This is a genomic window from Pseudoalteromonas arctica, assembly GCF_012927645.1.
GTDB classification, from domain to species: Bacteria; Pseudomonadota; Gammaproteobacteria; order Enterobacterales; family Alteromonadaceae; genus Pseudoalteromonas; species Pseudoalteromonas arctica_A.
The window spans coordinates 1-57,671 of the sequence record NZ_JABBMT010000011.1; the positions used below are offsets into that span (position 1 = coordinate 1).

Sequence of the window (57,671 nt, forward strand, 5' to 3'; positions counted from 1 at the left end):
GGTTAAAGGAAATCAAAAGAAGCTGTATAGCGCTATTAATGATTTATTTATGCAGCACTATGAGTCTGAAGACTCGGAAATTATAAGCCATGTAACACAAGATAAAGGGCATGGGCGTCAAGAAGTAGTGCGACGAGAGTCGCGTAGGTCGCTAACCTAGCAGGCTACACCGTAAGCAAGTACTTAAGTACTTGCTCACCCACCTGCAAAAACTAGTAGTCGAAATCCGTTGGTCGGATCGCACAATCCGATCAACGGTATTCTCGAAAGAGAATGTTCGCCTGATCATGATTGTCGATCAGCATAAAGAAAATGGGCGCAAAGTGTTAATGTCTGCGCTGCCCTCAACACGTAGGTATCTAGAAGCATAGTCTTTGTGCAAAGGGAAAAAGAACGGCGGCGTAAGCCTGCCGACAATTTTAACCTTCTAGGATACTCCCGTCTGCTTGTCATCTTTGACACGACTTATTGGTATTTTAACTGCTGGAGTGATCTCCGGCGTAAGCTGTTGTAGTTATTGTCTCACCGCTTTGCTTCGGCATCTCGGTAGTGAGACCTGTTATACGGCTAACAGTAGTCTAGGGATAGTGCGATGCCGGTGACGGCATGGTGCGAAGCTTCCTGACAATGTACCCCTGTTAATTCAGTGCCTGAATCTGTGAAGATGGGCATAGCTAGCTAACAATAAGCAAGCTGGGGGCTAGACTGGGTAATATGGTTAACGTAAGTGAACTGTTGATAAATACCGTCAACCGCAAAGAGCGAAATATTGTTGGTGCGCTCTGACCAAAAGGTACGTGGTCGGTTAATCCTTTTACATCTGGGATTACGCCGTCTTATGACCACCGGTAGATAGACAGAACCTAAGTTACTCGTGTAACTATAACGGAACTCGGTAAGCCCAATTATCTGCCTGACTAATATTAGTTACTGGGCAGGCAGCTCGTAAGAGATGCTGTTGGATAAGTGGGTAAAGGATGTCTGACCAAGCGAATGCCGGATTGTAATGATTCGGATAAGGGTTCTAACTTTGCCTTAACCCGAAAGGGTGCAAAATTCAGACTGGTCTTTAATCGTGTGAAGGCATGTAAAGCCATCTAATAAACTAACCCAAACGGGGATTAATTATCCCCGCGTGGGGTAGTTATTCCTCCATTTTGTGGTTACGGAGGAAAGCAAGATGAGTACGGAATGTATGTTCCATGTACCTGCGTTCTCCCACCAAACACATAGTTGGCATACCATTAATTGGTATGATAACGAGCGCAAGGTGAGAGGGCTACAAGTACGGATCGCGAAGGCGACTAAGCAACAACAATGGCGCAAGGCTAAGGCTCTGCAACGTATGTTGGTGCGCTCGTTTGCTGCCAAAACCTTGGCAGTCAAACGTGTAACTGAAAATCGAGGCAAACGGACTGCTGGTGTCGATGGGGAGTTATGGAGTACACCTGAAAGTAAATGGCAAGCGCTGTTTCGATTAACGCGTAAAGGCTATAGGCCTAAACCGTTAAGGCGAGTTTATATTCCCAAAGCAAATGGCAAGCGCCGACCGCTGGGAATACCGACTATGGTTGATAGGGCAATGCAGGCGCTATACCTGCTAGCTTTAGAACCTGTATCGGAAACAATCGCAGATAGAAATAGTTACGGCTTTCGCCCTATGCGCTCAACGGCAGATGCGATTGAACAATGTTTTGTTAATCTCAGTCGCAAGAACTCTGCACATTGGGTACTAGAGGGAGATATTAAAGGGTGTTTCGATAACATTAGTCATGATTGGTTACTTGCCAATGTTACATTGGATAAACAAGTACTCAAAAAATGGCTTAAAGCTGGGTATATGGAATCCGGTAAATTGAATCCAACAGATGCTGGGACACCGCAAGGAGGAATTATCTCTCCTGTATTAGCTAATTTGGCACTTGATGGTTTAGAAGCGGTGCTTCACTCCCACTTTGGGAAGAAAAACACTAAAGCTAGCTACAAGACTAAAGTTAACTATGTGCGGTATGCGGACGACTTTATCATTACAGGTATCTCGAAAGAGTTACTTGAAAATGAAGTTAAACCCTTGGTAGAAGCCTTTATGGCTGAACGAGGGTTAACGCTATCACCTGAAAAAACGGTGATTACCCATATTGTTGAAGGGTTCGACTTTTTGGGGCAGAATTTACGTAAATATGAAGGTAAGCTTTTAATTAAGCCAAGCCAAAAGAACTTGCGTAACCTTCTACAGAAAGTAAAAAGCATAGTGACAGGTAATAAAACGGTAACTGCCAGCACGTTGATATCTTTACTTAACCCTGTTTTACGAGGGTGGGCAAATTATCACAGGCATGTGGTTGCTAAAGAAACCTTTAATTATGTGGATTATCGGGTTTGGAAAATGTTGTGGCAATGGTGTCGAAGACGCCATGCTAACAGACGAAAGCGCTGGATTAAGTCTAAATACTTTAAATCAGTAGGAAAACGTAATTGGACATTTTCTGGAATATCAATTGATGGCTTCAACTATAAATTGATATACACCAATGACACAGTAATAAAGCGACATACTAAATTAAAAGCGGAAGCTAACCCGTATGACTTAGCATTCGAGGAATATTTCGAGCAGCGCTTAGAGCGAGCTTGGCGTGAATCAATGCAAGGCAAACGAAAGTTACTATCGCTTTGGCTCAGACAGCAGCAATGCTGTGTCATGTGCCGCCATAAAATTACCAAAGAAACGGGATGGAATATTCATCATATCGTGGAAAAGGTCAAAGGCGGAACTGATGAAATGAGTAATTTAGTGTTGTTGCACCCTAATTGTCATAGGCAATTGCATACAATCAATAAATAGGACTTTTTGTACTATAATTGTTCAATCTAACTTGAAATACTGTATGGGTAACCATATATAATACTTGAGCAATACTGCTCTGTTAATTTCAAAGGTATTTCTGTATGGGGAAAAATCAGTGGATTACAAAACAAGGTGACCAATGGGCTGTCAAAGGTGAAGGTAACACAAAAGCTACTACCTTACATGACACTCAAAAGGAAGCTATTGCAGCGGGACGTGAAACAGCTATTAATCAAAAAAGTGAGTTAATTATCCAAGGTGCTGACGGAAAAATCCGTGAGAAAAACTCTTATGGTAATGACGATAGCCCACCCAAAGGTTAAAGCTCGGTAATAGCGGAAGCTGTGTTGTAGCCGCTGTTAATTGACCCATTTTCATAATTAAAAAAGAAAGGCATTTTTATGGAATATAAAGAAATAACCGCCGAACAAGCTAGAAAGAATAGTGAACATTCGACCTATGGTACAAAAGAAGCTCTTAAATCTATTTTTGATAGCATCAATGCTAACTCAAATGCTGGGGCAAAATCGATTACTACAATGCTGAGCAAGCAGTCTATCAATGATAATGAATTGACTGGAGTTATCTCAGAATTAGAACTCAAAGGATTTGAGGTTGATTTAAAGGACAAAGCCACAGTGTATACTTTAACTATCAAATGGTAACTAAAGTATAAGTTAAGTCGCTGGTCTGTACTTAGGTTCAGATTTATAAAGGCTTGAGCCGTATGCGGGGAAACTCGCACGTACGGTTCTTAGGGGAGGGGTAGCTAGTAATAGCTGCTCCTTACCCGACAGTACAGTGGATTGCCTTGATGCTTCATTGTTACCTGTTGAAATAAAAGAGAATTGGCCGTCAATTAAAACAATCGTTGCGGTACAAAGAGAAAGGAAAAAAGGAGTTAGAACGAGTATAGACACTCATTTTTACCTGACATCAGTCACAGATAACACGTTAATTAGTAAAGCGATTAGACACCATTGGTTGATAGAAAACCAACAACACTGGATATTGGATGTCGTGTTTAAAGAAGATGCATCTCAAATTCACGATCCGTTAAGCGCACAACATATGGCATTATTTCGTCGAGTGGTTAGAAACATGGTAAAACAACATACGAAAAGCAATAGTTCAATAAGAAGCAAGTGTGTAAGAGCGTGTTATGACGATGCTTTTAGAGAGGAATTGTTGTTCGGTTAACATCGTTAACAAAGTGTGCTCGCGCCCTGAGGTGTGAAGATGTTGAAAAATCGAAAATTATAAAAGCAAAACCTAAGAAAGTTAAAAAAATTGAATCTACAGTGAATAGCTCTAATTTCTTTCTTAATTATATTAATTTGATATTTAATTTAAAGAAATCAACAAAGACTAAGATAGAAAGGAATCAAAATATCAGCTTAAAATAAGGTTTTTTTATAATTGAGTATACTCAATACAATGAGTAGTATTAATCAATGCAAATATTAATACTACTCCAACTAATACTATATAGATGAACTGAAATTTACACTTTTTATATATTTTTCCATATAATTCCAATCAGGCTTATCATTTACCACTGGAAGTTTAATTATTGATGATGGCATCCTTAAAGGTCTCCATTTACGCCCATAACCCCAACGGTACTTCTCCATTTTAATCAAAGAGATAATAAACATAGCAATATACTTATTTAGAACAGTTGAAGGATCTTTTAAATATAGTGGATTTACATCATGAGAACACGTAAATTGAGTTTCTTGATAAAAAGCTTCACCTACCGAACCGTTATTTGTAACTGTAATACAGTTACCCTCAAATATTCTCCCCTCAAAAGACAATGAAGTTTTTTTACCAGTCTTATCAAAAGTACCTATGTCTACTTTTTTTATATAAGAGGTAATTCCATTGTTTTTTTCAGTAGCCCCTATAAAAGGCAATGTGTCATTAGCTTTTCCAGAAACAGGTGGCTTTTTGTTGTAATATCCTTTTTTTATATTAAAAATTTCATCGTATCTAAACTCTTTCCAGTTAATAGTATCTAAGTTCAGGTTAGAATTAGTAATTAAAGGATTACTTGAATCATTAAAAGACACCTTTTCCTTTCTTTTATTAACCCAGTCAGGAATTTCGTTTACAGAAGGAATTAGTATTTGCTTTATTGTTCTATTTGCTTGCCTACCCCAGCTATATTTATATCTATTAGTTGAAATACATAAGCTATAATAAAGCAGTTCCAAACGTGTTAGTTTTACTTTAGGCTTTAATCTTGCGATATGGTAGCCCGTATAGAACTCTCTTTCTTGAATGAAAGTTGATAGCACCCCATTACCACTTAAAGCACAAGTTAACTCTCCAGCTGGCGCAGGTGTAACTTTCGATAATTCTTTAACGTAGGCAGCAACGCCATTATCTCCTGACTTTCGAGAAATAAAAGCAACACCTTCATTACTTTCACACTCTTCAAGCCTATTTAATTCTAAAGAATGGCCGTATTGAACATCAAATATGTCTTTAAGCTCAACCATTTAACTAACCTCATTCAGCATTTTAAATACCGCATAATTTCTTACAACAGTTTCAAAATCATCTTTGGTTATTTTAGAATAATCTGTATCTAAATAGGCCTCAGCAACCCATTCATTATCTGCGTTTACATAATTTAAAACTGACTCGCCTGCGTGAACCTCATTATTCTTATATGCTTCAATCCATCGCTCTTTAATTTCATTCCATTTACCATTTAAATCTATCCGACCTAAATGTTTAGTTTTCATAAATCCATCATCTCGCCAATAACCAAACCACGTTTTTTTATTACTTTCCTGATGTGGTTTATGCGCTTCAAAAACAACAATGCAAGTTGGTGCACCTACAGGATAAAATAGCTCAATTGGCATGGACATAACAGCTTTTAAGGTATGATGTTTTAATAACTCATGCTTAGCTTGGTGAGGTGAAATAACACAATTCATTGGGATAATTGCTACACCAGTGCCACCAACATCTAAAAGATCTAACATATGTTTTACAAAGTACAATTCATGAAGCTCAGCGTCACTTTTAGATTGAGCGTAAGGAGGATTTAATAGACCAACTGTTGGTTTAGCTTTTTTAATTGCATCCGTAATAGCATCATCAAAGCAACTCCCTTGATGTAAATTTGCTTTACCATCACCACGTAAAATCATATTACTCGCCGCTAAAGCAAACATCTTTGGTGAATTTTCAATTCCAATTAGCTTATTCTTCTTAATATCTAAAATTTCTTGTTCGGTATAGGCCGTTCTTAACATTTTTTGCATCGCTGATATAAGAAAACCACCAGTACCTGCACATATATCTAATACAACATCATGCTTTGAAACATCTGCAATTAGAGAAAATAGCTCTGCTATATGTTTAGGAGTCAAAACTATCCCTAACGCTTTTTTATCACCGCCCGTATATTTAAGAAACTCCCCATAAAACTGACCCACAACATCAAAATCATGATAAATATTAATAAATGGCCAAACATTATCATTTATAGAGTCAATCACTTCTTTAAAAACACCCTCAGGATACTCTTTTGCTGTTTTTGAGTCTGGTCGCCCTAAGTTAGGGTGTACAGCGATAGTTGTATATGGCTGGATCATTGTATCTTTTTTACCCTGAGGTATTTCAGCCTTATCAAGCTCCTTTTTAATAGCAGATAGCCAAGCATCTTGAATATCATCAGAATCAAGAGCTTTATAAGTTTTCTGAAATGCGTTGTTCATTAGCGCAATTAAAGTACCACTCACTAACAAAGGTTTATCTTCTTCAGAAACCTTAGCTTTCGTCCAAATTAATTCATGTAACTCTCTAGAAAATGAAATTAAGTCTTCATGTCTTTTTTTCGCAACAACAGGATCAAATGATGCTAATCTATAATAATCATCAAATGATAATAATTGCTCAACTGGTTGAGAGTGCTCATTTTTTAATTCTGTGTATGAACCATCATTACTTGCAAAAATATAATTTGATATTTTTAAATTACTCACAGTCGAACCACTAACTGCAACGGCTAAGACTATATAATCTTTAGATAAAAACTTGGCATAATGCAAAACGCCATCAACAGCATAATCAACAGGTTTATCTAAATTATTACTTTGATGTTTTTTAAGATCTGGCTTACATTCAAATACAATTAAAAAATTATGGTCTAATTTATTTGAAATAATAAATTCAGGGTAGCCTTTATTACCTTTATTATTTTTACTGGCTTTAGAAAGTAATTTTTTTATTTTAACAATTTCAGATTTTTGCTCTTCAATTGATATTCCATTCTCAGCAGTGTAATAACCTAGTTCACGAAATGAATCTCGAACTAAATTTTCAGTGATACGTTCAGACAAAGTAATCTCCATATTTGATATTATTTGAGTTGCAATTATTTGACTATAACATGATTTATTTAAGAGTATTATGTGCAATTAAGAATAGAGTGTGGGGGGATAGATACTTATAATAGATATAAAATTTACCTAAAATGGTAGCAGTAGCGAGACTCGAACTCGCACACATTTCTGCGGGGGATTTTGACAAACTATCAATAATTTTCATTATTGCATGGACTATATCATCAACCAATAAATTGGTGCTGGACGCTGTTTCACTAAGTTATTAACACTTAGCTAATTCCTGTCATTAAGCCATATCGCTACAGCTCAGGTAGTCTCTGAACCTTCCCACTCAGTGGGCTTGGCTGCTGATTAGCATTATCAATTTGATAATAAGCCTTCCAGCAATTCATCCAGTTTTTCTCACTTGAAATTACTCTCAAGGGGGACACAATTTTTTAAAGACACAATAATATTCATCCCCTGTGTCTACCAATTCCACCATACTGCCACAATTTAGTTAGATCAGCTGGTAACTGATTTAACCTGAAAGTTAAAGTTAACCTTCATACCAGTTCATACCAAAAAACATTTAGTATAAGCACGAATAAAAATCAATATAATCAAGGAACTTACTTAAAACCAAGCCTAAACAGCTGTGTTTTGAATCCCCCATGTATACCAATTTCATCACGCTGGCATCATTTTTCTTTAACCTTCTAACATGAGAAGATAAAGAAAAACCACTTCAGAGCTAGGACTTATCAAGCTGTCTTTGTCTCTATGCCATGCATTATACAAACAATAAGAGGAGCAGCAAGCGTTTTTTACAAAACCACGATCAACCGCTTAACAATTGAGCAAGCATTAACATTTTCTCATAAAAGCCACTAACTGTGCGGCTAGTATTTGTCTCGCTATTTGCTAAACTAGCGCGCATATTAACTTTGTGAGTTTGTTTATGTCTGCTGAATTTCCGCGTGCGAGCTTTTGGCGTCGCTTTGCTTCTTTAATTTACGACTCTTTAGTTGTGATTTCGCTATCTATGCTGACTGCTATTTTGTATTTTGCTGTGATCCAAATTTTAATTACATTGGGTGTTATTGTACAAACTGAAGGCCTAGACCCTGCAGGTTTTATAGATGAAACCCCATTACTATCTGGTATTCGCAGTGCCTTATTTGTTGGTGTAAATATTGTATTTTTTGTTTATTTTTGGACTAAAAGTGGGCAAACTATTGGTATGCGGGCATGGCGTTTAAAAGTACAAACATGTGATGGCGAGCTGATCAGTTGGTCACAAGCCGTTATTCGCAGCGTAACCGCATTATTTGGCTTAGGTAATTTAGTGGTATTAGTTGATTTTAAAAACAAACGAGCGCTGCAAGATTACCTATCTAAAACCGAGGTTGTTACGCTAACAAAAGAAGAAAACAAACGAATTTACCGTTCTTTAGATTAGCTATAAGGAGCTAGGCTGCTAGCTCCTAATTATCAATTTCGCTTATGAAGTAAGTAAGTCGCAAAACCTATAAATATTATGCTTGGTAAAGTCGCCCCGATTATTGCAGGGATTTGATACACCATCACCACAGGACCAAATATTTCATTGGTTAGGTGAAATGCAATGCCAGTTACAACACCCATTACAATTCGCGCCCCCATCGTCACGGTACGCAGTGGGCCAAATATAAACGACAACGCCACCAGCAACATCACAGCGATTGATATCGGCTGCATTATTTTACGCCACAGTGCCAGCTCGTAAGTACTGGTGTCTTGCTCATTTTGCTTTAAATAACCTAAGTATGACCACAAGCCAGTAAATGAGAGTGACTCAGGTTTAACCGATACCACACCGAGTTTTTCAGCGGTAAGTTGTGATTCATAAAACTCTTCATCTTGTTGCTGTGTATTAATTTGTTCTTCACCCAATTGCACTGTATTTACATCACGTAATAGCCAACCGCCTTTACGGCCTACCGCTTCACTGGCTTTGGTTATTTGCGTGAGTTGCAGTGACTTATCAAAGTGATACATATCTACGCCGTGCAACACACCTTTTTGGTCAACATCTTCTATATTAATGAAATTATTACCATCTTTAGCCCATACACCTTGTTGCGCGTTAAAGACATCACCACCGTGAATCGCTTGATTACGCATTTCTTTGGCTTTAAGTTGCGCAGCAGGTGCACCCCACTCGCCTAATGCCATCATACACAGTGCCATGAATATTGCGGTTTTCATCACTGAGACAATAATTTGCAAGCGCGACATACCCGCAGCTTGCATCACCACCAGTTCACTATTTGATGCAAGTGCCCCAAGCCCCGTTAAGCCACCAATTAAAGCGGCCATTGGGAAGAACACCACAAGATCGTCAGGCATGCTATATAAGGTATATAGCAAAGCAGTTCCAATATCGTAGCTACCGCGACCGACTGATTTAAGCTGCTCAATAAATTTAATCAGGGTACTTATCCCTACCAAGACCATCAAAGCAAAACCAGTGGTTTGTAAAACACTACGGCCTAAATACCAATCAAGCGTTTTCATCATGCGCCTAACTCCCGCTTAGTTACTACTGCTTTTAGCCATGCACCGAGCGGTCGCCCTTTGATAATCAAAAAGCCGCCTATAAATAAAGCGCTTAAATGGATCCACCACAGGCCAATTGAGGGCGGGATCTTGCCATCTTCAACAGCAAATTTTGCAGCATTAAGTAAAATGAAATAGCCTAAATATAAGCTGATTGCAGGCACTAATTTGGCAAATTTACCTTGGCGCGGGTTAACTACACTCAATGGTACTGCTAATAAAGTAAGTAGCGGAATAGAAAGCGGTATAGCAAGACGCCACTGCCACTGAGCAATCGCGTCTGTGGTTTTCATCGCAAACAGTTCTATGGTCGGTACAGCTTCGAGCTTGCGGCGTTGATGCTCAATTTCTTGCTCGCGTATTTGTACGCTGTAACCGTCAAACTCGGTTAAATTGAGTTCAGGGGTTTTGCCATCGGTTTCGTAACGCTTACCGTCACTAAGCACCAATTGCTGCTCACCATTTTCCTGCTCTACCACCACACCGCGCTCGGCATACACTAACCGAGCTAAATTATCTTTTTCACTGTCTGGTAGCTGAGCAACAAATACTTTATGCAACTCTTTGCCACCATTTTCAATGTTATGAATAAACACCACCGCTTTTTCATTACCTGTTTGTTGAAAGCGCCCAGCACGCAGCGCTGATAACCCGGTATCCGCTTTGGCTTGTTCTTTCAATTGATATTCTTGTTCACTCGCCCAAGGCGCTATATATAAAGTCAGTATTCCCGCCAATAGCGCTAATACCACACTAGAAACTAAGGTTATACGCACTACGTACCATTCACTAACACCACAGGCTTTGAGAACAGTCATTTCACTGTCGGCATAAATGCGACTATAGGCGAGAATAATCCCTAAAAAGATACTTAGCGGTAATATTAATGATGCCAATTGCGGTAACTTTAGTGCAATCATCGACAGTACTAACTTAGCAGGAATGCCGCCTTCAGAGGCGTCACTTAGAATAACAACAAACTTTTGCGACAAAAAAATCGTCATCAAAGTTAAAAATACGGCGACCTGAGACTTTAAAACTTCAGTGGTCAAATAACGGAAAATTAGCAATGATCGCCCCTGTTAAACATGATGTTTTACTTCAAGAGTAAGAAAATTTGAATAAACTTAGGGTTTTATTATATGTCATCAACATTAAATATCATACCTAGCAACTCGATATATTGTCGCATTAGTGGTATTGATGGCTACAAAAGTATAAAGTTCAAATACACATAATGAGTCAGCGTTTATAAGCTAATATTAAGCTAGTATCTGGATTTTTATTTTATTACCCTTATTTAAGGGTTAAATGACTCAAAATTAGGAGTGACAATGGAATTTAGCGTAAAAAGTGGTAGTCCTGAAAAGCAACGTAGCGCATGTATTGTAGTTGGCGTTTATGAGCCACGTCGTTTATCCCCCATTGGTGAACAACTCGATAAAATCAGTGATGGTTATATCTCTAATTTACTACGTCGTGGTGACCTTGAAGGTAAGCCTGGGCAAGTGCTGTTATTACATCATGTACCAAACGTACTAAGTGAGCGTATTTTACTAGTCGGTTGTGGTAAAGAGCGTGAACTTGATGATAAACAGTATAAACAAATTATTTCAAAAACCATTAATACCCTAAATGAAACTGGGTCGATGGAAGCGGTATGCTTTTTAACTGAGCAACATGTTAAAAGTCGCGACACCTACTGGAAAGTCCGCCAAGCGGTCGAAACCACCCAAGACTGTTTGTATACCTTTAACCAATTAAAAAGCAAAAAAAGCGACCCGCGTCGCCCGCTGCGTAAAATTGTATTTAACGTACCAACTCGCCGCGAACTAACCATTGGTGAAAACGCCATTGAACATGGCTTAGCGATCGCTGCAGGGAGTAAGTTATGTAAAGACGTAGCGAACATGCCGCCAAACATCTGTAACCCTGCATATTTAGGTGAACAAGCGCAAGAACTTGCAGCTAACTTTGACAACGTTACGGTTGATATTATCGGCGAAAATAAAATGGCAGAGTTAGGTATGAATTCATACTTAGCCGTTGGTCGTGGTAGTGATAACGAATCTATTATGTCGGTAATTAACTACCAAGGCGGTGCGAAAGATCAAGCCCCAATCGTGCTAGTTGGTAAAGGTTTAACCTTTGACTCAGGTGGTATTTCACTCAAACCAGGCGAAGCCATGGATGAAATGAAATACGACATGGGCGGTGCAGCCGGTGTTATTGGCGCAATGCGTGCTTTGGTGCAAATGCAATTACCGATTAACGTAATTGGTGTACTCGCAGGTTGTGAAAACATGCCAAGCTCGAATGCTTATCGTCCGGGTGATATTTTGACGACTATGTCAGGGCAAACAGTTGAAGTACTAAATACCGACGCTGAAGGCCGCTTAGTATTATGTGATGCACTCACTTATGTTGAGCGCTTTGAACCTGAAACCGTGATTGATGTCGCTACTTTAACTGGCGCGTGTATTGTTGCCCTTGGCGCTCATGCAACGGGGTTATTATCTAACCACAACCCACTGGCACATGACTTGTTAAAAGCATCTGAGCAAAGTGGCGACCGTGCGTGGCAGTTGCCACTGTGGGATGATTATCAAGATCAACTAGAAAGCCCATTTGCTGATTTTACTAACTTAGGCGGCCGCTCTGCGGGAACGATAACAGCAGCATGCTTCTTATCTAAGTTTACTAAAAAGTATAACTGGGCTCATTTAGATATCGCAGGCACTGCTTGGCGCAGTGGTAAAAACAAAGGCGCAACAGGCCGACCGGTGCCGATGCTTACGCAATATTTACTAAACCGTGCCGGTATAAGCGAAACCAGCCAAGATTAACCCCCGCATTTAACAATAACATTATAAATTTAAATAAGGCGCTTTTTAGCGCCTTATTTACTCCCCACTTATTAACGTATAAATTAGCGTATTAATTGAAGCAAAACGCGTTATATGGCAAAATCCCTGCTTTGATTTAAGTATTATTTTCAATACTATGGGAAGTCCCGGTACAATGAGCATGAACGCCCAGTTTTTCGTTCTAAAGCAACAAGATGAGTCATTAGCCAAAGCTGATGATCACTTTAGCTTAGCGGCTGATATTGCGGCTGATCAGTATCGCCTTGGTCATCGTATCTTTATTTACGTTGATGATCTTGAAATTGCCCATGCCATTGATGAAACTATTTGGTCATTCGACCCCGACAGTTTTGTACCTCACAACCTGCAAGGTGAAGGTCCAAAAGGCGGTGCGCCCGTTGAAATAGGCTCTACCCCGCCTGTCGGTAATCGTAAAGTTTTAATTAACTTGGCTGCACAATTGCCGGACTTTATTCGTCGGTTTAACCAAGTTTTTGATTTTGTGCCCGTTGAAGCCACTGCTAAACAAGCTGCCCGTGAGCGCTTTAAAAAGCTGCGCCAACTCGGTGCTAATATCACCACGCAAGATATTAATAGCTAACATACCCTTTTGTATAAATAGCTAACTAACTCATTTAAGTACTTATTTAAGGTTCTGTGTAATGGATAAAACCTACAATCCGCAAGATATTGAACAGTCGCTATACCAAGACTGGGAACAAAAAGGCTACTTCAAACCATCCGGTAAAGGCGATGCATATTCAATTATGATCCCGCCACCCAATGTCACTGGTAGCTTACACATGGGCCACGCTTTCCAAGACACTATTATGGATACCTTAACGCGTTTGAAACGTATGCAAGGTAATAATACATTATGGCAAGTAGGTACTGACCACGCAGGTATCGCCACGCAAATGCTGGTTGAACGAAAACTATCTGCTGAAGAAGGTAAAACACGCCACGACTTAGGCCGTGAAGCTTTCATCGACAAAATTTGGCAGTGGAAAAATCAATCTGGCGGAACTATCACTAAACAACTTCGTCGTCTTGGTGCATCGGTTGATTGGGATCGTGAACGTTTCACAATGGATGACGGCTTATCAGAAGCCGTTAAAGAAGTGTTTGTACGCTTACACAAAGAAGATTTAATCTATCGTGGTAAGCGCCTAGTAAACTGGGATCCAAAACTACACACGGCTATTTCTGATCTTGAAGTTGAAAACAAAGACAAACAAGGCCATATGTGGCACCTACGTTACCCATTGGCTAATGGTGTTACAACCCAAGACGGTAAAGACTACATTGTAGTGGCAACTACACGCCCAGAGACCATGCTGGGTGATTCAGGCGTTGCAGTAAACCCAGATGACGAACGCTATCAAGACTTGATCGGTAAAGAGATTTTACTGCCGATTGTTAATCGTCGAATTAAAATTGTTGCCGACGAACATGCCGATAAAGACAAAGGCACAGGTTGTGTAAAAATCACCCCAGCCCATGACTTTAACGATAACGAAGTTGGTAAGCGTCATCAAATGCCGTTGATCAATATTTTCGATAAAGACGCCGCCATTCTAAGCCAAGGCGAAACCTACACCTTTGATGGTAAAGAGCTTGAGTTTGATGCACCCATTCCTGAGCGTTTGCATGGTCTTGACCGTTTTGACGCACGTAAAGCAATAGTGGCTGAATTTGAACAGTTAGGCTTACTTGAAAAAATTGAAGAGCACGCTCTAACCGTACCTTACGGCGACCGTTCTGGTGTGGTTATTGAACCGCTACTTACCGACCAATGGTATGTACGTGTTGCACCACTTGCTGAGCCTGCAAAAGACGCAGTTAAAAATGGCGACATAAAATTTGTACCACAACAATATGAGAACATGTACTTCTCGTGGATGAACGATGTCCAAGATTGGTGTATTTCTCGCCAGCTTTGGTGGGGCCACCGTATTCCAGCTTGGTACGACAGTGAAGGTAATGTATTTGTTGGCCGTGATGAAGCAGAAGTACGCCGTGAAAATAACATCGCCGACGATGTTGCGCTAAGCCAAGACGACGATGTACTTGATACTTGGTTCTCATCTGCACTGTGGACCTTTTCAACCCAAGGTTGGCCTGCGAACACTGATGATTTGAAAACTTTCCACCCGTCTGACGTATTGGTAACTGGTTTTGATATTATCTTCTTCTGGGTGGCGCGTATGATCATGATGACCATGCACTTCATCAAAGATGACAACGGCAAGCCACAAGTGCCCTTTAAAACTGTTTACGTTACGGGTCTTATTCGCGATGAAAATGGCGATAAAATGTCAAAATCAAAAGGTAACGTACTTGATCCAATCGACATGATTGACGGTATCGACCTTGAAAGCTTAGTGACCAAACGCACCAGTAATTTGATGCAAGAAAAAGTCGCTAAAAAAATCGAAAAAGATACCCGTAAAACCTTCGATAACGGTATTGAAGCACACGGTACTGATGCACTACGCTTTACGTTAGCAGCTATGGCGTCTACTGGTCGTGATATCAACTGGGATATGAACCGCCTTGAAGGTTACCGTAACTTCTGTAATAAGTTATGGAACGCTAGCCGTTACGTACTTATGAATACCGAACAGCAAGATTGTGGTTTTACAAGCGATACCGCAAAAGAGTACTCACTGGCTGATCGTTGGATCTTAGGTCAATTTGAGTCAACAGTTAAAACCTACACTGAGCACTTAGATAACTACCGTTTTGACCTTGCCGCTAACACGCTTTATGAATTTACTTGGAACCAGTTCTGCGATTGGTACTTAGAACTCACAAAGCCTGTGTTATTTAAAGGTAATGACGCACAGCAACGTGGTACACGACATACGCTAATTACAGTGCTTGAAAGCCTACTGCGCTTAATGCACCCGATGATGCCATATATCACGGAAACAATTTGGCAGCGCGTTGCGCCACTTGCAGGCCTTAAAACAGAAAACACCAGCATCATGGTGCAAGCCTTCCCTGTTTATAATGCAGCCAGTGTTGATACCAAAGCGATGGAAGACTTAGAGTGGGTTAAGCAATTCATTGTCGCTATTCGTAATATTCGTGGTGAAATGGATATCAGCCCAAGTAAGCCGTTGTCAGTATTACTAGCAAATGCATCTGCGGATGATGTACGTCGTATTGAAGGAAACAAATCTTTCTTAGCGTCACTGGCTAAAATTGAGGAGTTTACGCTACTTGATAATAAAGACACAGCCCCTGCGTGTGCAACATCGTATGTTAGCAACCTTGAGATCATGATCCCAATGGCAGGTCTAATCGATGTTGACGCCGAACTTGCTCGTATTGCTAAGCAGCTTGAAAAAGCAGAAAAAGGCCTAGCGCAAGTGCAAAATAAACTAGCAAACGAAAAGTTTGTTAACAATGCACCTGAAGCGGTGCTTGCTAAAGAAAATGAGAAGCTTGCCGAGTTCTCAGATGCGAAAGCAAAACTACTTGAGCAAAAAGCCAAGATCGAAAGCTTGTAACTAGTGCAGGGAAACCCGTACAGCTAGACACAAAAAAGCCGCGTTAATAAATAACGTGGCTTTTTATTTGCGCGGGATAAACCCACGCCTACAAATTAAAACGTGTAGTTATACTGTGCGCCAAGAAGTACTGCATGACCTTTTGATTCAAAGCTCCAATCAGCTCCTGAATCATCCGTTTCAGTGAAGTTTTGGGTTTTTCCACGAAGGATACTTACACCTAAATCAACATTGGAATTTTTATCGATTGCATAGTTACCACCAAACGAGAACCAAAAGCGATCTGTATCGGGGATCGAAATTGATAAATGTTGTTGTGACACCGGGGATTCATCAAATGCAACACCTGCACGCAACAATAAGTTTTCACTATACTGGTAATCTGTACCTACTGAATAACGCATTGCATCGGAAAAATCTTCTTCTTTTGAAAAACCAACAAAATCGCCTGTTGGTCCATTAACATTCGCCTCTAACGATTCAAAACTACTCCAGCCAGTCCATAGTACGCTATAGTGAAGACCTAATTTTCCATTTAACTGATGTGAACCAGAGAACTCTGCGATAGCAGGAAGTGTGATCTCAACAGAGCCTGGCAGCTCAGGTATTGATTTAGCGGTGCTTGAAAAAGTACCATCAAATGTAATATCTGTTTCTGTGCGGTAATTAAAACCCAAACGACTATTTTCATCCAATTGGTACATTAGGCCTACATTCAAACCATAACCAGTATCATCCCCTTCAAGATTAACAGCATCAGTAGAAGCTGGAACATTAGGGTTTATACCAACTTTACGAATAACTGTCGCGTCTGCATATACAGCATTAATGCCGATACCAAAACTAAACTGCTCTGTAACCTTATAGGCAACACTGGCATTCATATTAACAGTTACAATTTCTGTTTCGCCCGCGATTTGGCCAGCGGCATAGTTTTCATCAAACTCTGTTGATAAGCCAAAATTTGAAAACACCCCAAAACCAACTGAAACCTTATCATTCACAGGCATAGTAAAGTAACCAGCAGGCACAAATGCACTTGGCGCAATACTGTCATCATCAAGTACGCTTTCGTCTAACCCATATGCTGCGCTTTTGCCTGTTAAGCTCACATCCGGAATAATAGCCACACCGGCTACAGAGATTTGCTTATTTTTGAATAAAGTCATAAGCGCGGGGTTACGTGCAACCACTGAGGCATCATCAGCTACAGCAGCCTCACCAGCAAATGCACGGCCAAGACCTGAAGCACTATGCTCAGCAAGTTGAAAAGCGGCAGCAAACGTGTCTGCTGACATAACAGCAAGTGATACTGCAATTAAAGTTTTTGTAAATTTCATTGTGTTTCCTTTACCAAACAAAATGTTTGGATTCCCATGTGTTGTCTCTAATTATTAGGAGTAAGTTACTTCAAAACCTTAATACAGTACCTTACTTTTAAATAAAAAACTGTAACAAAACGTTAAAAAACACCATAAAAACCATTTTTTAACAGCAAAGTAACAGTTTTTTAAAGCTCATCGGATAAGTTACAGAAAAACTTACCTGCAATTAATTATCATTTAGATTGACTTGCTTGATAAGCACTATTAGACTGCCAAACAAGACTAGCAGAGGAGATGAAGCAGTGGAAATAGGATTAATTATTACTGCACTTATTGCTGCATTGGCTTTTTGTGGAGTAAGTGTATATTGCTTTTGCAAAGCTAATTTTTGTGCCTGCACTAGAGCTGGTGAATGCGATAACCCTGTTAACCATTATTGGTTAGGTGCTATTGTTTGTGCTTTAGTCGCACTATTATGCTGCTGTAGTGCGTTACATTCAGAAAATGGTACTTTATTGTGGATGATCTTAATGACCAGTTGCTTTAGCGGTGCATTACTTTCAGCAAAACATTCAGCTAAAAAGCGCTGTACTAAATCAATAACCAAACAACAAGCTAAACCAGCAGATGCTCTTTTAACAAACGAGCCAAATTAAGTTGGTAATCTAAAGGTTTAATACTCGCTAAAATCTTTAAGTCATGATCTGGTGAAGTTAAATCAACATCTTTTGCCGTAATATGATGACTATGTTTAGCATTATAGAAAATTTTAACTTTAGGTTGAATTGGGTTCTGATGATTACCTTCTATTACTAATGCCAACCGTTCATTGGTTAATTTAACAATAGTGCCGACTGGATGTACACCTAAACACTTAATAAACCGCTGTACTAGCTCGCCATCAAACATATGTTTATTAGCAAGTAAATAGCGCAGTGCGTTGACCGGTTCATCACCAATTTGATGAGGTCTATCTGCAGTCATTGCATCATAAACGTCAACTATCGCCATAATTCGTGCTGCTCGACTAAGTTTTTCACCCTGTAAACCTCGTGGATAACCACTGCCGTCTAAGCGCTCATGGTGATTAACTATCATATCAAGCATTAATGGCGTAATGCCTTTTTCGCCTTTTACCAAGCCTAAACTTTGCGCTACATGCTTTTTAATTGCTTGCATCTCAAGCTTATTTACTTTTTCAGATTTAGAAAGAACCCCTTGCGGTAATTTAGCTTGTCCTAAATCGTGCAGCAAGGCACCCATAGCGAGCTCTTGCACAACACTTTCTTTGTAACCTAAGTACTTGGCAAATACAGTGACAAAAATAGCGCAGTTAGTCATATGTCGCCAATTGTACATATGCTTATCTTTAATACGGGTTAAAATAGTCATTGCATTATGATTACGAAATACCGATGCCACGATATCTTTGGCAATACCATCAAGCAGAGCGATATTCATCTTTAAACCTGAAGTAACATCACCATATAAACTTTGTAAATTACGATTATGTTGCTCATAGCTCACACTTGCTTTGGCAAACTCTTGTTCAACTGAAATAACCTTTTTTATTTTTAATGTATTAGGCTTATTGACCGTTGCAGTAGCGACTTCAGGTTTAAGCTGATATTTGGCAGGAACACTCACATCACTTTGCGTAAAATCTATCAGCAGCTCTTGCACTCCTTCAGATATCAAGCGCTTGATGATCGATTTATCGCGAACTAGGCCGCGAGTTTTGATCTTTATACTATCACCCCCCTCAAACTGCTTGCTAACACTGTCAACAAACATTCCTGGTACGAGTTCAGAAATTGGAAGGGTAATAAGCATATAAAGTGATTAATTCATTTCAAACAATAATAATTACTGATTATCAACGATCCACTACAAATGTCTATAACAAAAGTAACGAATACGAAATAAGCACTAGAAGATGGCAGATAACGAATTAATAATAGTTATTAGCACATTACTCTTGGAAGTAAGTGCCCCAGCCGTCGTATTCTACATCGGTGTCGATCGCAAGTTGTGCTAGTTTATCAACATCTTCCATTATAACGTCAACATCTAACTCAGCTTCAACTAGGATATCAAAACTCCAAATTTTACTACCGTCTTCAAGCTCAAGTTCAGCGGGCTCTTCAACGTCATAGCCTAGTTTAAACGCAGCTAGTGCAGCTTGCTCAAGCTTGACAAAGTCTTCGCAAACAAAGTGGTGTTCTACTTCATATAAGATCTCAGGATCAGAACCATCTTCTAATAACGAGGTTACAATGTCTTCACTAATTTCACGCCAATTTTCCATTACTTTTCTCTCACTTGAGCATCTAATTCAGTTATTCTAGCAGCCATTTTGTTATGAATACGCTTTGCGTGTTCACGTGCTCCAATCGTTTTATCAAGAGGCTCTGGCGCTAACATGTCTATATAGATTATACCATTGTCCCAGCGATTTAGCTTAATGGTTTTATATGTTGTACTCATACATACAGGCACTATGGGTACATCGGCATTTAAAGCAGTGTGAAATGCACCGGTTTTAAATGGTAACAAGCCACGCCCGTAACTGCGGGTTCCCTCTGGGAACATCCACACTGACAAGCCTTTTTGTTTGATTTTATCGGCCGATTTAATGATCGTGCCAGCGGCTTTAGAACGGTTACTGCGGTCAATTAAAATATTGCCCGAAAGCCAATATAGCTGCCCAAAAAATGGGATCCACTTAAGACTTTTTTTACCTAAGCTGACACAATTTTTTGGTACCGCAGCGGGTAAAGTGAAAATATCGTAATTACTTTGATGGTTCGCAACATACACGGCAGGTCCACAACTTTGCGCATCAGGATGGCGTGTAATAACCACGTTTACACCAAGTATTTTGGCCACTGTGCCAAACCAACTTGAAATAATATGTACATTATTTATATGAAAAGGTTTTATTAAACAAAGGAGTAAACCAAATACACAGCTAAAAAAAATAAATAAAGCCATAATAACAATACGAATAATAGCTAACAAAGAAAACACTCCAAAAATAACAACGCCGATATTATAGCGTTCTTTTTACCGCTAAACGAGTGTTTAGCGAACGCATGTAAGCTTAAAATAATTTACTGCTTTAAAAACAAACGACCTGCAATAGCAGGTCGTTTTATTCATAGGTATTTAAAATACTTACTCGGTTTCTGTCGGCTCAATGTCAATCGCCGTCAGTTCAACAACCGCTTCATCAACTCGTTGTAAGCCACGTGGTAGTTTATTGCCACGACGGCCTCGCTCGCCATGATAGTGCTCTAAATCACTCGGTTTTAAAGTGAGTTTTCGTTTACCTGCATGCAAAGTAACGCTGCTACCTTGTGGCACGACCGCTAGCACTTTCACAAACTCTTCACGCGTTTGTACTTTGGCACTTGGAATAGAGATTATCTTATTACCTTTGCCTTTACCTAGTTTTGGTAAATCACGTAATGGGAATAACAACATCCGGCCTTCATTCGATATCGCCATACAGAAATCGTTAGCTACATCAGTAACCCGAATTGGTGCTAATAATTGCCCACCTTTAGGCACACTAACCAATGCTTTACCGTTTTTGTTTTTGCTGACTAAATCAATAAAATCAGTAATAAAGCCATAACCCGCATCCGATGCCATCAGTAGCACTTGCTTGTCTTCACCCATTACTACATGCTCAAAATTAGCACCTGCAGTGAGGTTAAACCGCCCTGTCATTGGCTCTCCTTGACTACGTGCCGACGGTAAGCCATGCGCATCGGTGGCAAATGCCCGCCCAGCAGAATCTAAGAACACCGCAGGTTGATTACTCTTACCACGCGCAGAGGCTTTATATACATCACCAGCTCGATAACTGAGTCCTTCAACATCTAAATCGTGGCCTTTACCAACACGTGCCCAGCCTTTTTCAGACAACACAACGGTCACTGATTCTGATGGGATCAAATCTTTTTCGCTCAATGCTTTTGCTTCAAGACGCTCTACAATCGGAGAACGGCGATCATCACCATATAGCTCAGCAGCTTCTTGAATCTCTTTTTTTAGTAACGTAGACATACGACGCTCAGAGCCTAAAATCAGCTGTAATTTATCACGTTCTTTGGCAAGCTCGTCTTGCTCACCACGAATTTTAAACTCTTCAAGCTTCGCTAAATGACGTAGTTTTAATTCAAGGATTGCTTCAGCTTGTATATCGCTGATCCCAAACCGTTCCATTAACACAGGCTTTGGCTTGTCTTCACTACGAATAATTTCGATCACTTCATCAATATTTAAAAAGGCTGCCAATAAACCTTCTAAAATATGTAAACGAGCCAATACTTTATCTAAACGATATTGCAGGCGACGACGCACTGTTTCGCGGCGAAACACCAGCCACTCAGTTAAAATGGTTCGTAAATCTTTTACCTGCGGACGGCCATCAAGGCCAAGCATATTTATATTAACGCGGTAATTTTTTTCCAAGTCAGTAGTAGCAAATAAATGGGCCATTAACGGCTCTACTTTAATGCGATTAGAGCGTGGAATAATCACTATACGAGTTGGATTTTCGTGATCAGACTCATCACGTAAATCAGCCACCATAGGCAGCTTTTTGGCATTCATTTGCGCTGCGATCTGCTCTAGTACCTTCCCCCCAGAACACTGATGAGGCAGTGCAGTGATGACAATATCGCCGTGCTCCTCTGTATAAATAGCGCGCATTTTTATCGAACCACGGCCGGTTTGATAAATTTTACGAATATCCGCTTTTGCAGTAATTATTTCCGCTTCAGTTGGGTAATCGGGAGCTTGTACATACTCAAGCAGTTGATCTAATTCGGCTTTGGGGTTATCCAATAACAAACAACAGGCACTGGCTACTTCACGTACGTTATGTGGCGGAATGTCCGTTGCCATGCCCACAGCAATACCCGTAATACCATTGAGTAAAATATGTGGTAAGCGTGATGGTAATACTTGTGGTTCGTCCATTGTGCCATCAAAGTTTGATGTCCAATCGACAGTCCCTTGACCAAGTTCTTTTAGCAGTACTTCAGAGAACTTAGATAAACGCGCTTCGGTATAACGCATTGCCGCAAATGACTTGGGATCATCGGCTGCCCCCCAGTTCCCTTGCCCATCAACTAATGGGTAACGATAAGAAAACGGTTGTGCCATTAACACCATCGCTTCATAACAGGCGCTATCACCATGTGGGTGATACTTACCGAGTACATCACCAACAGTACGAGCTGACTTTTTATATTTAGCCGTTGCCGACAAACCCAGTTCACTCATGGCGTAAATAATACGCCGTTGTACTGGTTTTAGGCCATCACCGATATGTGGTAATGCCCTATCCATGATCACATACATGGAATAATTCAAATAGGCGTCTTCAGTAAAACGCCCCATTGTTTGTTGTTCAATTCCTTGCAATAGCAAGGTATCTGTATCACTCATCAAAGCCTACTTAATTTTTTTATAGCTTACACGGTAGATCACATTGGCATAATCATCGGAGATCAATAAGCTGCCATCGGCAAGTTCTGCAAAAGCAACCGGACGACCCAATGTTTCTTCGTTTTTCATAAAGCCCGTAATAAACGGCGTGTATTTTATCACACGTCCTTGCTCAACGGTGGCAACAGCCACTTTATACCCGGATTTTTTACTGCGGTTCCACGAGCCATGCTCTGCAACAAATAATTGCTGCTTGTAGCTAGCAGGAAATTGTTTACCTTGATAAAAATGAATCCCTAATGGAGCTACATGCGCACCCAGGGCTAAAGCTGGGGCACTGTAATCGGCAATATTTTTACCTTTACCAAATTCAGGATCTAAGATGGCGCCTGCATGCACATACGGAAAACCAAAATGTTCACCTTCGGTTGTTAGTCGGTTTAGTTCATCAGGCGGTATGTCATCACCCATCATGTCGCGGCCATTATCACTAAACCACATGGCTTGGGTACTGGGATGAAAATCAAAACCAACAGAATTACGAACACCTTGCGCTAATGTTGTCATTTGCTTGGTGTTGATATCTAAAGAAAATATACGCCCATAACGTTCATCTTCGCCGCAAATATTACAAGGTACACCCACAGGAATGATCAGCTCGCCGGTTGGTGAAAAGCGTAAAAACTTCCAGCCGTGATGACGCTCTGTCGGTAATGCGTCGTAAACCACTTCATATTTAGGTGCTTTCAATTGTGTATCAATATTTTTGAAGCGAATAATACGTTGTACTTCAGCAACATATAAGTCGCCATCTTTGAGCGCTAAACCCGAAGGCATAGTTAAACCACTGGCCACCAAAATTTGTTTATCAGCAACGCCATCGCTATTATGATCAATCAGTGCATACACATTTCCCGCTCTACGCGAACCAACATACACAATACCTTTTTTAGATACTGCTAATTGCCGTGCATTTTCCACATCACTGGCAAATATGTTTACGGTAAAACCATCTGGAACACTGAGCTCTTTAAGAATTTCTTTTGCTGCTAAGGGAGTACTTAGCAAGCCTAAAGTTAGTAGAGAAACTAGTAATTTATTCATCGATTTCACCCAATTTGAGCATGCTGCTTCGCTGCATATAACACTTTATCCGCTTTATCAAAAAACTTTTAAAAATCACACTTGAGCACGGTTACCATGATCTTCTAGCCATTGACGACGATCTGATGAGCGCTTTTTAGCCAGCAACATATCCATCATTTCCATGGTTTCAACTTCATCCTCTAAGGTTAGCTGAACTAAGCGACGAGTATTAGGATCCATGGTCGTTTCACGTAGTTGCAATGGGTTCATTTCACCCAAGCCTTTGAAACGCTGTACGTTGACTTTACCGCGTTTTTTCTCTGCTTCAATACGCGCTAGAATGCCGGACTTTTCATCTTCATCAAGGGCATAATAAACATCTTTACCAATGTCGATTCTAAACAACGGCGGCATAGCAACGTAAACATGCCCTTCTTTGACTAAGGTTGGAAAATGACGAACAAACAGCGCACACAATAAAGTCGCAATATGCAGTCCATCCGAATCAGCATCCGCTAAAATACAAACTTTATTATAGCGCAACAAAGAGATATCAGTTGAGTCAGGGTCGATCCCCAGCGCCACAGAAATATCATGCACCTCTTGTGACGCTAAAATTTGCCCTGATTCAACTTCCCAAGTATTCAAAATTTTACCGCGAAGCGGCATTATTGCCTGAAACTCACGATCACGTGCTTGTTTAGCTGAGCCGCCAGCTGAGTCACCTTCTACTAAAAACAGCTCAGTACGGTCGTTATCTGCAGCGCTACAATCAGTTAGTTTGCCCGGTAATGCGGGACCTGCGGTAACACGCTTTCGCACCACTTTTTTGGCTGCGCGAAGACGTTTTTGTGCATTAGAAATACATAATTCTGACAGTAACTCAGCAGTATCGGTGTGCTCATTTAACCATAAACTGAATGCATCTTTTACTACCCCAGATACAAATGCCGAGCACGAACGAGAAGATAATTTCTCTTTGGTTTGGCCGGCAAATTGTGGATCTTGCATTTTCACTGATAAAACGTAGCTACACCGTTCCCAAATATCATCTGGGGTGAGCTTAACGCCACGCGGCAGTAAGTTTCTAAATTCACAAAACTCACGCATAGCCTCAAGTAAACCTTGTCGCAAACCATTTACGTGAGTACCGCCTTGCGCAGTTGGTATTAAGTTAACGTAACTTTCAGCTATCGATTCACCGCCTTCAGGTAACCAAACAACAGCCCAATCAGCACCTTCCGTTGAACTTGAAAACTCACCGGTAAATGGGTCTTTTGGCAGTACTTCATAACCTTTAACAGCTTCGTTTAAGTAGTCTTTTAGGCCTGTTTCGTAATACCACTCTTGGCTTTCTTTGGTTTGTTTATTAACAAACTTAATACGTAAGCCTGGGCAAAGTACGGCTTTCGCTTTTAATAAATGATGTAATTTAGTCAACGAGAAATTAGCTGAATCAAAGTAGCTTACATCAGGCCAAAAACGTACAGTTGTACCTGTATTGCGCTTACCTACGGAGCCTATGACATGAAGATCCTCAACTTTATCACCGCTTTCAAACGCCATCATATATTGCTGTGCATCACGGCGCACAACCACTTCAACGCGCGTTGATAATGCATTGACCACGGAGATCCCTACCCCGTGCAAACCACCTGAAAATTGGTAGTTTTTATTAGAGAACTTACCACCAGCATGCAGCTTGGTAAAAATCAATTCGACCCCCGGAATACCTTCTTCTGGGTGAATATCAATAGGCATACCACGGCCATCATCGCTGACTTCTAGCGAGTTATCTTCATGCAAAATGACATCAATTCTAGTGGCATGTCCGGCCATGGCTTCATCGACACTGTTATCAATAACCTCTTGCCCTAAGTGATTAGGACGGGTGGTGTCAGTGTACATACCAGGGCGGCGTTTAACAGGTTCTAACCCATTTAATACTTCAATGGCTTCGGCGTTATAATTTTGCTGACTCATAGTTTTTATCTTTTATGCGCTTAGCTATGTTTTACGTGATTTTAAGAAAATCTACAATACTAGCAATGGAGTCTTCAAAGCCAACAAAGCTATGATCACCACCAAATTCTATCTGTTGCTTGCATTGTGAATAATATTTTACGGCCTGTTGATAATCCAGTACTTCGTCACCCGTTTGCTGTAATAAATACAGTAATGATGGGCGCTCTAAGCTGGGTATCGACAGTGATTTTAACGCGTTAATATGACTATTGTTGAGCTCGTAATGGCTATCCTGATAAGGATTATAGTTTGCCCCTAGCAAAGAACCCAATAATAAATAAGGCTTAACTGCAGGGTTTATGACCACTGCTGGTAACTGATATTTTTGCGATAAATAAGTGGCGTAAAAACCACCTAAAGAACTACCAAGTAATACAGTATTTGGCGTTAATAATTGCTCAATTTGAACTATCGCATAAAACGGTTCATGGCTGAGCCGTGGCACACAATAATCAACACCGTAGTGTGCCATATACTCACCAAAGCGGACAGCTTTAAATGAGTGTTCGCTGCTATTAAAACCATGAATATAAATTACTCGCCGAGCCATATTAGCTCCGAATTAATTAATAACTTATCAGTAGTTATTGGCTTTGTTATTGTCAACAACCGATAACCAGGGCCTGCGTTGTGTTGCTGCCAGTCATCGGTGTATTTCGTAAACTGCACTGAGCTTGCTGGCGTAGCAAAAACCTCAATACTCCTAAATTTCAATTGGTAGTCATTGTGAACATGACCATGGAATAACTGCCTTACTAACGCGCTATTATGCAATACATTAAGTAATTGCGGGCCATTTTCGAGCATATGCTTGTCTAGGTAACCATTAATAGGTAATGGATTATGGTGGCAAAAAGCCACGCTCGGCAACTGTGACGTTGCTAATAAATCAGCGAGTTCATTTAAATCGGCTTCGCTTACCCAACCCGCTGGTGTTGGCCCTTTAGAGCTAATTAGCAACACTTCAAAACCATCAGCAATTAACCGCTTTGCGCTATTGATTTGACCACCAGAAATACGCTGCATCGCACTGATATCATCATGATTACCTGGCAGCCAAAAAACAGGGCAAGTAAGCGCAGAATCGGCAATCAACTGGGCAAACAACAAATATGATGCAAAACTGTGATCTTGGGTTAAATCGCCACCAAAGATCACGGCGTCTAATGACTGGTTTGCCATATCTGCAAGTGCGCGAGAAAAGTGCTCAGCGGTGTTAACCGCAAAATACTCCCCTTGTGGGTCTGCAAATAAATGACAATCGGTTATATGCGCTAAGCGCAGCTGCGTATTATTGAACTGCGCAGATTCATCAAACCAGGCCATCATTTATATCCCAGTTAAGTACCGCACGGCCACTTTCAACACACGCCACTAACCAATCATACAAAAACGCATTAAGTTGATACTTTTCATCCTTTTGATGCATTTGCGGATTAGGATAACCATATGAAGGTTTGATCCTTTGATAGTAATCATGGTGAATTATTTCAGCAACTTTTGCATCATGATATAAGCGCACAGTCAAAAACAGCGGAGTAAACCCTTTTAACATACCGGTTAATTGCGTTATTGAAATATCCATTGTGTATCTAGCACAGCCATCAACCTTAATTACAAACTGGTTACTAGCCAATTGTACTTGACGTGTATTGCCTTCTTTGCGCTCACTGGGCAATAATTTTAAAGCACGTAAGTAGTTATGCTCACATAGCATCAAGTATTTAGGAAGACTCTGAATATATCGTTGTTTCACTGCAAGTGCTGTCACGTTACCGCCATAAAGTTAGAGGTTAAGGGTAGTCTATTACTATTTTAGTTGCGTTGCAGAATGATACGTTCGCGATTAAGCGCTAACCACTGCAATGAGATTACTGAAGCAGCATTATCTATCTCACCTGTTGCTAAACGCGCCATTGCATCATCAAAACTGAGAATATGCGTTTTAATATCTTCACCTTCAGTTGCAAGTCCATACACGTCACTTTGCAGCTGGCTTAAATCAGTTTTTGCAAGATAAAGGTGTAACCGCTCAGTGGTTCCTCCTGGGCTTGACAGATACGATAGCATAAATTCCAATTCGCTCAGTACCAAACCCGCTTCTTCAAATGCTTCGCGCCGAGCGACATCTTCATAATCAGTACTGCCATCGGTCATGCCTGCTATACATTCTAATAACCAAGGTGACTGTTTACTTTTTATCGCGCCAATACGTATTTGTTCTATCAGCAAAATACTGTCTGTTATGGGATCATACGGTAAAACTGCAACTGCGTCACCGCGTTCGAGTATCTCACGGCGGATCGTCGCTGATTGACCGCCCGCAAATAATGCATGCTCAAACTGATATAAGTTAATCTTAAAAAAGCCGCTATAAAGTGCTTTTATAGGAGCAATTTTAACGTGTTGTTTGGTAAATTTTGTGAGTTTTTTAGCAGCCATGAAGTTTCCTATTACACATGTTATTACTTGAATTTCAACCTAGATACTTACTTATATTCTGTTACACTTATTTTCGCTGTTTTACGCAAATTTTTTTTTGTTCTTAAGTAAAACAGGTTACCATGCTTTTAGAACGTAAATTGTCTAAGGACTGAACGAATAATGAAAAAAAACATTCTTGCTGCGCTGATTGGTATATCTTGCGCATTAACTGCCACAGCGTCAAATGCAGAAGACTTATTACAAGTTTATGAAATTGCCACAGCTAACGATCCTACTGTTTTAAAAGCAAAAGCCCAAGCAAATGCACAGGCTTATAACAGTGATCGTGCGATGAGCGCATTGTTGCCACAAATCGGGTTTTCTATGGGGTATGAAAAAACCGATAGCACATCATTTAATGGTACTGATGCAGCAGGTTATACCAAGGTCGACACCGATTCAGATTCATTCAGCCGTGGTCTTAAACTAAGCCAAACACTGTTTGATTTAGGTGCATGGAATTCACTCGGTATTGCAGACAAACAAGCGCTGCAAGCTACTGCTCAATATGATTTTGCCAAGCAAGACTTAATTGTTCGTGTTGCTGATGGCTATTTCAACGTATTAAGTTCGATTGATAACTTAGAATTTGTACAATCTGAAAAACGCGCTATTGAACGTCAACTTGAGCAAACCAAACAACGTTATGCTGTAGGCTTGACGGCAATTACCGATGTGCATGAAGCGCAAGCACAATTCGATAATTCGGTTGCCCGCGAAATAGTTGCCAAAAACGGTGTTGAAACTGCCCGTGAGCAGCTTCGCGAAATTACCGGGAAATACCACGCCAAACTGGATATGTTAAACACTGAGACTTTCTCTACAGTTCCACCAACAAAAAAATCACCCGATTACATTAAGCTAGCAGAACAAAATAATTTAACTCTGCAAGTCTCTAAAGTAACGGTTGATATCGCTAAAGATCAAATTGATTTAGCACAAGCGGGCCATTACCCTAAGCTAACTTTAGATGCCAGCTACGGTGATACACTAACTGATAGCAATAGCAACACTGCACGCCCACGTGGTGATAGTACAAATATTGGCATTAACTTTAGTGTGCCAATATATTCAGGGGGTGCGACTACGGCAGCGACTGAGCAAGCACGTGCTTTTTATGTTGCTGCAAGTGAAGACCTAGAAGCGAGTCTACGTGGCGTAACCCGCTCGGTGATCACCTCTTATAACCAAGTTGTATCAGATATTGCTACCTTTAAAGCACTTGAACAAGCCGTAGTTTCTGCACAAAGCGCATTAAAAGCCACTGAAGCTGGTTTTGAAGTGGGTACTCGTACTATTGTTGACGTACTGGTCAGTACACAAAACTTATTTAACGCCAAACGTAACCTCGCAGATGTACGTTATCGCTACGTTGTATCAACGCTGCGCTTAAAACAGGCTGCGGGCACGTTAACAAGTAATGATTTACAAGCCATCAACCAAGGTTTAAAAGAAACCCAATAGAGACAGGCTTTACGTACTTCATTTAAAAGCCAGCAACTTGCTGGCTTTTTTGTATTTTTTTATTCATCCAGTTAAACTAGCTTCTTTTGCATATGAGATACTTCTGTGGTCAACAACTCCCCATTTAAATGGTCTTTCTTGGGCCCTCGTTATTGGTTTACTTGGTTTGGCGTATTTATTTTGTATATAATTTCTTGGCTACCGCAGAAATTACAACTTGCCTTAGGCCGACTGCTAGGTCGCTTAGTTCATCGCTTTATGAAAAGTCGCCGCCATATCGCTGAAGTCAATATTAAGCGCTGCTTTCCAGATATGCCCGCAGCCGAACAACAAGCATTAGTACTTTCGAACTTAGAAAATACCGGCATAGGTATGATTGAAACAGCCATGTCATGGTGGTGGCCTGATTGGCGTGTAAAAAAAGTTTATGGCTCGGTTAAAGGGCTTGAATACTTTGAGCAAATACAACAATCTGGTAAAGGGATTCTAATGATAGTCCCACATATACTGCATCTTGAAATGGCAAGCCGTATCATGGGGTTGCATTATCAAGGTATCGGTTTTTACCGCCCCCATAATAATCCGCTAATGGAGTACTTTATTACCAATGGACGTTTACGCTCAAATGAATTTGTGGTTGGTAAACGCGATGTTAAAGGCCTACTCAAAGCCTTAAAAAATAAAAAGTTATGTTATTACTTACCCGATCAAGATTATGGCCGCCAACGTTGTGAATTTGCACCTTTTTTTGCAGTTAAAGATACCGCAACAACCACTGGGACTTTGCTATTTTCAGCCAGTAAGCACTGTGAAACCGTCAGTCTTATAAGTCGACGTGACGAACAGGGGAAATATCATTTAGAAGTACGCCCCATGCTTGAAAACTTTCCATCTGGCGATAACCTCGCCGATGTGACTCGTGTAAATCAGCGCATTGAAGAAGCGATTAATGCCGCACCAGAACAGTATATGTGGGTTCATCGACGCTTTAAAACTAGGCCTGATGAGAACGCCCCCTCTTATTACAAGTGACAACGCCGCTGTAATATGCTTTTATTAGTAAATATAAATACAAGAGTATGAGCCATGTGGTTTTGGGTTAAGCATTTATCACTAGCTGCCATTTTAATTGCCGCAGCGATTTATTTTTTATTAGGCCGTGGTCCAGTCATGGATATGAAAGATACTAAAAATGCGGCTGCGCAAGGTTTATCACGTTTTTATTCATCATTACGCAAACAGGTAAATAAAAGTAATGAACGCGATAAATACGTACTAAAATTAGCTAATCCGAATATAAATATAGATGCGGCGCTGACCGAGCGTGCTAAAGTTGTTGAACCATCGTCACCAAATTGGACTGGGGAGTTAATGCCGAGACGCTTTGAAAATGGCTCGACTTTAAAAAAAGTGTTAACCGACTACGCACGCGATGAAGACATTGCTCTGTATTGGTATTTAAGCAAAGACTATGTGATCAAAGAACACTTTCGAGTGGATAGCAATTTTAATTCAACGCTTTATCAAGTTGGCCGAGCGATCAATGATGACTTTGAAAACGAAGTTTACACCTTCTTTTGTTTTAAGCAGCGAGCAGCCGTGATCACCGAGCGGCCCTCTGAATATGTACGCGAAAACTGTAAGCGCCTAAGAAGTTAAGCGCTTAACTCAAATATCTGCTGCCATGCTTGTGTAACAAATGCGATGTCTTTCGCAAATTCAGCTTTTGTTACACAACGTCCCTGCTGATCTAAGCTCAACACATGGTAACGCGAGCGATAATCAATATAAGCTGTAATAAGCCCTTGCATGATCTCATCACGAATACAACCAAGCCTTGCCGCATCGGTTAAAATCCTTACGTTGTCTGAGTAAGTAGTTAGTTGCTCCAAGCTATAAGCGTTATCAAGTACTAAATATTGAGTTAGAAACTCAATATCAGCAATCCCGCCAGTATCTTGTTTTAAATCAAACTCAATATCGTTGCCTTTCGCTAAATGTGTGCGCATTTTTTCACGCATGGTGATCACATCGTCTTTAAGCTTTTGCGGGTCGCGCTGCTGGCACAAAATGCCTAAGCGAATTTGCGCAAAGCGCTGCTGTAATTCGGGTTGCCCAAAAATCATCCGAGAACGCACTAGCGCTTGATGTTCCCATGTCCAAGCTTGCGTTTGCTGATAGTGGTTAAAGCTCTCAAGATTGATTGCCATTAATCCAGAGGCCCCTTCAGGGCGTAACCGCGTATCTAGTTCATATAAAATGCCCGACGCCGTACGAGTATTAAATAAATGCATGAGTCGCTGTGCTAATTTTAAATAAAACTGCCGTGAATCAATCGCTTTGCTGCCGTTAGTTTGCTCTGAACCATCACTGTTATGTACAAAAACTAAATCGAGATCAGAATCATAACCCACCTCAAAACCACCCGTTTTACCATACGCTATTACAGCAAAGCCCTTGTGCTCTTCATCAGTATTAGGCGGAATACCAAAACGCTGCGCCATTTGCTGCCAAGCAAGGTTCACCGCTTGATCAACTATCGCTTCGGCTAATGCAGTTAAATGATCGCTTACTTTCATTACATCTAACACACCAGTTGCATCAGCAGCAGCAATGCGTAATTGATGAGTTTGTTTAAACTGACGCAGTGCTTCCATTTGCTGCTCTAAGTCTGTGCTATCAATACGTAAAAAATACTGTCGTATTTCGTCTTTATATGCCGTCAGTGGTGTAGGCTTATACAGCACCGCAGGGTCGATAAGCTCATCAAGTAAAATCGGGTAACGCGAAATATGCTCACCAATCCATTTACTATGACAACACAACGAAACAAGCTGCTTTAACGCGCCTTGGTTTTCAAACAGCAACTCTAAATAGGCAGTTCGCGAAATAACCTTGCTTAATACTTGGCAGATCATACTAAATACCTCACCACTTACTTGACTATCTGACAGTTGCTTTAGCATTAACGGCATGAGTTTATCGAGAATATCGCGGCCACGATGACCAATGTTAGTTTTTGTTAAGCGGGCTTTAAAGTCTTCTAATGGCATTTGCCATGCATCATTTGGATCGGTTAAAACACTTATATCGGTGTCTTCCCAAGCACTTATAAAAGCACTTTCGCAAGGATCAACAGGCTCACTTTCATAACCAACAACTTGTTCAAATTCACTGTGTATGCCGGCCATAATGTCATTTATTTGCGCTAAAGATGCACTGAAGTCACTCTGCTCTAACAGGTAATTTAACCGTTGTTGGTTCAGGGCATCGTCTGGCAATGTTTGCGTTTGTTGATCTGCAAAAATCTGCAAATATTGCTCAACTCGCCTTAAAAACAAATAATTGTGGCGTAATAGTTTTGCTTCATCTGCGCCAATAACTTGAGTATTTTCTAATTCAGCTAACGCTTTTTGTAATGATTGTGTTTGTAAATTGGCTTCACGACCACCTCGTACCATTTGCAATGCTTGCACCACAAACTCAACTTCACGGATCCCACCAGCGCCTAGTTTTATATTGTTGGTTAAGCGCTTACGACGTACTTCTTGAGCTATCATTTGCTTCATTTTACGCAGCGATTCAATCACTGAAAAATCAATATAGCGACGATACACAAAAGGCTTTAATAACTGATAAAACTCATCACAATAACGCGTTTTTGGGCCAATTAAACGCCCTTTGAGCATCGCATAGCGTTCCCACTCACGGCCTTGATCTTGGTAGTAATCTTCCATGGCATTAAAACTCATCACCAAGGGGCCACTTTCACCAAAAGGTCGCAGCCGCATATCGACCCTAAATACTTGTCCATCAACCGTTGTTTGATTAAGTGCGGCAATCAGCTTTTGTGCCACTTTAGTGTAAAACACTTGTGCTTCTAAAGAGCGCCGCCCACCTTGAGTTTTTACACTACGCGGATAAGAAAAAATTAAGTCGATATCTGACGAATAGTTAAGCTCTTTGCCACCTAACTTACCCATTCCTAATACCAACATCGCCAGTGGTTGCTGTTGCTCATCAAGTGGTTGCCCATTAACCTGAGCAACCAGGGCAAATGCCCAGTTATTGGCACTATCAATTAGCTGATCGGCTAAAGCCGAGATATAGCCAATGCTATCAGCGATGTCATTGCAAAAACACAAATCTAAACACGCTACTTTTAGCCAATAACGCTCTCGGTAACGGCGTAAAATTTTATGGCACTGTGCTTCGTCCACTTCCGCCAAATTTGAGTCTTGAAATGGATTGGGGCAATCTCGCAAACTCATTTGCGTATCACAAAGCAACATCTCAATTAACTGTGGTTGCGATTGCAGGCAACGCCAGGCAAAGTCACTCAAGCCTAATAGATCAATAATTAATTTATTAGCAGGAAGCTCGGGATATAGCTGAAAAAAACGTTCGCTACCTAGGGCCTGCAGCACTGTGGGGAGTTGTTCGCCTGGTGTCATCAAATACTCTCTTTTATATCAGTCGTAACCGTACTAGAATAGTTAACATAATAATAACCACTCTAGGTTCTCAATGTTATCTTTATCTAACACTAGTTTACTCGCGATTGCTATCTGTTTTATGGTTATTTGTTTAGCTGTTATTTGTTTGCGGGTAGTAAGTCAACTCAAGGCTAAACAAGCATTAAAAGAAGAACTTGCGCAACATGACAATTTTGCCCTAGGAATTAGTTTTGCGTCAGAAATCAGTGTGGTGATCGCGACTGTAGCATTTTTATTTGATGAAATTAATATCAACGCAGCCCAATCAAACCCGCTTAAAATGATTGTACTAATAGTACTGCTGTTTACTTTTATTAAGGTAGGCCACTTGATCCACCGCAAATGGATTTTGCACCGTTTTAATGAAGAAGCCGCCATACTAAAGCAAAATGTCTGTGCCGCGTTGGTGGATTCAGGCATGTTGATCGCTAACTGTATTATTACATTAGGGCTTTACAGTTGGTCTCATACCCAAGGGTTTAGCAGCTTACTGATTGCCTTTGTCAGCTTCTTTTTACTGCAAACTATTTTTGCCTTAGACAGTAAATTCCGTGAATATCGCTTTGCTCGCGCCAATCAAGGGGCGTCATTACAAAGTAACTTTAATTTAGAAAACACCTCAATTGGCATTCGTTATGCTGGTAAATCGATTGGCCTTGCATTAGCTATTTATGCGGGTCTTGCCAGTGCCACTTTTCACAGCGGTAAAATGGTTGAGAATTTATTCACATTAGCTTTACATTGCGGCACTATGTGGTTATTACTATACCTATTAACGACTATAATCAAGCTTATCTCACTGCCAAACATTGATACTGCGCTTGAAATTGATCATCAGGATAATATTGGAATAGCTTGCATTGAATTTGCTGTTTTCAGCGCTATAGGCTATTTACTAATAAGTATGTTTTCAATTTAATATTGAAAATGACGTAATACGTGGAGCCTTATGCCGTTTGAAGTAAATAACTATCTACTGATCGACAACGACAGTGAATTCAGCCGGCAATTCACTGAACACTATTTCGCTCAGCCACACGGAACCTGTCCCAGTACCCTTGTTGTTGCTGGTGCAAATACCCGTCACTTAGTTAAATTAATGTTTGATCAGTTGATTAAAGATTATTGCTACTGCGATTTTAGTAATGAAATTAGCGTGTCAGAGCTGGCGAGTTATTTACATGAACATCATAATATTACTGGCGTATTATTTAATCAAACCGATTATTTATTAGCTGATGATAAACAACGTTTTATATTCAACTCTTTACATTCTGTACGGTTTTTAATTAAGGAAGCCGATGATGGCTATCTGTTTGAACCAGTCACAGACATAGCACAAAATAATCACTTATCATGTCAAACCGAAATAGCCGAAACACCACAAAGTTTAGACGCATTATGTGAAAAGCTTAATAATTAGCTAAAATAGCGCTTAACTAATTACCACTGACTCACAATAAGTATTTGCACCTCAGAGATGACTTACATACCATAACGATATTAGCTATTTTTGTTAAAGGTCATCATGCGAGTTCCTCATATTTATCAAGCAAGTCCTATTGTAATTGCCACTGAGCTTCAGTTAGAAGATGATGCCGCAGGCCACATTGGTCGCGTATTACGGATGAAAGTCAGTGAGCATATTTCGTTGTTTAATGGCCAAGGCGGCGAATATCTTTGCGAACTCATTGAAGTAGGAAAAAAATCAGTGGTTGCAATGCCGCTTGAATTTAATGACAAAGATGTTGAATCACCGCTGAGTATTCACCTAGGCCAAGGGATTTCTCGCGGTGATAAAATGGACTTTACCATTCAAAAATCTGTTGAATTAGGGATCACTGAAATCACCCCTATTTTTAGCCAGCGTTGTGGCGTTAAATTAAGCGCCGAGCGACTTGCAAAAAAACACCAGCAATGGCAAAAAATAGCGATTGCTGCAGCAGAGCAATCTGGTCGTAACCGGATCACCACTATTCATCCCCCCATTGACATCAGCCAATGGCTTACACAAAGCAGTGATGAAATTAAACTCACCCTCCACCCTCGTGCAGAGCACAGTATCAAAACAATCAAAGTACCAAGTGCTGGCGTGCGGTTTTTAGTTGGCCCTGAAGGTGGCTTCACCGATGATGAAATAGCCCAAACCAAACAACAAGAATTTGTTGATATTCGTATTGGTCCTCGCGTGTTACGAACAGAAACTGCCGCTTTAACGGTCTTAAGTGCATTACAGCTACAATTTGGCGATTTAGCTAATTGAAATTAGTAGAACTACCCTCATATCAATAGCAATATATTCAGTAAGGCAAGCGAACATGGCAATTAAGTTAGGTATAATTTCAGATCCGATCAGCGGGTTTAACATCAAAAAAGACACTGGATTTGCAATGATGATGCAAGCCCAAAGCCGTGGTTATGACATTTACTACATGGAAATGAACGATCTTTCATTACGTAAAGGCAAAGCCTATGCAACCGCAGCTAAAGCAACCGTATTTGATGATGAAAACCATTGGTATGAGCTTGCAGAAAAGGCCACTATTGCCCTAGCTGATTTAGATGTTATTTTAATGCGTAAAGATCCACCATTTGATACTGAATACATTTACGCAACTTACATCTTAGAACGTGCTGAACTTGCAGGCACACTTATTATTAATAAGCCACAAAGCCTACGCGATGCAAACGAAAAGTTATTCACCGCCTGGTTTAGTGAGCATACCCCTGACACGTTAGTAACCCGTTGTAAGCACCAAGTTCGGGCTTTTTTGGCTGAACATAAAGACATCATTCTAAAACCTTTAGATGGTATGGGTGGCGCTTCTATTTTCCGCGTTCGAGAAGATGACGCCAACATCGGGGTTATTTGTGAAACACTCACCGAGCATGGTAACCGTTTTGCCATGGCACAAAACTATATCCCCGAAATCAAGCAAGGTGATAAACGCGTATTAGTGGTCGATGGCGAAGTGATCCCATATTGCCTAGCCCGCATTCCACAAAATGGCGAAACACGTGGTAACTTAGCAGTTGGTGGCCGTGGTGAAGCACGCCCAATTAGTGATTCAGATCGTAGAATTGCCGAAGCCGTGGCACCAACATTAAAAGCCAAAGGGCTTATTTTTGTCGGTCTCGATATCATTGGTGATAAGCTAACAGAAATAAACGTTACAGCACCTACCTGCGTCAAAGAAATTGAAGCTGCCTATGATATTTCAATCACCGGCCGTTTATTTGATGCCATAGAAAGAAAACTGAGCCATACTTAATGTGATTTAATAATAAGGGGTATCGTTATGCAATCATTAGAAAATCATTTTTTAATCGCAATGCCATCAATGCAAGACCCTTTTTTTAAACGTGCTGTCGCGTATATTTGTGAGCACAATGAAGACGGGGCTATGGGGCTGGTGATCAACCAGCCAATCAATATTACAGTCGGCGACTTGCTCGACAAAATAGAGATTGATAACGACAAATCAACCCAGGCAGCAAGTGTTGCGGTATTTGCAGGAGGACCGGTAAAAACCGATCGTGGTTTTGTACTGCATTCTCCAAAAGCAGGTTATAGCGCAAGCCAAGAACTTAGTAGCGAAATTATGATCACCACATCCAAAGATGTGTTAGCAAGTTTAACCACAGCCCAAGCACCGGAGCAGTTTATTATTACACTGGGCTATGCGGGTTGGGAGCAAGGCCAGCTCGAACAAGAACTACTCGAAAATTCATGGCTCATTATAAAAGCCGATCCTGATATTATTTTTAACACACCAATAGAGCAACGCTGGGAAAAAGCTGTCGCGACGCTCGGTTTTGATATTAGCCAATTAAGTTCGGAAGCTGGCCATGCATAAGCATGGTCAACCACAATTTTAAAGCACAGAGATAGCATGACTAAAAAACAACTAAAGCCCAAAGGTGAACGTACCGTAATGGGCTTTGATTTTGGCACCACCAGCATTGGTGTTGCTATCGGCCAAGAACTCACAGGAACCGCATCGAGCCTAACCGCGATCAAAGCGAAAGATGGTATTCCAAATTGGGATTTTATTAAAAAGCATGTCGATAATTGGCAACCTGATTTACTGGTGGTTGGATTACCGCTTAATATGGATGGCACAAATCAAGAAGTCACCTTTAAAGCTAAAAAGTTTGCCAACCGCTTACATAATCACTATGGACTGCCTGTAGAAACCCAAGACGAACGTTTAACCACCGCAGATGCAAAAGCACGATTATTTGAGCAAGGCGGTTACCGTAGCTTAGGTAAAGGAAATGTCGATAATATGTCGGCTGTTATTATTTTGGAAAGTTTCTTTGAGCAAGCTTACGGATAAGAATAGCAATCGATTGAGCTGTCGCCATCGCAAAAAATGAGTTACTAACAACATAAAAACCAGCTGTTTAAGTAACCATTTTATGCGCTTTTTCATACTACGGATCTTTTGGCTCTAACCCGTCAATGGTTACTCCCTGTAAAAAACCAGCCCCTTGCTGTTCATTATTTCGAAGCTTGATCATCAAACGTAAATCGTTAGGCGAATCAGCATGATGTAACGCATCTGCATAGTTGATACGTTGCTGTTTATAGAGCTCAAATAACGCCTGATCAAAGGTTTGCATCCCCATGTCTTTCGCTTTAGCCATGGCTTCTTTTATGCCGCCAATGTCGCCTTTTTTGATAAGCTCGCCGATAATCGGGGTATTCAATAAAATTTCGATAGCAGCTACTCGACCATTGCCATCAGCTGTAGGCACTAGTTGTTGTGCTATAATAGCGCGTAGATTTAAGGATAGATCATACTTTAGCTTATCGTGCTTTTCTTTAGGCACCAAATGCATAATACGGTCAATTGCTTGATTAGCGTTATTGGCATGTAATGTAGCAACACATAAATGCCCGGTTTCAGCAAAACTAAGTGCATATTCCATGGTCTCTTGCGAACGTATTTCACCAATTAAGATTACATCAGGGGCTTGGCGTAATGAGCTTTTTAACGCCGCCTCAAAACTTTCCGTATCTAAGCCAACTTCACGCTGAGTAATAATACTTTTGCGATGTTCATGAACAAATTCAATTGGGTCTTCAATGGTCAAGATATGCCCACGCTGATTACGGTTACGGTAACCTAACAATGCAGCTAACGACGTTGATTTACCGGTGCCAGTACCACCGACAAACAGCACTAAACCACGTTTAGCCATGATCACATCGGTCAATGTCGACGGTAAACCAAGCTCAGCAACATTAGGAATTTGTGTTACGATGCGGCGAATAACCATACCTGCACAGTCTCGCTGCCAAAATGCCGAGATCCTAAAACGTCCTTCATCTGTGGCAATTGCAAAATTACACTCTTTGGTATTATGAAATTCTGCTTTTTGTTTTTCGCTCATCGCTGATTCAACTAACTCAAGCGACTGCTCGTCTGATATTTTTTCGTCGCCCAGTGCTATCAATTCGCCATTAATCTTTGCGCTGACTGGCAATTGGCTCGATACAAATAAATCCGAACCTTGCTTTTCAATCATCAAATGTAAAAAGTAATCAAGAGAATGTGTCATTACTGTTCCTACGGGCCTAACCACCGAAATTATTTTTATCTTGTGCTTTAGCACGCGCTTCAGCATTGCTAACAACACCGTGATTCACTAAATTGATTAAACACTGATCCATAGTTTGCATACCATGCGATGCGCCAGTTTGAATCGACGAATACATTTGCGCAATTTTATCTTCGCGGATAAGGTTACGGATCGCAGGCACTGCAATCATAATTTCATGGGCGGCGACCCGCCCGCCACCAATTTTTTTCAACAGGGTTTGTGAAATAACTGCGCGTAATGACTCTGAAAGCATTGAGCGGATCATGCTTTTTTCTTCACCAGGAAACACATCGATAATACGGTCAATGGTTTTTGGCGCAGAGGTGGTATGCAAAGTGCCAAATACTAAATGGCCGGTTTCAGCTGCGCTCATTGCGAGGCGAATGGTTTCTAAATCACGCAACTCACCAACCAAGATCACGTCTGGGTCTTCACGTAAAGCACTACGTAGTGCATTAGAAAAACTATGCGTATCGCGATGCACTTCACGTTGATTAATCAACGATAGCTTATTGTCGTGCACAAACTCAATAGGGTCTTCGATGGTTAAAATATGATGATGCTTATGTTGATTTATATGATCCACCATCGCTGCCAATGTGGTCGATTTACCAGAGCCGGTAGGGCCCGTTACCAATACCAGTCCACGCGGCGTATCTGAGATTGTTTTAAATATATCTGGCGCACCTAAATCATCAAGTGTCAGCACTTCACTAGGAATGGTACGAAATACAGCAGCTGGACCTCGATTAGAGTTAAAGGCATTAACACGAAAACGCGCTAAGTTTGGCACTTCAAACGAAAAATCCACTTCAAGGTTTTGTTCGTAGTCCTTACGTTGATTATCGTTCATAATATCGTACACTAAGCTGTTAACATCTTTGTTTTCCAGCGCTGGTATATTAATACGTCGCACATCACCATCAACACGGATCATTGGCGCGACCCCTGATGATAAGTGTAAATCGGATGCTTTGTGCTGCACACTAAAGGCCAATAATTCGGTAATATCCATTTATGACTCCACAACTAACTGATAATTATATGGTTACAATAGCAGAACGACTTAAATCCGCCTATGCTAGAATTGCCCTCGCGGCAAAAAAACATCATCGTAACGAACATGATGTTTGCTTATTAGCAGTATCAAAAACTAAACCTACTGAATTTATTCTAGCGGCTTATCAACACGGTCACCGAGAATTTGGTGAGTCATACGTTCAAGAAGCTGTTGATAAAATAACTCAATTAGCAAATTATAGCGATATCGTTTGGCATTTCATCGGCCCAATTCAATCAAATAAAACCGCAGCAGTGGCACAACACTTTGATTGGGTGCAAAGTATTGACCGTGAAAAAATAGCAAAACGCCTGAATGATCAACGCCCTGTGACTATGCACCCGCTAAAAGCACTGATCCAAGTAAATATCAGCTTAGAAGCGGCTAAATCTGGTTGCCACCCTGATGAGCTCGATAGCTTAGCTAAATATATTCAACATTGCCCTAATTTAGAATTGCGTGGAGTGATGGCGATCCCAGCCAAAACTGACGATCCACAGCAACAAATACAATATTTTGAGCAATTACGTGCTTGCTTTGATAGACTTAAAGCCCAATATCCTCAAATAGACATCCTGTCGATGGGGATGAGTGGCGATGTCGAGACTGCAATTGCAGCAGGTTCAACCATGGTGCGCATCGGCACGGATATTTTTGGCCAACGAAAAGGTGATAACTAAGATATGACAGATAAAACAATCGCATTCATAGGCACAGGTAATATGAGCTACGCCATTATTGGCGGCATGGTAAAGAAAGGGTTTGCTGCATCAAATATTATTGCAACCAATCGTAACCACGAAAAACTCGCTAAGGTTGCAACAGATTTCGGGGTTAAAACCACCGCAGATAACAACGCAGCACTGCGCGATGCCGATGTTATTGTGTTATCTGTAAAGCCACAAATGATGGCCGACTTATGCCAATCATTTCAAGATTCTGGTATCGACTTTAGCGATAAACTGTTTATTTCAGTGGCTGCGGGTTTAACCATTAAGCGATTACGCGAAATGCTTGGTCAAGACGTAAAAATGGTACGTTGTATGCCAAATACCCCGTCTCTATTAGGACGCGGTGTATCTGGTTTATTTGGTGCCGGCGAAACCGAACAAGAACATGAATTTGTGCAGCAAGTATTTGAATGTACAGGTATTGCCGTGTGGGTTGAGCAAGAATCGCAAATTAACGATGTTATTGCCGTAACGGGTTCATCACCGGCTTACTTTTTCTTATTTATGGAAGCCATAGAAGAAAAAGCCAAAGCACTGGGATTTAGCGATGAAGACGCGCGTCGCTTAGTACAGCAAACCGCATTAGGCGCAGCTGAAATGGCGGTATCACAACCTGATATTAGTATTTCGCAATTACGCGCTAATGTAACATCAAAAGGCGGCACCACCCATGCAGCCGTTGAACATTTAAAAGCACACGGCCTAACAGGAACTGTTGCTGATGCAATGGGTGCCTGTATTACCCGTGCCGAACAAATGGAACAAGAACTTTAAAAGCACTTTTCAGCTTTTAGCCCTATTTACGTTTAAGGTTTTTTAATTAAGGTAAGTTATGACCGCCATGCAATTTTTAATAAGCACACTATTCGATCTATTTTTAATGGTCGTATTAATGCGCTTTTGGCTACAAGCCGCCAAGGCTGATTTCTACAATCCGTTGAGTCAATTTGTAGTCAAAGCGACTTCATTTGCTGTTAATCCACTGCGTAAAATTATTCCAGGGTTAGGTGGTCTAGACTTAGCCTCATTATTACTGGCGTTCATTGTCGCAGCTGCAAAAATTACTGCTCTGATATTTTTAGTAGGCGCGACATGGGAAGTTGGCTTTGTACTGTTAAATGCGCTAGTAACGGTGATTAAAGAAGGCTTAAACTTACTGTTTTGGGTGTTAGTTATTCGCGCACTATTAAGCTGGGTAAGTCAAGGTAACAATCCAATCGAAGCGGTTTTTCACCAACTAACAGAGCCAATGCTAAGACCTATTCGTAAAGTATTACCACCGCTAGGTGGCTTAGACTTATCAATTTTAGTGTTAATTATTGCACTGCAATTTGCCCAGTTTTTGTTTATGGACTTAGTCGGCTAACTTTATTATTAACACAGAGGCCTACTAGGCCTCTTCCTTTAAGAGTCATTTATGAAAAAGCTCGCAAGTATTTTATTTTTTGCACTGGCAGGCATTACCTTTAGTGCTCACAGTGAACAAATGCAAGGCGCACAATACAAAGAACTCGGCCCATGGCAAGTACATTACATTGCATTTCCGTCAACCTTTATTCAACCACAAATAGCCAAAACCTATAGCCTAGAACGTAGTGGTTATAAGGGTATTGTAAATATTTCAATTCTTAAAAAAGATACCGATGCCACAGCGCAAACCGCTATTCTAAAAGGTACAGCTAGAAATTTACTCGGTAATAAACAAACCTTAGATTTTAAAGAGGTCATTGAAGGCGATGCAATTTATTACCTCGCGCAAGTTGATTTTACTAACGAAGAAATTCTGCGCTTTGAAATTGAAATACAACAAGGTAATCAATTTCAAAAGCTGCAGTTCCAACAAAAATTTTACGTAGATTAATTCATGAAAAAAACTTTAGTGTTAGCCACTGGCAATCCGGGTAAAGTCAACGAATTAGCGCAGATGCTAAATCCGCTTGAAATAAGCGTTGTACCACAAAGCGATTTTAACGTGCCAGAAGTCGCCGAAACTGGCACCACCTTTGTTGAAAACGCTATTATTAAAGCGCGTCATGCTGCAAAAATAACGGGGCTACCAGCTATTGCAGACGACTCAGGATTAGAAGTTGATGCCTTAAATGGTGCACCAGGTGTTTACTCAGCACGTTATGCAGGCGAGCACGCCAGCGATCAAGACAATATCAATAAGTTATTAAAAGAATTGGGTGATAACCCTATTCGTACAGCGCGATTTTGGTGTGTACTAGTGCTAATGCGCCACGCCGATGACCCTACCCCACTGATTTGCAGTGCGAGCTGGGAAGGGCAAATTACTCAAAACCAAGACGGGCAAGGTGGCTTTGGTTATGATCCTATTTTTTATGTACCAACACTTCAATGCACCAGCGCACAATTAACTAAAGAACAAAAAAATGCCATTAGCCACCGTGGCCAAGCATTACAAAACTTACTAACTGAGCTTAAGCTCAAAGGCGGCCTGTGAATTTGCCACCATTAAGTTTATATGTGCACGTACCTTGGTGCGTACAAAAATGCCCGTATTGTGATTTTAATAGTCACGGTCAAAAAGGCGACATTCCTGAAAAAGAATATGTACAGCATTTAATTGATGATTTAAAAACTGACTTACACCTTGTGCAAGGGCGAAAAATTCATTCGATCTTTATTGGCGGTGGCACGCCTAGCTTATTAACCGGTGAGGCCTACGTTAATTTATTAACGGCGGTGGATTCATTAATTGGCCTAAGTGAAAACTGCGAGATCACCTTAGAAGCCAACCCTGGTACGGTTGAAACCGGTCGCTTTAAAGACTATGTGGCAGCTGGCATTAATCGTATTTCGATTGGTGTGCAGAGCATGCAAAATGACAAACTCAAAGCGTTGGGGCGTATTCACGGCGCGAATGAAGCCACTTATGCCGCAGAGCAAGCTCATGAAGCTGGTTTAAAAAGCTTTAATCTTGATTTAATGCACGGCTTACCGGGGCAATCTGTTACTGATGCGCTGAGCGACTTGAAAAAAGTCATCGCTCTTAATCCGCCACATATTTCGTGGTATCAGTTAACGATTGAAGCCAATACTCAATTTGCCTCTAAACCGCCAACGTTACCGGCCGATGACACCTTGTGGGATATTCAAGAGCAAGGCCAAGCTTTACTTACTGAAGCAGGTTATCAGCAATATGAAATTTCTGGCTATGCAAAACCGGGCTTCCAATGCCAACATAACTTGAATTATTGGCGTTTTGGCGATTATTTAGGCATTGGTTGTGGTGCCCATGGTAAGATAACCGATGCTAAAACAGGCATCATTACCCGCACTGAGAAAGTAAAACATCCTCGCGGTTATATGGATTTAGCTAAGCCCTACTTATTTAAACAGTGGCCAGTTGAACAGCACGACTTACCGTTTGAATTCTTTATGAATCGCTTACGGTTATTTGAAGCCTGCCCAATTAGTGACTTCACAGCCTTAACTCAGTTACCGCTGCAAAGCCAAGCTGATGCGCTGCAACAAGCCATTGCCAAGGGTTTGCTTAATCAAACGGATAGCCATCACTGGCAGGTAAGCCAAAAAGGTCATCGTTTTTTAAATGACCTGCTAGAATTGTTTGTGTAATAACAACACAAACTTTACTAACAAATACATACTAATAATTAATAATAACCTTCAATGGTTTCTAACAACAAAAGGGAAAACATGCGTAAACTTACCTTTATCGCCGCCGCAGTGAGTATTGCACTGCTAGGTGGTTGCCAGCAAACACCTGAGCAACAAAGCACGCCAACTGTACAAGCACAACCAGTACAAAGCGAAATAGACAAAGCCAATGCGTTTTTCGAAAATACTTTTAATCGTGATGTAATGAGCAGCCCAGTTTATCAAACATACATGGGTATCAAACAAGACTACGACAAATGGGATGACGGTAGCGAAGCGCGCGTGCTGAAAGATCATCAACAAAAAAAAGATGATTTAGTGGCATTAAACGCAATTAACCGAGAACTCCTCGATGACACCACAAAAGTTAGTTATGACCTTAAAAAGCAAGATCTTGAAAACAGCATTGCTGATTTTAAATGGCGCTATCATAACTACCCAGTGAACCAAATGTTTGGTACTCACTCAATGATCCCGGCCTTTTTAATCAACCAACACCAGATTGCTGATGTTGCCGATGCCAAAGCCTATATCTCACGTTTAAATGGCGTAACTACGGTTATTGATCAACTGCTCACCGATTTAGCAGTTCGTGCTGATAAAGGCATTATCGCCCCTAAATTTGTATTCCCGCATGTAATTGATTCAAGTAAAAATATCATTCACGGCGCGCCATTTGAACAAGGTGATGATTCCACCTTACTTGCCGACTTTAAACGTAAAGTTGCAAAGCTTGAAATTGCTCAAGCTGATAAAGACGCGTTGATCAGCGATGCTGAAAAAGCCCTCAAAGCGGCTGTAAAACCATCTTACTCTAAGTTGATTAATTACTTAGCACAGCTTAAAAAGCGTGCTGATGATCGTGATGGTGCATGGAAGTTTCCTGATGGCGAAGCGTTTTACAACAACGCATTAGCGCGCACTACTACCACTGATTTAACCGCTAAAGAAATCCACACTATTGGTTTAGCTGAAGTTTCACGTATTCATGACGAAATGCGCCAAATCAAAGAAAAAGTTGGCTTTAAAGGCGATTTAAAAGCCTTTATGCAGTTTATGAAAACTGATAAACAGTTTTACTATCCAAATACTGCACAAGGTAAACAACGCTACCTTGATGAAGCAACTGGACTTATCAACACTATGAAGTCACGCTTAGACGAGCTATTCATTGTTAAACCAAAAGCCGACTTAAAAGTAAAAGCAGTAGAAGCATTCCGTGAAAAAGCCGCAGGTAAAGCATTTTATCAACAACCTGCACCGGATGGCTCACGCCCAGGTATTTACTACGCTAACCTTTACGACATGGAAGCAATGCCAACGTATCAAATGGAGGCACTGGCTTATCACGAAGGTATTCCTGGTCACCACATGCAAATTGCAATTTCGCAAGAGCTTGAAGATGTGCCTAAGTTCCGTAAATTCGGTGGCTACACTGCCTATATAGAGGGCTGGGGCTTGTACTCAGAGTTATTACCAAAAGAAATGGGCATGTATGCAGACCCTTATTCAGACTTTGGCCGTTTATCAATGGAGTTATGGCGCGCATGCAGATTGGTGGTTGATACTGGTATCCACGAAATGAAGTGGACTCGCCAACAGGGTATTGATTACTACGTGAATAACACCCCTAACGCCACTTCTGACGGCGTTAAAATGGTTGAGCGTCACATTGTAATGCCTTCACAAGCAACGGCTTACAAAGTGGGTATGCTGAAGATTTTAGAGCTACGAGAAGCTGCGAAAGTAAAACTAGGCGACAAGTTTGATATTCGCCAATTCCACGATGTAGTACTTAAAAATGGTGCTGTGCCACTTAACGTACTTGAGAGCTTTGTTGATGAATGGGTTGCAGGTAAGCTAGCAGTTTAAGCATGCTTACTTTATAACATACATAAAGGCCGTACCTACGGCCTTTTTTATTGCCTGAAAAATAAACACTTGACCAACAATTGCTTTACGCTAGGATAAAGCAATTGACACACAAGCAACATATTGGGTTGGCATAGCTTATAAAAACATGGATGTATATAAACAATTTTTATCTTTAAGTAGCTTTACAGCACTTAATCATTTTAGTCGTATTTTACTGACTTTATTTTTAGCCCGACTGCTCAGTGCTGAGCAATTTGGTACTTTCGGCGCACTGCTTGCACTGTGTGAAATATTGCTATTACCTGCCAGCATGGGATTTTCAGCCTCATTAATGCGCTTGAGTTATCCGCTCTACAAAGCTCAACAACATGATTTACTGCAAGGGCTTAAGCGTGTCTATTTAGTTGCATCGTGTTTGTTTGGTATCTTATTGGTCAGCTGTGTGGTGGCTACATTTAGCTATGTTTCTCCCCACCAAACAGCCAAAGAGCATATTTTTTATTTACTGCTATTAGTGCCTGTGGGAGCAATAATGCAAAGCCAAGCGGCCTTTTTAATTGCGCTCAATAAAACCAAAGTGGGATTGTTTACACAGCAATGTTTATTTGAGATTTTGACCACACTCTTCTGTTTTATGGTATTTATGATTGGCGGTGGACTATCACTGGCTGTTATTTGCCAGTTACTATTTAGCGCTTTAGTGTGTGGTGATTTATCAGTATTGGTTGATAAAAAAGACTATCGAGCCAAGCCCCGCTCGCTACCAAACAAAGCAATGGTGCAGCTCATCGTTAATTATGTTGGCAAGTGGCGCCGGAACAGTGTTGGTTGCAAAGTTAGATGTGTTGCTGGTGCATCATTGGTTTGGGGCCACTGGCGTCAGTGTGTTTTTTCCTGTGATTTTAATCGCAGGGTTATTAACTATCATAGGGAACGCCGCCAGCCAGTTTTTGAAACCTATTTTGATGGCTAACACCGCTCCCTATCAGCAAGTCAGTGAACTGATGCGCTTGTTATGGAAGTTAAATTGCGGCGCAATTATCACCTTAGCAGTGATTGCCCACCCTTTACTTACGCTCTATGGTGAAAAGCAACTCGAAGCAGGGCATCAGTTACTGCTGATATTGTTACTGGGTCAATTGTTTTTGCCAGCGCGAATATTGGCCAGCAGTATCATTAAGTTAAACGGTAATCCATTACATAACTTATATGTTTTATTAGCCGCCACTAGCATTACCTTGATAGTGGCTTGGTGTTTAAAAGACCGCTACGGGATAATTGGAGTCGCCACTGCATTTAGTTTTGGTTTTATACTTGGTGCACTATGTCGGGTAGCGATAATAGTTAAAACCATGCGGGTGCCAGTAGCTGTATTATTAGGCACCCATAATAAACCATCCTCAATCAGATAAATAATATTCGACGCTGGTTACAACTCGCACTTTTTTGATCTGCGGGGTATTTGAATCTCGGTCTATGATGCTAAATTGTCCTTGTCTTGCGGTGCGAATTTTACCAAGTTTTGACTGTGAGTCCTTGGCAAATTTTAATGCCACTTCGCGAGCTTTTTCAGTTGCTTCTTGCACCATTGCTGGTTTTATATTATTTAGCCCTGAGAACAAATATTCAATGCGGGTTTCATAATTATCTTGCACAATCGCAATGCCTTGTTTAGCTAGCTGACCCACTTTAGTTAAGGCATTTTGCACTTTATCGGGCTGCTGCGAATACACGGTAATATTAGCGCGGGCAATATAGCGAAATTGTTGATTTTCAGCGCCGTATTCCCGCGCTTGTTTATCAACAATTGATTGTCTACCTTGACTGATCTCTTGTTCATCAAAGCCATGCAGTTTTAAAAAAGCGATCACTGCGGCATTTTTCTGCTCAACGCGTTCAACTAACTTTTCGAGGTTATTGTCCGCATCACTAAATTGTACCGGCCAGATCACTGTATCAGCAGTTACTTCACGCTCAGCTAATCCTTTAACCACAACCGTACGCTCCATATTTTTTACATCAAGTGCTGCGGATTTTAAAATCCATCCGCAGCCAAGTATGGCAACACCCAAGACAGCTGCGCCAAGCAACTGGTAATACCCATTTGACTTATTCATTTAATGATCCTTTGATAATAATCAATTATATGTGGTTATGATGCTCGAAAAATCCACCTAAACAGGTTACATTGAGCATATACCCAAACCACCTCAAGATGCGAGCGTCGTTAGCAAAAAGATTCTATGCATCACCTCGCTAAAAAACAAATAACTGGCAAGGAAAGACCATGAGTGTAAAACGCATTAATCAGTTTTTCAACCCGACTTCGGTAGCCGTTATAGGTGCATCGAATAACGTTTCCCGGGCAGGGTTTGTAGTCATGCGCAACTTATTACAAGGCGGATTTAACGGCCCTATCATGCCAGTAAGCCCTACTAACAGCGCTGTACACGGCGTCCTGGCCTACTCGTCTATTGCAGCGCTACCGAAAATACCGGATCTTGCGGTTATTTGTACGAACAAACACACTCTACATAATATTATTGCAGAGCTGGGAGAGTTTGGCTGTAAAAATGCGATTGTGATCGCAGCCGGACTCAATCATAAACAAAAATCAGCACTGCAAGAAGCCGCAAAACAAGCCAAAGTATCGTTACTTGGCCCTAATTGTTTGGGTTTACTGATCCCCCATATTGGCCTTAATGCGAGTTTTTCTCACACTATCGCAAGCCCTGGTAAATTAGCGTTTATTTCACAATCTGCGGCAGTATGCTCCACTATTTTAGATTGGGCAAAACATAAAGAAATTGGCTTTTCCTATTTTGTTTCTGTAGGAGACTGTTTAGATATCGACTTTGCTGAACTACTCGACTTTTTAGGTCGCGATGCAAAAACGAAGGCTATTTTGCTGTACATCGATAACATAGAGAATATCCGCAGCTTTATTTCAGCTGCCCGTGCCGCTGCGTTTAGTAAACCGGTGATCGCCATTAAAACCGGTAAAACTGCCGCCGGAGCACTCGCCGCAGAAATCCACACCGGCGGCAAGCAAAGTTCAGATGCGGTGTATGACGCCCTATTCCAACGCGCAGGTATGTTGCGGGTAAATGATTTAACTGAACTGTTTGCTGCTACACAAACACTGGCCATGCATCCTAAATTATTAAAGGTGGAACAACTCACCATTTTAACTAATGGCGGCGGCCCCGGCGTAATGGCCGTTGATAGCTTATTACAAAGTTCTGGTAAGCTGGCACAATTGAGTGAAGAAACCCGTGCGGCGCTCAATAAAGTGATCCCACAATCGGATATGACCTCTAATCCGGTGGACATTTTTGGTGACTCCGTTCCGGCACGCTACCAACAAGCCCTGGAAATTTTATTACATGCTAAGGAAGTAAAAAATCTGCTGATCATTCATACGCCATCAGCCCTTGCACCAAGTGAAGACTATGCATTAATTATCGCTGAAACGTTGAATAAACTACCGAAAATGGCGCGTCCTTATATGATCACAAATTTTATGGGGGAAGATGCCGCCTATGCAGCTCGTCGCGTGTGTAGCAACTACGGCATTCCTACCTATCGTACCCCTGAGGGTGCAGTTCGTGCTTTTATGCACTTAGTAAGCTATCGCCGTAATCAAAAACATTTAACCCAAACTCCAGAGTCAAACACCGATGACGCCAAAATCAATAAACACGCTGCAAAAGCGCTCGTAAATGAGTTTTTGGCAGAGCAACAAAGCTATTTATCAACTCATCAAGCAAGCAAAATACTCGATCATTATGGGGTTGAATGTATTCAAACCGAAGTCGCCTACACACCAACAGAAGCCAAAGAGCAAGCCATAGAGCTAGGCTTTCCTGTAGCACTGAAACTGATCAGTCCTAGTATTCCGTCTAAATCAGAAGTCGGTGGCGTGGTACTTAACTTAAACGATGCGCAGGAAGTAGAGCAAACCGCCTTTGCAATGCTATTGAGAATAAAAAACACGTATCCCGATGCGATTATTGAAGGCTTTTCACTGCAAAAAATGGCTCCCAGAGCGGGTGCCAATGAACTACGTATTGCGATAAAAACAGAACCGAATTTTGGTCCTGTAATACTTCTAGGAGAAGCCGGTACTGGGCTAGAGTTTGCTCAAGCAGCAGTTGCTTTACCACCTTTGAATATGAACTTAGCAAAGTATTTAATTGCTGCGGCGCATGATAAAAGCGTGCTTAAAGAGCGCATTTTGCCTGAGAAAGTTGATAAGTATCGCCTCTGTGCACTGCTTACGCGAATTTCACAACTGGTCATTGATCAACCCGATATAACGTCGGTTGAGTTAAATCCTATTTTAGCCAGTAATGGGCATTTTTTGGTGCTTGATGCCACCATGACGCTGAGTCACTACCAAGTACAATCACATCGTAAGCGGTTATCTATTCGCCCTTACCCGATTGAACTGGTTAAACAAGTGACGCTGAAAAATAATACCCACGCGACACTCAGACCAATAAAACCAGAAGATGAACAAGCGCACCAAGAGTTTGATCAATCCCTAAGTAAAGAAGATCGCTACAAACGCTTTTTTGGTGAGCTGCCGCAGTTTAACCACGATCAACTCGCTAAAATGACACAAATTGACTACGATCGTGAAATGGCATTTATTATCACTCAAGATAACGCTACGCTTGGCGTCTCTCGGGTGTTAATGGATCCAGATAAAGTGCATGCCGAATTTGCCATTGTAGTACGCTCAAACTGCCAAGGTCTTGGCTTAGGTGGCTTATTAATGCATGCCGCCATTGAGTATTGCCAAAGCCAAGGCGTGCAATTTATTGAAGGTATCACCCTAACGGAAAATACCGGCATGATTGAATTAGCCCGAAAGCTAGGCTTTAAGATCAGCCGCGACTTTGAAGAAGGCAGTATAAATATGGTACTTGCTTTAACTTGCAGAAACGAACACGGATAATAATTTGGATAATTTACGTAAACGCACAGCGCTATTTTTTGAAGGTAATGGGGAATACCGTAAGACGGGTCACTATATCGATATATTTCTAATATCGCTGATCATGATTAACGTCGTTGCGATTGTGCTTGAATCAATTGCGAGTTTAGCTCAGCAATATAAGCATGAATTTTTAATATTAGAGTTAGGCTCAGTGATCATATTTGCTATCGAGTATTTACTTCGCCTTTGGTCATGCGTAGAACGTGCCGAGTACAAAAGCTTAGACTGTGGTAATTTTCAACGCCGTTTAAAATATTTACTGTCCCCTTTAGCTTTAATTGATCTCATGGCAATTCTGCCTACGATCTTAATGATGTTTATCACCTTTGATTTGCGTTTTTTGAGAGTCCTCAGGCTACTACGTGTTTTTAAGCTCACTCGTTACTCACGAGCAATGCAGCTACTTTTACAATCATTTCGTGATGAAAGCAGTTCACTTTTGGCCGCATTCTTTATAATGGCAGTGGTGCTAATTTTAGCTTCCTGCGGAATTTACTTAATTGAACACGCTGTACAACCGGATAAATTTGGCTCCATTCCCGATGCCATGTGGTGGGCAATGGCAACGCTGACCACTGTAGGTTATGGTGACGTTGTGCCAGTAACAGCGCTGGGGCGTTTCTTTGGCGGCGTGATCACATTACTGAGTATGGGAATGGTAGCAATACCCACCGGCTTATTAGCTTCGAGCTTCTCTGAACAGCTACGTAAACGTAGGATCATGTTTAGTGATGCGGTGCATGAATGTCTGCATGATGGCGAGCTAGATGGTAAACTAGATGATGCGCAACTGGAACACCTAGAGAATTTGCGCTGTAAGCTTGGTTTAAGTAAGCAAGAAGCAAACAAAGCAGTTAAGTATCAACTTAGTGCACGCACTAAAAACCTTTATTGTCGTCACTGCGGTGAACGCCAAGACTAGATATAGCTTCTAGTTAAAATTTCAAGTATTTAGGGCATCAACACCCCGATTGGTTGAATTGTGGTGTTGAGTCTCAAAAGCGTTATGACTCAGCAAATAAAACCCAAGCTAGCACTAGTCTTCGTTCAACAACGACTGCCAGTCTTTATTTAATAGTGCGCTTACATCATCTCCTGGGATTGCTTTACTGAATAAATAGCCCTGAAATAAATTACAGCCTAAGTTACGCAGAAAGGTCAATTGTTGCTTAGTTTCAACGCCTTCTGCGACGCATTCTTTGCCTAAGTTTTTCGCCAATGCGAGTATTGACTGAATAATCGCTTCATCATCACTATCTATACCAATATCGGTGACAAAGCTACGATCAATTTTCAGTACATCAATCGGAAAGCGTTTTAAATAGGTGAGTGACGCATAACCTGTACCAAAGTCATCCATATATAAGCGACAGCCTAATTGTTTCAACTTTAACATGCTGGTTAACGCTTGTGAGGAGTCATGCATCAGCACTGATTCTGTAATTTCAAACACCACAGAGCTGGCTGATACATCAGCATTAATTAACGCACTGCGAATTTCATCAACTAAATTTTTATACTCAAAATCCAGTGCTGACAGGTTGATAGAAATATATAAATCAGCTCTTTGCTGTTGCCATTGTTTAAGCTCTATCAGTGCTCTAGCTAATGTTTGCAACATAATTTTTGTGATCAAACCGATACTCTCAGCAGCAAGCGCAAACTCTTGTGTTTCATAACTGTTATTTTCTGGCCATCGCAGCAATACTTCTAGCCCTTCAGCCTGATAAGTTTTAGCGTTAACAATCACTTGGTAATGATTACAAAACGCATGATTTTGGTAGGCCTGAGTTAATTGTGACTCTAAATGCAGTGAGCGCTGTACATGCTGATTCATTTCTTGTTTGTAAAATTGATAACAACCTTCCAAGCTCTTTTTCGAATGGTACAGTGCAATATCAGCCGCTTTAATTAAACTTTTCGCACTGAGTGCATCATCAGGCGAAATCGCCACGCCAATACTTAAACTGACACTAATCGCCTGATTGTTAATAATGATATTGTCATTCAAGCTGGCCATCAACTTAACGCACAGTAAAACAACTTCTTCGATTTGTTGAATACCCTCGACTAACAGCATAAACTCATCACCACTAAAACGGGCTACACTGTCTTTCGCCTGTACACGCGATTTGATCCGCAGTGCCACTGTCTTTATTATCTCATCAGCGGCTTCATGGCCTAGTGAGTCATTAAAATACTTAAAGCGTTTGATATTAATATTAAGTAACGCGACTTTTAAATTTTTGCCTTTAGCCTGTTCAAGTGCGTGTTCAACTCGGTCATTAAATAAAGTACGATTTGGTAACCCTGTTAAACTGTCGTAATTTGCTAATAAAAACAATTCATTTTCAGCTGATTTTTGGGCATTAATATCAGTCAGAATAACCACATAGCTTTCTAGACGTTGCTCTGTATCAGCCACCGCACTAATTTTAATAAGCACATGACGCGGCTCGCCATTCGCCAAGCAAACGGTATCTTCTGCAGAAAAATGTTCACCAGCTTGCAGCTCTTTCATTACACGTAAATAGTTAACCCTTACAGCACGACTTAACCCTAGCCGTAATGAACAGCTAGAACGGTAATCAACAGGAAAGTTAAATGCACTCTGCAGTGCTTTGTTAGTAGCTAAAATACGTAAACTTTTATCCAGAATAAATACCCAATCGCGGGTTTGTTCAAATGCAGCGCCAAATAAACGGGCATGTTCTTCAAACACTAACTCACGGGTCATATTGGTATAAGTGCCGGCCACTTTCTCGGGGGTGCTTCCTTGCCAAGCCACCACTTTGCCGAAATCTTTATACCAGCGCCAATAACCTAATTTATGGCGTAAACGATAGGTGCAGTTAAAATAGCCTTTTTCGGTGGATAAAAATTCTAACCATTCAATCCGGAAATTTTGTTTATCTTTAGGATGAATTTTTGCTAAATAATCATCTAAATTAACCGATTCAACATCATAATCTAACTCATTTTTAAGTCGTGGTTGATAAATGATTGGACTTGAAGACTGCCAATCCCACACCCCTGAACGACTCCCTTCTAATGCTAATTTTAAGCGTGCTTCACTTTCTTGACTTTCTCTGTGGGCTGCTAATAATAATTGCTGAATTCGATTGCGGCGTATTATCCACACTGTAACTAATCCAAAAAATACCAATGCATAAAGCACTATAAACTGAGGAGCGCGCCATAGCGGATATTTAACCACTATATCCAGCACGGCCGGTTTTGTGTAGTCGCCAGTAAGCGGATCTTTAGCCCAAATTTTTAATTGGTATTTGCCAGGATTAAGTTTTGGAAATAGCACTCGGTTATTATTACGGGTATAAGATTTTTGCCCACCAGAGAGTTGATACTCGTAAATAATACGTTCCTGATAATTAAATGCCATTGCCGAAAAGGCCACCTCAAGACCTATATCATCGTGCTTTAAGGTAATTGTTTCTATTGGTTGTTTAAGATCCGTAGATAATTCACGAGACATCAAATCAATGCTGGTTATATTTACGTGATCAATTAAGCCATGCCTAGGTTGATTATCATTTGGGTAAAAATAACTAAATCCTTTTAACGTCCCATAGGCAATTTGGCCAGTTTTTAAACGCGTAAATGCACCACTATTAAATTCAGTAGAAACCAAACCTTCTGAAGTCGTAAATTGTTGGAAGTGTTTGTTTTCTGGATTTAATCGCCAGATCCCTTTATGACTGCTCATCCAAATCATTCCAGCATCATCTAACACCATATCGTACAATAAAGTTCCGAGCTTATTTTTACCTAAATCTATGGTATACAGCAGCTTGTAATTTGATGCATCTAGACCAATTAAGCCAAAATTAGATAACGAGATCCACAATATATTATTATTATCAACAACATAAGACATCACATTAACGGCTACATTTTCATGTTGCTGTGGCACGGTATAGATTTTTGTTAAAGCAAATGAGTTTGGATCAACCTGATAAAGTACCCCTGCATTATAAAATAGCGGGGAGTCAAGCTTAGTAGATAAAGGTGGTAAGAAGCCATAAGCCAAAAACGGTTCAAACTCTTCAAATTCACCACCTAAAGGAGTGATCTTTTGGCTGTCGATATTATAAACAAACATGCCATGATCAGAATGAACATAAAATAATTCACCATTTGGCATCAATACTGAGCCATGTACCCAGCCCGTGATCAGGTGCTGCTGGCTTGGGTCGGCTGTTGTCGCTGGGAAAATTTCATAGCTATGCGGATCAAAACTAAAAATCCCGCGATTAGTGCGCAGCCACAATTTATCTTTGTAGGGAGTAATAGCGTAGATATTAAATTCGGTGGTAAATAAATCAGCTTGATAGTCTTTTAAAAACACTTGTCCTTGATTAGTTTTTAAATCAACCGCAGTTAAGCCATTATGAGTTGCTAACCAGAGTTTATCTTCATATTCGGTTATGCCCCAAATAGAAGGGTGCGATAAACCATCACCGGATAGCATACTGGCATTAACATTTTCAAAATGATAATTCTCATAAGGTAAATAAAATGCCCCATCACTTTTAGTAGCTGTCCACATAGCGCCGTTACTATCTTTGACAATATCGATAACACTTGGATCTGTCAGTGAGTATTTACTTTCTTTTAATCTATTATTTTTAGTCAGCTCACCGCTGTTCAAATCGAGACTAAATAAACCTTTATCGGTGCCCAGATCAAGTACCCCATGGTCATTTATTATTTTCCAAATATTAAGATCATTCAATACGGTTTTATTTTTAAAAGGCACATCTGGACGCTCAAACATACTCGGTAAATCACTAATATCAACTTGATATAAACCGCGTACGGCGCCCACTAACAGTTGCTCATTTTCGCCGATTGCAAACGATTTTACATAATTTTGATATACGTGGTCTGGAGCTGTGCTTAAATGCTCTAATTTTCGGTATTGCCCAGTCGCTATATGATAGACATATGCGCCAGTACTAGCGGCAATAAAAATATAACCTTTGTAATGTAATAAATTGCGGATCACGGTATTGCGGGAGCGCTCTGGTAATTCAAAAATAGTCTCAATTTGGCCGGTCGCTAAATCAAGGCGAGCAAAGTCCCAACCACGGCCAATCCATAATGACTTATTATCGGTGGCAACCATACTAAATACTGACTGACTTAAAACTTGCTCTTCACTGGTAGGTTTTGATAAAAATTGTTGGTAGCTATCGGTCCTTGGA

At 40.8% G+C, this 57,671-nt stretch carries 48 protein-coding genes and 2 pseudogenes (1 of these 50 running past the window's edge); 30 read left to right on the forward strand and 20 right to left on the reverse strand.

The features are described from left to right. From HHO47_RS09000 to HHO47_RS09020, 5 genes and pseudogenes are all read left to right on the forward strand, one after another. Window positions 1-127: pseudogene (locus tag HHO47_RS09000) on the forward strand (ISAs1-like element ISPsesp1 family transposase); the annotation flags it as partial. Window positions 128-1,180: 1,053 nt separating this feature from the next. Further along, window positions 1,181-2,842, forward strand: coding sequence for a group II intron reverse transcriptase/maturase (gene ltrA, locus HHO47_RS09005; RefSeq protein ID WP_169019992.1), 1,662 nt, complete (start codon window positions 1,181-1,183; stop codon window positions 2,840-2,842). Between the two features lie 104 nt (window positions 2,843-2,946). Beyond that, window positions 2,947-3,168 (forward strand): DUF2188 domain-containing protein, encoded by a 222-nt coding sequence (locus HHO47_RS09010; RefSeq protein ID WP_169019993.1) that lies wholly within the window; start codon window positions 2,947-2,949, stop codon window positions 3,166-3,168. 78 nt (window positions 3,169-3,246) lie between these two features. Next, the gene (locus HHO47_RS09015) at window positions 3,247-3,510 is read left to right on the forward strand and encodes a hypothetical protein (protein WP_169019994.1); all 264 of its coding nucleotides are present in this window, start codon (window positions 3,247-3,249) and stop codon (window positions 3,508-3,510) included. A gap of 133 nt (window positions 3,511-3,643) precedes the next feature. Further along, a pseudogene (locus HHO47_RS09020) lies at window positions 3,644-4,045 on the forward strand (ISAs1 family transposase); the annotation flags it as partial. 284 nt (window positions 4,046-4,329) lie between these two features. Here the strand turns inward: HHO47_RS09020 and HHO47_RS09025 are convergent. Further along, on the reverse strand, window positions 4,330-5,352 hold the full coding sequence (locus tag HHO47_RS09025) for a restriction endonuclease subunit S (RefSeq protein ID WP_169019995.1): 1,023 nt from the start codon (window positions 5,350-5,352) through the stop codon (window positions 4,330-4,332). Beyond that, a complete protein-coding gene (locus tag HHO47_RS09030; protein ID WP_248290966.1) occupies window positions 5,353-7,209 on the reverse strand; it encodes an HsdM family class I SAM-dependent methyltransferase in 1,857 nt (618 codons plus the stop codon). Between the two features lie 946 nt (window positions 7,210-8,155). On the opposite strand from HHO47_RS09030, the gene HHO47_RS09035 reads away from it, so the two are divergent. Further along, the gene (locus HHO47_RS09035) at window positions 8,156-8,656 is read left to right on the forward strand and encodes an RDD family protein (protein ID WP_169019997.1); all 501 of its coding nucleotides are present in this window, start codon (window positions 8,156-8,158) and stop codon (window positions 8,654-8,656) included. 32 nt (window positions 8,657-8,688) lie between these two features. Here the strand turns inward: HHO47_RS09035 and lptG are convergent, their stop codons facing one another. Both lptG and lptF read right to left on the reverse strand, forming a co-directional pair. Beyond that, on the reverse strand, window positions 8,689-9,756 hold the full coding sequence (gene lptG, locus HHO47_RS09040) for an LPS export ABC transporter permease LptG (RefSeq protein ID WP_169019998.1): 1,068 nt from the start codon (window positions 9,754-9,756) through the stop codon (window positions 8,689-8,691). Continuing rightward, complete coding sequence (gene lptF, locus HHO47_RS09045; RefSeq protein ID WP_169019999.1) at window positions 9,753-10,865, reverse strand: LPS export ABC transporter permease LptF; 1,113 nt, start codon at window positions 10,863-10,865, stop codon at window positions 9,753-9,755. Before lptF ends, lptG begins: the two co-directional genes overlap by 4 nt. Window positions 10,866-11,129: 264 nt before the next feature. On the opposite strand from lptF, the gene pepA reads away from it, so the two are divergent. From pepA to HHO47_RS09060, 3 genes are all read left to right on the forward strand, one after another. Then, window positions 11,130-12,641 carry a leucyl aminopeptidase gene (pepA, locus tag HHO47_RS09050; RefSeq protein WP_169020000.1) on the forward strand — a complete coding sequence of 504 codons (1,512 nt, stop codon included), beginning with the start codon at window positions 11,130-11,132 and terminating at the stop codon, window positions 12,639-12,641. Window positions 12,642-12,816: 175 nt separating this feature from the next. Further along, window positions 12,817-13,263 carry a DNA polymerase III subunit chi gene (locus HHO47_RS09055; protein WP_169020001.1) on the forward strand — a complete coding sequence of 149 codons (447 nt, stop codon included), beginning with the start codon at window positions 12,817-12,819 and terminating at the stop codon, window positions 13,261-13,263. A 61-nt stretch (window positions 13,264-13,324) separates the two neighbouring features. After that, on the forward strand, window positions 13,325-16,180 hold the full coding sequence (locus HHO47_RS09060; RefSeq protein ID WP_169020002.1) for a valine--tRNA ligase: 2,856 nt from the start codon (window positions 13,325-13,327) through the stop codon (window positions 16,178-16,180). A 95-nt stretch (window positions 16,181-16,275) separates the two neighbouring features. Here the strand turns inward: HHO47_RS09060 and HHO47_RS09065 are convergent, their stop codons facing one another. Then, window positions 16,276-17,520, reverse strand: a complete 1,245-nt coding sequence (locus HHO47_RS09065; protein ID WP_169020003.1) for an outer membrane protein transport protein — start codon at window positions 17,518-17,520, stop codon at window positions 16,276-16,278. Window positions 17,521-17,807: 287 nt separating this feature from the next. On the opposite strand from HHO47_RS09065, the gene HHO47_RS09070 reads away from it, so the two are divergent. After that, window positions 17,808-18,161: a hypothetical protein gene (locus HHO47_RS09070; RefSeq protein ID WP_348981645.1), complete on the forward strand. Its 354-nt coding sequence runs from the start codon at window positions 17,808-17,810 to the stop codon at window positions 18,159-18,161. On the opposite strand, the gene HHO47_RS09075 is transcribed toward HHO47_RS09070, so the two are convergent. From HHO47_RS09075 to HHO47_RS09120, 10 genes are all read right to left on the reverse strand, one after another. Continuing rightward, window positions 18,121-19,338: an HD-GYP domain-containing protein gene (locus HHO47_RS09075; protein ID WP_169020004.1), complete on the reverse strand. Its 1,218-nt coding sequence runs from the start codon at window positions 19,336-19,338 to the stop codon at window positions 18,121-18,123. The genes HHO47_RS09070 and HHO47_RS09075 overlap by 41 nt on opposite strands. A 139-nt stretch (window positions 19,339-19,477) precedes the next feature. After that, window positions 19,478-19,813 (reverse strand): ribonuclease E inhibitor RraB, encoded by a 336-nt coding sequence (gene rraB / locus HHO47_RS09080; RefSeq protein WP_169020005.1) that lies wholly within the window; start codon window positions 19,811-19,813, stop codon window positions 19,478-19,480. Continuing rightward, window positions 19,813-20,526: a 1-acylglycerol-3-phosphate O-acyltransferase gene (locus tag HHO47_RS09085; RefSeq protein ID WP_169020006.1), complete on the reverse strand. Its 714-nt coding sequence runs from the start codon at window positions 20,524-20,526 to the stop codon at window positions 19,813-19,815. Before HHO47_RS09085 ends, rraB begins: the two co-directional genes overlap by 1 nt. A gap of 156 nt (window positions 20,527-20,682) precedes the next feature. After that, on the reverse strand, window positions 20,683-22,968 hold the full coding sequence (parC, locus tag HHO47_RS09090) for a DNA topoisomerase IV subunit A (protein ID WP_169020007.1): 2,286 nt from the start codon (window positions 22,966-22,968) through the stop codon (window positions 20,683-20,685). Window positions 22,969-22,974: 6 nt separating this feature from the next. Then, window positions 22,975-24,072, reverse strand: coding sequence for a PQQ-dependent sugar dehydrogenase (locus HHO47_RS09095; protein WP_169020008.1), 1,098 nt, complete (start codon window positions 24,070-24,072; stop codon window positions 22,975-22,977). Between the two features lie 75 nt (window positions 24,073-24,147). Continuing rightward, on the reverse strand, window positions 24,148-26,037 hold the full coding sequence (gene parE, locus HHO47_RS09100; protein ID WP_169020009.1) for a DNA topoisomerase IV subunit B: 1,890 nt from the start codon (window positions 26,035-26,037) through the stop codon (window positions 24,148-24,150). Window positions 26,038-26,068: 31 nt separating this feature from the next. Continuing rightward, the gene (locus HHO47_RS09105; protein WP_169020010.1) at window positions 26,069-26,629 is read right to left on the reverse strand and encodes a YqiA/YcfP family alpha/beta fold hydrolase; all 561 of its coding nucleotides are present in this window, start codon (window positions 26,627-26,629) and stop codon (window positions 26,069-26,071) included. Then, window positions 26,614-27,405, reverse strand: coding sequence for a metallophosphoesterase (locus HHO47_RS09110; RefSeq protein WP_169020079.1), 792 nt, complete (start codon window positions 27,403-27,405; stop codon window positions 26,614-26,616). Before HHO47_RS09110 ends, HHO47_RS09105 begins: the two co-directional genes overlap by 16 nt. Beyond that, window positions 27,392-27,850 carry a DUF1249 domain-containing protein gene (locus tag HHO47_RS09115; RefSeq protein WP_432651933.1) on the reverse strand — a complete coding sequence of 153 codons (459 nt, stop codon included), beginning with the start codon at window positions 27,848-27,850 and terminating at the stop codon, window positions 27,392-27,394. Before HHO47_RS09115 ends, HHO47_RS09110 begins: the two co-directional genes overlap by 14 nt. A gap of 44 nt (window positions 27,851-27,894) precedes the next feature. After that, window positions 27,895-28,521, reverse strand: coding sequence for an NUDIX domain-containing protein (locus HHO47_RS09120; protein ID WP_169020011.1), 627 nt, complete (start codon window positions 28,519-28,521; stop codon window positions 27,895-27,897). Window positions 28,522-28,683: 162 nt separating this feature from the next. On the opposite strand from HHO47_RS09120, the gene tolC reads away from it, so the two are divergent. The 3 genes from tolC (at window position 28,684) to HHO47_RS09135 (ending at window position 31,686) form a co-directional block, all read left to right on the forward strand. Continuing rightward, window positions 28,684-30,027: an outer membrane channel protein TolC gene (gene tolC / locus HHO47_RS09125; protein ID WP_169020012.1), complete on the forward strand. Its 1,344-nt coding sequence runs from the start codon at window positions 28,684-28,686 to the stop codon at window positions 30,025-30,027. Window positions 30,028-30,132: 105 nt separating this feature from the next. After that, window positions 30,133-31,059, forward strand: a complete 927-nt coding sequence (gene lpxL / locus HHO47_RS09130) for an LpxL/LpxP family Kdo(2)-lipid IV(A) lauroyl/palmitoleoyl acyltransferase (protein WP_169020013.1) — start codon at window positions 30,133-30,135, stop codon at window positions 31,057-31,059. Between the two features lie 54 nt (window positions 31,060-31,113). Next, the gene (locus HHO47_RS09135; protein ID WP_169020014.1) at window positions 31,114-31,686 is read left to right on the forward strand and encodes a TcpQ domain-containing protein; all 573 of its coding nucleotides are present in this window, start codon (window positions 31,114-31,116) and stop codon (window positions 31,684-31,686) included. On the opposite strand, the gene glnE is transcribed toward HHO47_RS09135, so the two are convergent. Continuing rightward, the gene (gene glnE, locus HHO47_RS09140) at window positions 31,683-34,481 is read right to left on the reverse strand and encodes a bifunctional [glutamate--ammonia ligase]-adenylyl-L-tyrosine phosphorylase/[glutamate--ammonia-ligase] adenylyltransferase (RefSeq protein ID WP_169020015.1); all 2,799 of its coding nucleotides are present in this window, start codon (window positions 34,479-34,481) and stop codon (window positions 31,683-31,685) included. The genes HHO47_RS09135 and glnE overlap by 4 nt on opposite strands. 73 nt (window positions 34,482-34,554) lie before the next feature. On the opposite strand from glnE, the gene HHO47_RS09145 reads away from it, so the two are divergent. From HHO47_RS09145 to ruvX, 6 genes are all read left to right on the forward strand, one after another. Then, the gene (locus HHO47_RS09145; protein WP_169020016.1) at window positions 34,555-35,442 is read left to right on the forward strand and encodes a hypothetical protein; all 888 of its coding nucleotides are present in this window, start codon (window positions 34,555-34,557) and stop codon (window positions 35,440-35,442) included. A 30-nt stretch (window positions 35,443-35,472) separates the two neighbouring features. Beyond that, the gene (locus HHO47_RS09150) at window positions 35,473-35,946 is read left to right on the forward strand and encodes a hypothetical protein (protein WP_169020017.1); all 474 of its coding nucleotides are present in this window, start codon (window positions 35,473-35,475) and stop codon (window positions 35,944-35,946) included. Between the two features lie 105 nt (window positions 35,947-36,051). Continuing rightward, on the forward strand, window positions 36,052-36,786 hold the full coding sequence (gene rsmE / locus HHO47_RS09155; protein ID WP_169020018.1) for a 16S rRNA (uracil(1498)-N(3))-methyltransferase: 735 nt from the start codon (window positions 36,052-36,054) through the stop codon (window positions 36,784-36,786). Between the two features lie 55 nt (window positions 36,787-36,841). Beyond that, window positions 36,842-37,795, forward strand: a complete 954-nt coding sequence (gshB, locus tag HHO47_RS09160) for a glutathione synthase (protein WP_169020019.1) — start codon at window positions 36,842-36,844, stop codon at window positions 37,793-37,795. Window positions 37,796-37,822: 27 nt separating this feature from the next. Further along, window positions 37,823-38,380 carry a YqgE/AlgH family protein gene (locus HHO47_RS09165; RefSeq protein ID WP_169020020.1) on the forward strand — a complete coding sequence of 186 codons (558 nt, stop codon included), beginning with the start codon at window positions 37,823-37,825 and terminating at the stop codon, window positions 38,378-38,380. Between the two features lie 36 nt (window positions 38,381-38,416). After that, window positions 38,417-38,863: a Holliday junction resolvase RuvX gene (gene ruvX, locus HHO47_RS09170; protein ID WP_169020021.1), complete on the forward strand. Its 447-nt coding sequence runs from the start codon at window positions 38,417-38,419 to the stop codon at window positions 38,861-38,863. A gap of 97 nt (window positions 38,864-38,960) precedes the next feature. Here the strand turns inward: ruvX and HHO47_RS09175 are convergent, their stop codons facing one another. Beyond that, a complete protein-coding gene (locus HHO47_RS09175) occupies window positions 38,961-40,091 on the reverse strand; it encodes a PilT/PilU family type 4a pilus ATPase (protein WP_169020022.1) in 1,131 nt (376 codons plus the stop codon). 16 nt (window positions 40,092-40,107) lie between these two features. Next, the gene (locus tag HHO47_RS09180; RefSeq protein WP_169020023.1) at window positions 40,108-41,148 is read right to left on the reverse strand and encodes a type IV pilus twitching motility protein PilT; all 1,041 of its coding nucleotides are present in this window, start codon (window positions 41,146-41,148) and stop codon (window positions 40,108-40,110) included. A 2-nt stretch (window positions 41,149-41,150) separates the two neighbouring features. Here HHO47_RS09180 and HHO47_RS09185 point away from each other — a divergent pair, with 2 nt between their 5' ends. The 9 genes from HHO47_RS09185 (at window position 41,151) to HHO47_RS09225 (ending at window position 48,853) form a co-directional block, all read left to right on the forward strand. Next, on the forward strand, window positions 41,151-41,873 hold the full coding sequence (locus HHO47_RS09185) for a YggS family pyridoxal phosphate-dependent enzyme (protein WP_169020024.1): 723 nt from the start codon (window positions 41,151-41,153) through the stop codon (window positions 41,871-41,873). Window positions 41,874-41,876: 3 nt separating this feature from the next. After that, complete coding sequence (proC, locus tag HHO47_RS09190) at window positions 41,877-42,698, forward strand: pyrroline-5-carboxylate reductase (RefSeq protein WP_169020025.1); 822 nt, start codon at window positions 41,877-41,879, stop codon at window positions 42,696-42,698. A gap of 58 nt (window positions 42,699-42,756) precedes the next feature. Continuing rightward, a complete protein-coding gene (locus HHO47_RS09195; protein WP_169020026.1) occupies window positions 42,757-43,290 on the forward strand; it encodes a YggT family protein in 534 nt (177 codons plus the stop codon). Between the two features lie 51 nt (window positions 43,291-43,341). Then, on the forward strand, window positions 43,342-43,785 hold the full coding sequence (locus HHO47_RS09200; protein WP_169020027.1) for a DUF4426 domain-containing protein: 444 nt from the start codon (window positions 43,342-43,344) through the stop codon (window positions 43,783-43,785). Window positions 43,786-43,788: 3 nt separating this feature from the next. Further along, complete coding sequence (locus tag HHO47_RS09205) at window positions 43,789-44,388, forward strand: XTP/dITP diphosphatase (protein WP_169020028.1); 600 nt, start codon at window positions 43,789-43,791, stop codon at window positions 44,386-44,388. Next, window positions 44,385-45,524, forward strand: a complete 1,140-nt coding sequence (gene hemW / locus HHO47_RS09210; RefSeq protein WP_169020029.1) for a radical SAM family heme chaperone HemW — start codon at window positions 44,385-44,387, stop codon at window positions 45,522-45,524. Before HHO47_RS09205 ends, hemW begins: the two co-directional genes overlap by 4 nt. Before the next feature lie 81 nt (window positions 45,525-45,605). Beyond that, the gene (locus tag HHO47_RS09215) at window positions 45,606-47,438 is read left to right on the forward strand and encodes a DUF885 domain-containing protein (protein WP_169020030.1); all 1,833 of its coding nucleotides are present in this window, start codon (window positions 45,606-45,608) and stop codon (window positions 47,436-47,438) included. Between the two features lie 148 nt (window positions 47,439-47,586). Next, entirely contained in the window at window positions 47,587-48,414 is an 828-nt protein-coding gene (locus tag HHO47_RS09220; RefSeq protein WP_169020031.1) for an oligosaccharide flippase family protein, read from the forward strand. Further along, window positions 48,407-48,853: a hypothetical protein gene (locus HHO47_RS09225; RefSeq protein ID WP_169020032.1), complete on the forward strand. Its 447-nt coding sequence runs from the start codon at window positions 48,407-48,409 to the stop codon at window positions 48,851-48,853. Before HHO47_RS09220 ends, HHO47_RS09225 begins: the two co-directional genes overlap by 8 nt. On the opposite strand, the gene HHO47_RS09230 is transcribed toward HHO47_RS09225, so the two are convergent. Then, window positions 48,842-49,558 (reverse strand): SIMPL domain-containing protein, encoded by a 717-nt coding sequence (locus tag HHO47_RS09230; protein WP_169020033.1) that lies wholly within the window; start codon window positions 49,556-49,558, stop codon window positions 48,842-48,844. The genes HHO47_RS09225 and HHO47_RS09230 overlap by 12 nt on opposite strands. 170 nt (window positions 49,559-49,728) lie before the next feature. Here HHO47_RS09230 and HHO47_RS09235 point away from each other — a divergent pair, with 170 nt between their 5' ends. Together HHO47_RS09235 and HHO47_RS09240 are read left to right on the forward strand one after the other, a co-directional pair. Further along, on the forward strand, window positions 49,729-52,404 hold the full coding sequence (locus HHO47_RS09235; protein WP_169020034.1) for a bifunctional acetate--CoA ligase family protein/GNAT family N-acetyltransferase: 2,676 nt from the start codon (window positions 49,729-49,731) through the stop codon (window positions 52,402-52,404). A gap of 4 nt (window positions 52,405-52,408) precedes the next feature. After that, window positions 52,409-53,368, forward strand: a complete 960-nt coding sequence (locus tag HHO47_RS09240) for an ion transporter (protein ID WP_169020035.1) — start codon at window positions 52,409-52,411, stop codon at window positions 53,366-53,368. A 114-nt stretch (window positions 53,369-53,482) separates the two neighbouring features. Here the strand turns inward: HHO47_RS09240 and HHO47_RS09245 are convergent, their stop codons facing one another. Continuing rightward, window positions 53,483-57,671, reverse strand: the 3' portion of a protein-coding gene (locus tag HHO47_RS09245; RefSeq protein WP_169020036.1) for an EAL domain-containing protein. 320 nt of this gene lie beyond the right edge of the window; only the last 4,189 of its 4,509 coding nucleotides appear in the window; the start codon falls outside the window, past its right edge; it ends in the stop codon at window positions 53,483-53,485.

Bases quoted from the DNA above. Each gene is read 5' to 3' on its own strand.
- ltrA (WP_169019992.1), top strand. From the start codon at position 1,181: ATGAGTACGGAATGTATGTTCCATGTACCTGCGTTCTCCCACCAAACA.
- HHO47_RS09010 (WP_169019993.1), top strand. From the start codon at position 2,947: ATGGGGAAAAATCAGTGGATTACAAAACAAGGTGACCAATGGGCTGTC.
- HHO47_RS09015 (WP_169019994.1), top strand. From the start codon at position 3,247: ATGGAATATAAAGAAATAACCGCCGAACAAGCTAGAAAGAATAGTGAA.
- HHO47_RS09025 (WP_169019995.1), bottom strand. From the start codon at position 5,352: ATGGTTGAGCTTAAAGACATATTTGATGTTCAATACGGCCATTCTTTA.
- HHO47_RS09035 (WP_169019997.1), top strand. From the start codon at position 8,156: ATGTCTGCTGAATTTCCGCGTGCGAGCTTTTGGCGTCGCTTTGCTTCT.
- lptG (WP_169019998.1), bottom strand. From the start codon at position 9,756: ATGATGAAAACGCTTGATTGGTATTTAGGCCGTAGTGTTTTACAAACC.
- pepA (WP_169020000.1), top strand. From the start codon at position 11,130: ATGGAATTTAGCGTAAAAAGTGGTAGTCCTGAAAAGCAACGTAGCGCA.
- HHO47_RS09055 (WP_169020001.1), top strand. From the start codon at position 12,817: ATGAGCATGAACGCCCAGTTTTTCGTTCTAAAGCAACAAGATGAGTCA.
- HHO47_RS09060 (WP_169020002.1), top strand. From the start codon at position 13,325: ATGGATAAAACCTACAATCCGCAAGATATTGAACAGTCGCTATACCAA.
- HHO47_RS09065 (WP_169020003.1), bottom strand. From the start codon at position 17,520: ATGAAATTTACAAAAACTTTAATTGCAGTATCACTTGCTGTTATGTCA.
- HHO47_RS09075 (WP_169020004.1), bottom strand. From the start codon at position 19,338: ATGCTTATTACCCTTCCAATTTCTGAACTCGTACCAGGAATGTTTGTT.
- rraB (WP_169020005.1), bottom strand. From the start codon at position 19,813: ATGGAAAATTGGCGTGAAATTAGTGAAGACATTGTAACCTCGTTATTA.
- parC (WP_169020007.1), bottom strand. From the start codon at position 22,968: ATGAGTGATACAGATACCTTGCTATTGCAAGGAATTGAACAACAAACA.
- HHO47_RS09095 (WP_169020008.1), bottom strand. From the start codon at position 24,072: ATGAATAAATTACTAGTTTCTCTACTAACTTTAGGCTTGCTAAGTACT.
- parE (WP_169020009.1), bottom strand. From the start codon at position 26,037: ATGAGTCAGCAAAATTATAACGCCGAAGCCATTGAAGTATTAAATGGG.
- HHO47_RS09105 (WP_169020010.1), bottom strand. From the start codon at position 26,629: ATGGCTCGGCGAGTAATTTATATTCATGGTTTTAATAGCAGCGAACAC.
- HHO47_RS09110 (WP_169020079.1), bottom strand. From the start codon at position 27,405: ATGGCCTGGTTTGATGAATCTGCGCAGTTCAATAATACGCAGCTGCGC.
- HHO47_RS09120 (WP_169020011.1), bottom strand. From the start codon at position 28,521: ATGGCTGCTAAAAAACTCACAAAATTTACCAAACAACACGTTAAAATT.
- tolC (WP_169020012.1), top strand. From the start codon at position 28,684: ATGAAAAAAAACATTCTTGCTGCGCTGATTGGTATATCTTGCGCATTA.
- HHO47_RS09135 (WP_169020014.1), top strand. From the start codon at position 31,114: ATGTGGTTTTGGGTTAAGCATTTATCACTAGCTGCCATTTTAATTGCC.
- glnE (WP_169020015.1), bottom strand. From the start codon at position 34,481: ATGACACCAGGCGAACAACTCCCCACAGTGCTGCAGGCCCTAGGTAGC.
- HHO47_RS09145 (WP_169020016.1), top strand. From the start codon at position 34,555: ATGTTATCTTTATCTAACACTAGTTTACTCGCGATTGCTATCTGTTTT.
- HHO47_RS09150 (WP_169020017.1), top strand. From the start codon at position 35,473: ATGCCGTTTGAAGTAAATAACTATCTACTGATCGACAACGACAGTGAA.
- rsmE (WP_169020018.1), top strand. From the start codon at position 36,052: ATGCGAGTTCCTCATATTTATCAAGCAAGTCCTATTGTAATTGCCACT.
- gshB (WP_169020019.1), top strand. From the start codon at position 36,842: ATGGCAATTAAGTTAGGTATAATTTCAGATCCGATCAGCGGGTTTAAC.
- HHO47_RS09165 (WP_169020020.1), top strand. From the start codon at position 37,823: ATGCAATCATTAGAAAATCATTTTTTAATCGCAATGCCATCAATGCAA.
- ruvX (WP_169020021.1), top strand. From the start codon at position 38,417: ATGACTAAAAAACAACTAAAGCCCAAAGGTGAACGTACCGTAATGGGC.
- HHO47_RS09175 (WP_169020022.1), bottom strand. From the start codon at position 40,091: ATGACACATTCTCTTGATTACTTTTTACATTTGATGATTGAAAAGCAA.
- HHO47_RS09180 (WP_169020023.1), bottom strand. From the start codon at position 41,148: ATGGATATTACCGAATTATTGGCCTTTAGTGTGCAGCACAAAGCATCC.
- HHO47_RS09185 (WP_169020024.1), top strand. From the start codon at position 41,151: ATGACTCCACAACTAACTGATAATTATATGGTTACAATAGCAGAACGA.
- proC (WP_169020025.1), top strand. From the start codon at position 41,877: ATGACAGATAAAACAATCGCATTCATAGGCACAGGTAATATGAGCTAC.
- HHO47_RS09195 (WP_169020026.1), top strand. From the start codon at position 42,757: ATGACCGCCATGCAATTTTTAATAAGCACACTATTCGATCTATTTTTA.
- HHO47_RS09200 (WP_169020027.1), top strand. From the start codon at position 43,342: ATGAAAAAGCTCGCAAGTATTTTATTTTTTGCACTGGCAGGCATTACC.
- HHO47_RS09205 (WP_169020028.1), top strand. From the start codon at position 43,789: ATGAAAAAAACTTTAGTGTTAGCCACTGGCAATCCGGGTAAAGTCAAC.
- HHO47_RS09215 (WP_169020030.1), top strand. From the start codon at position 45,606: ATGCGTAAACTTACCTTTATCGCCGCCGCAGTGAGTATTGCACTGCTA.
- HHO47_RS09220 (WP_169020031.1), top strand. From the start codon at position 47,587: ATGGATGTATATAAACAATTTTTATCTTTAAGTAGCTTTACAGCACTT.
- HHO47_RS09225 (WP_169020032.1), top strand. From the start codon at position 48,407: ATGGCTAACACCGCTCCCTATCAGCAAGTCAGTGAACTGATGCGCTTG.
- HHO47_RS09230 (WP_169020033.1), bottom strand. From the start codon at position 49,558: ATGAATAAGTCAAATGGGTATTACCAGTTGCTTGGCGCAGCTGTCTTG.
- HHO47_RS09235 (WP_169020034.1), top strand. From the start codon at position 49,729: ATGAGTGTAAAACGCATTAATCAGTTTTTCAACCCGACTTCGGTAGCC.